The organism is Legionella bononiensis (assembly GCF_016786215.1).
Classification (GTDB): Bacteria; Pseudomonadota; Gammaproteobacteria; order Legionellales; family Legionellaceae; genus Legionella; species Legionella bononiensis.
On the sequence record NZ_JADOBG010000008.1, the window covers coordinates 1 to 57671 of the forward strand.

A 57671-nucleotide genomic window follows, 5' to 3' on the forward strand; every position below is an offset into this window, starting at 1 on the left:
ACTACCGTCATCCCAAGTGAAAGGAGGGATCTCCTGAATGTGGCAGGAAAACGAGTACAACACCACTTTAATGGAGATCCTTCCTTTCATTCAGGATGACGCCTTAGAGTTTGGTAAAACTACCGTCATCCCGAGTGAAAGGAGGGATCTCCTGAATGTGGCAGGAAAACGAGTACAACACCACTTTAATGGAGATCCTTCCTTTCATTCAGGATAACGCTTTAGAGTTTGGTAAAACTACCGTCATCCCGAGTGAAAGGAGGGATCTCCTGAATGTGGCAGGAAAACGATTAACGTTATATCCCATTCTTATAATTGACGTCTGGCCTCCAGAACATTAGGAATTTGCTCCAGTTTAGCCAAAAGCCTTGATAAGCTGTTTAACCCATCTATTTCCACTGTCAACGTAATATAAGCCATGTTTTCGTGCTTGTTTGTACTTGTTTGCAAAGAATAGACATGCGCTTTTTCGTTGGAGAGTAATGAGGTAACATCTTTCAATAATTCTGATCGATCAAAGGCTTTAATCAACACATCAACAACATAATTTTCACGGGTAGAAGTTCCCCAGCTCACTTGTAAGAATCGTTGTTTCTGCTTCTCGCTGGCATGAATAATATTAGGACAATCTTTGCGATGAATGGATACTCCACGTCCTATAGTAATATAACCCATAACTTCATCACCCGGCACAGGTTGACAGCATCGAGCCATAAAAGTCAGTAGATTGCCCACACCTTCTATGCGTAAATCACTTCCTGTTACTTCGGGCTTATGGTGCTGTTTGGCAAATTTAATAATATTGTTCTCGGAGGTTTCAGGAGGGGCTAATCGATTGACAATTTGCCCTATCTTGATATCGCCCCGACCGAGACTGGCATAGAGATCATCTGTTTTTTTGTAATTGAGAGCGACTGCCACTTCATTAAGTTTATCCGATTTTATGCCAAGAGATTTCAATTCCTTATCTAACAACTCACGACCATCTTGCACATTGTCATCATAATCCTGCATTTTGAACCAGTGCAGCACTTTTGCTTTTGCTCTGGCTGTTTTTAAATAATTAAGATGCGGATTTATCCAGTCCCTTGAAGGTTTAATTTCCTTACCAGTCAACACTTCGACTTTGTCATCAGTTTTCAGCTGATAAGTCAAAGGAACGATATGCCCATTAATTTTAGCGCCTCGACATCGGTGACCCAAATCACTATGGACATGATATGCAAAATCCAATGGAGTAACTCCTTGCTGCAAATCGAGTACATCCCCGTCTGGCGTAAACACATAAACCCTGTCTTCAAGAAACTCGGTAGCAATATGTTCTGAAACACCTTTGTTGGCAGCCATTTCCTGATGCCATGCCAATACATCGCGTAGCCATTCAATTTTTCTCTCATGACTTTCTTTCTGCTGTACGCCGCCCTCTTTATATTTCCAATGAGCAGCAACCCCCATTTCAGCCAAATCATGCATGTGGAACGTTCTGATTTGTACCTCAAAAACTCGACCTTCTGGCCCTTCAACCGCAGTATGCAGGGATTGATATCCGTTGGGTTTAGGATTAAAAATATAATCATCAAATTCAGCGGGAATTTGTTTCCACAAAGTATGTACCATTCCCAGAACTTCATAACATTGAGCTTCGGTATCGACTAAAACACGGACAGCGGTCGCATCATAAATCTCATCAAGAGATACGTTTTTCCTCTGCATTTTTTTATAAATGCTATGAATGTGTTTGGATCGGCCATAAACGGCGAAATGATGGGCGCCAGTAGCTTTAATCTGAGCATTGAGTTGTTCCACAATCATATTAACGAAATTATCTCTATCCAACCTTTTGGCTTTAAGCCCTTTTGCTATGGATTTATACTCGTCAGGATGGAGATAACGGAATGCCAGATCTTCCATTTCCCATTTTATGGCCCCTATTCCCAATCGGTTGGCAAGGGGGGCGTAAATTTCCATAGCTTCTGTTGCAAGCTGTTTGCGTACAACTTCTGATAAATGACCTGCAGTTCGTAAAACACATAAACGTTCCGCAAGTTTAATCAGTACAACCCGTACATCATCAACCATGGCCAACAGCATTTTTCGAATATTATCGATCTGATTTTTGTTTTGCGGATATTTATTCAGGGCCTGAAAATTATTCATGGCGCCCATTTTTTCAATGCCTTTAACCAATTTTGCTATGTTATGGCCTAATTGCTCCTCAACATCGTCATTTGATAAATCAGAATAATGAACGTTTTCAAATATTATTGCCGCAGCAAGTGTTTCTTGATCTACTTCTAGATCTGCAAGTAAATCGGCCATGGACAGACCTTGCTGCAGACAAGACTGCCCTGTTTCTGTAGCGTGATCCTGGCCAGCAAGTTGACTTAAAGTACAGGCATTACGAATGAGTTCAAGATCTTCCAAATACCCTTTGGAACTAAGCTGATGCAGCCACATTTCAACGTCAATGCTTCCATCTGGTAACAGTGGCGTAGTATCTTTTACTCTAACCATGAAATTTATCCTTTTTCAAACAAGGCTATAGATTCAACATGCGCAGTATGCGGAAACATGTCCATCACACCTGCTTTAATCAATACATAACCTTTTTGATTTACAAGTACATCGGTATCTCTGGCTAATGTTACGGGATTACACGATACATAAACAATACGCTCGGGATTAATGGAATCAATTTGTTTTACAATTTCCAATGCCCCTGAACGAGGAGGGTCAATCAGTATTTTGTTGACTGATTGATGCGTCAGATTATTGACCTCCATGATATCGTCTAAATTTGCCGCATAAAATTCCACATTGGGCAGGCCATTCGCCTTGGCATTCATATAAGCACGATCAACCATGGTTTTACTGCCTTCAACACCAATAACCTTCGAACAGAATTTTGCCATAGGTAAGGAAAAATTTCCTAACCCACAAAATAAGTCTAGCACTTTATCAGAACTTTTCAGATCCATAAGTTGTAATGCCAGGGACACCATCTTTCTATTCAGTTCCGCATTGACCTGCGTAAAATCAGTCGGATGAAATTGAAAATTAATGTCGTATTCAGGTAATTGATAGGTTAAATACTCACTGGCCTTTTCTGGATAATAACAATATACAGTGTCAGGACCACCAGGTTGCAGAAATATTTTATAATGGTGACGTTCCGCGAACTGCTGGATCTTCAGTTCATCACTGGGATTGAGGGGTGACAAATTGCGAAAGATCAATGCTATTTCAGTATCTCCAGCTGCAACTTCAATTTGAGCAATGCAATGTTTATCTTCCATCGAATCAATTAAATTCCTCAAAGGTATAATATCCGCATCCACTTTGGCATTTAAAACTGGGCATTGAGTAATTTCAGTGATGTATCTGGGGTTGTTTCGCTCCCTGAATCCAACTAGCGCAGACTGTTTCTTTTCAACAAAACGAACACTCAGGCGCGCTTTATTTCTGTAATTCCAGTGGGAGCTCGTTAATGGAGGCAATATAGTTTGAGCACTGGTATGCCCAAATCGGGTTAATAAGTCCAATAACTGATCCTGTTTAAAATGAATTTGTTCTTGTTCACTCATATGTTGTAAAGAACAGCCTCCACATAAATGATAATGAGGGCATTTAGGATCAACACGTAAAGGAGAGGGTTCAATAATTGAGATCAACCGCCCTTCATCGAAATCTTTTTTTACTCGAGTATATTGAAATTCAATCTGCTCGTCTGGCAGCGCACCAGGAATAAACGTAGCTTTACCATCAATACGCGCTACACCTTTTCCATCATGGCTTAAATTAACAATCTGCGCTCTTTGCGGGGTGGGATCCGGCCTGGATTTAACTCTTTTCATGGAAATAATCTCATTAAATTATCACATTATACAAATATTGTGCTATTTATTAATATGCTGCATGGATGCAAAACACGAAATAAATGTTTATAAATTTAACATCTTAATCAAGGGAATGCATAATGTTGAAGAATATCACACGAGCTTTACCTTTGTCATTGTTGGTTGCTGTACAGATTCATGCTAATAATGCCCCTAATAACATGTATTTAACACCAAAAACTCCTGCACAGCTTATGGAACAATATGGGCCTGGCTTTGCCAGTCTGGAGCACAAAAATTTAGGAGACCTTGTACGATTGCACCTCTCTTCAGCACATTCATCAGGTGAGACAATTAAGCTAGCACTGCCTAACGGATTAAAGCTGAGTTATGGAGAAATTGTAATGTATGCTGGGGATATGTTTGGTGATCCAAACAAAACAATTTCCAGTTGTGCCGAACAAGATAGGCTTTCCTGCTTTCAGGCTCAATTTGAGGCTATGGGAATTAAAGGTACATTAACGGATAAACGTTGTTCTAATCCAGTAAATCAAGCCAATAATATTGGTAACTACATGAATGAAATTGAAAAAAAGCTCGAGTTATCGCGACAAAATGGACAAAGTGATTGGGATTTTTATGATAAAGAAGATGTGGCCATTACCAAAAAACTAAATAGACTGACCTGCGGCGGATCTGTTATTAGTTCATTCATTCCCTTTGGTACCTATATCAAACTGGCTGAGGTCAATTATGATCATTTTGCACCTGATTCCTTAATTGCCTATAAAACAGGCCACAGATATGCATTGGAAACTGCGCTAAAAGGATTTGCAAAAAAAGAAGCTGGGCAAACGGAGGAAGCTGAACAGTTACTTGCTCTGGCCTATGCACAAAATGCTTTTGCCAATCATTATCTCACCGACTCATTCTCTGCAGGTCACATGAGAACACCAAGACGTGCAATATCCGACAAAATCCACTTACCGGCATCATTAAATCTTCTCATTGCCAACTTGATGCATAATGAGGACAATCTGCATGGTTTAAACGTGGTAAATGCTGAAGGTACTAGCTGGATAGCTTATGGTGATGGGAATTTATACAAGCCAGAAGCTGAAATGCAGAGAGCGGTTCTTCTTGATGCCATGCAACGATCAGCTGACGGTATTTATACTACGTTCATTACTGGAGTAATACCCGACAATTATCCAGAAATGAGCTTATTTCCTGACTATGCTTCAATTGATCAGTTAAATCAAACTGCGCCACTGTTTAAAGTAGAGAATGGAGCGCTATTGAAACGGGTTAAAAATAATGATTATTATGATCACCACTGGACAAAGTACTGGAGCGGTTTCTTTACTCTATTGGAGTTTCAAATAACCCATTAAATTTCGAGATACATCATCTCGAACGTTGTGAAAGATCTCCTGAAACCGACATAGTGCCTGCATTTGGAGATCCTTCACTACGTTCAGGATGACGAAAGTCAATCGTCATCCCGAGTGTAAAGAGGGATCTCCTGAGCGTGGTACGGTGCCTGCATTTGGAGATCCTTCACTGCGTTCACGATGACAAAATTTCAGAGAAATTTGCCTCAACCATGAAGATTTCCGTAAGTACTGTCTTATTGTGTTACGTGACCCGCTTTAAATCCACGGCAAGTGGGAAATGATCCGAATCGCCAGCATAGTAAACCTGTGCATTGGTCTCAACAAAGGAGTGATCGTAAAATATATGATCTAATTGTTGTTGTACCGTAAACAGACCAAAACTCCATCGCCAGGTACTTTTCTTCCTCCCCTGTTTAAACTGTACATCAGTAAATCCATGCTGATTAAGAAACTGTGTCACTAATCCATGATCACCTTCATTGAAATCACCAGCAATTACAGTAGGTATACTGGGACGGAGGAATTGATAATAAAACTCCATCTCCTGTTCCCTGATACCAGGAGTTGAAAAATACGCACTCAAATTAAAGTTCAAGTTGTCTTTACTGATTAATGGGGGCGTTAAATGCAGATTTGCAATTTGCACCAGCCCATAAGGACTAGCAACATCAAATATCCATCCCGGATGCCAACCTACGGCCGAATGTGTGTATTCTTGATTACTTACAGGGTATTTGGTCAATACAGCAAGCCCACCACCATCATCTTTGGGTTTAAATAATTGATAGGGATAAAGTTCTGACAGGTGTTCTTGAAAATAATTTTTCCAAAAAAGTGTTGCTTCCTGCAATAAAACAATGTCCCCATCCAGTAGTTTTATTGCATCTGCCGTTTTCTGAGGTGAAGTAATCAGCCAGGTACTTTTACCCCAGTTAATATTATAAGTTACAATTCGCAGATTATTTTTATTTTTTTTATAAACACGGTCATTGCCCATAAATTTTGCAGAACATGAGGGCAAAATTAGAAGAATGATAAAAATGCGAAACCAATTTCCCCAATAGACCATCCTTAATCCTTAATTTTTATAACTCAATACATCTCGAATTTCTATAAACATTAGAACATGTGGAAGTAATAAAAATCAATTCTCAACAATCCCGAGTAACGAGATCCAAATGCAGGCATTGTGCCACCATCAGGAGATCCCTCATTGCATTCGGGATGACGTTTCATCAGTTGCTACTTATTCAATTATAAATTTCAAATGTTATCCAGATCTCGCTAGAATCGCCTTCTCCCTCAGGGAGAAGGTGCCGACAGGCGGATGAGGGGATCTTAAAACCCTTGAAACTAACAAATAAAAAAACGTAACCCAACCAACAATGGATTAAATCCATGCAATTACTTGATAAAGCAAAAAACCTTCGAAATAACAGCACCTGCATGGGGGAGAAGGCCATTCTGGCAAGATCTCAATAACGTTTGAACTAGTCGACACCTTCTCCCTGAGGGAGAAGGCCATTCTGGCAAGATCTCAATAACGTTTGAACTAGTCGACACCTTCTCCCTGAGGGAGAAGGTCATTCTGGCAAGATCTCAATAACGTCTGAACTAGTCGACACCTTCTCCCTGAGGGAGAAGGCCATTCTGGCAAGATCTCAATAACGTTTGAACTAGTCGGCACCTTCTCCCTGATGGAGAAGGCCATTTTAGTAAGATCTCAATAACGTTTGAAATTGAACATTGAACATTGCGTCTAAAAAGCTTAAGGCGAGTTACTTCTATTTGAGTGTTACCTGTCTACCCGGTTTGCACCAACCGTTCCCTTCTCCCTATTAAGGGAGAAGGGTTGGGGATGAGGGTTACTGATCAACGAGCATAAGTTAGGTCCCGACTCATAACCTTCTGGCTATGGGTATAGAACCGCAAACCTACCTGTTTTCTCTTAATTACCCAGATTTAGAGCAGGTACCACATGAGTACTATTGCTTGATGGTTTTGCTGAATCACTCTGCTGGAACATCACAGGAATAGCCAGTGATGGTACTACTGTTTTTTCCTTTTTACGTTCAACAGGGGCATGTTTCTCCAGTTCAGCGATACGCGCCTGTGCCCGTTTAAGCTCCGTTTTTAGTTTTTGATTTTCCAATTCCAACTCTTTTAACTTGTGTTCTGGATTTACAACCCGATCTTCTGAGCTCGATATTGAAACTCCTGTATTTACTAATGCATTTGACACTGGAGGCTCATCCGCGGGAGCGATTGACGGTTGCAATTTAGCTTGTGCCAGTTTTAATTCCTCCCTTTTCGCCTCTTCTTTTGCTTCTTTTTTAGCCTCAATCTGTTTGTTCAGTTGAGCTTGCAACTTTGGAAGAGGCAACTGATTAATCTTCTGTATGCTTCGCGATCCCTGTTTTTCCTGAGGAATCAAGGTTAACATCATCTTTTCAGTTAAGCCGGTATTTTCCAATCTGATGCTTTTAAGAGCTGGTGCTGTCCGAATTGCTTCCAATAAATCAACCATTCGTGATTTTGCATCCCGCAATGTATTTTTTCTTTTATCTCTCAACTGCTGTTGTAGTAACTCATTTCGTGGAGAATTGGGAACTTGCGGAGCATTGATATCTTGTGGAGATGTGAGAGCCCGCGGAGAAGTGAGAGCCTTACGATAACCACTTACTGGTTTTGAAAATAAAGCCATGGTTCTTACATCAAGCTCACACATTATCGGATTTTCCAGTAACGTAATTACACCGGCCTTTGTTAAGCTATTATTCGCTACTGATAAAGTCGTAGCCGCTGGAAACTGTTTAATCAGTACTTTAGCATGGCCATCATTTAATCGGCACTGAGCTAAATTAAGTGTTCTTATTGTATGATTGGGTTTAATATCGCCAAAATCCCAATCCAATTTGAGTCCTGGATTAAAACTTAAATCCACTTTGTACAAATTCATTCGAGCAATGGATTTCAGACCGTCCAAACTGATACCGCATCCATCAGCATAAAGAGTTCTCAGATCTTTAAATACCCTCAATTTTTCAATACCTTCATTACCAATGCCGGTATTTTGGCTCACATCCAGTGTCACTAAAGCAAGACATTGTTGCAAATCATCAATTCCAATATGAGTGATGTTGTTTTTACGCAAATTGAGGTAGGTTAATTTTTTTAATTTGGATGATTCCTTGCCAAAAAACATCATATCAGAATCAGTGACACTACAGTCTTTTAGAGAAAGGTGTTTCAATTCTGCTGCTCTTAAATGTAAAGTATGCAACACATAATGTGTATCAAGAGCATTATTATAATCCAAATGGAGTGATACCAATTTTGAATTAAATACGGGTCGCTTTAACACATTATTATTTAGCGATAAATGCGTTATATGCTCCAGCTTAATCAATAACTGACTGTCTTTATCAGTAATATTACAGTCATTAAGTTTCAATTTTTGAACATTAGGCAAAGCGTTAAGCGCGCTTACTAAAGTCTGAAGTTGAACTGGATTAAAACGGGTGCCACTCAAATCCAAATCAGAAATTAATAAAAGACCTTTATGTTTTGGAGTTTGAAGAAGATCCAGAAACGAATCAATTTCCTTGCTACTTTTTAAAGTGAGCTTTACATTCTTAAGTTTTTTATCTGATTTACTAAAATTAACGATAAATTGTTTCAATGAATTTTTTGGCATGAGGACTCCTGATAAAGTTAGGCAATCATTACCCACTGGCAGTCCATTAAACCTACAGAGGGACAAGTATATAGAATAAATTTTAAACAAACAATAGTGTTTATATTACAATTTGAACTAAATTAGCTGGTTATAGAGTGAGAAAAACGTCACAATATAAAAAAATAATTTCATAACATACACCAGATAAACTACTATCAGCTAAAACCCGGTACACCTAGACGCGAGTTTAAGAAGGACTTAATGATGTTGGATTTTAAAAACGAAGTAATTGCAGCCGAACAACGTATTCGCGCCTCGATTCGTGAGACGCCACTGGATTATTCAGTACCCATAAGCAAACTCACTCAAACAAAATGTTATCTAAAATGCGAGAACTTACAACATACCGGCTCGTTCAAAGTGAGAGGCGCATTAAATACTTTGTTGTCCCTAACTCAGGAGCAGAAACAGCAAGGTGTTGTAACCGCATCATCAGGAAATCATGGCGCAGCAGTCGCCTTTGGTATTAAACAATTGAACATTCCTGGAGTTATTTTTGTTCCTGAACATGTTTCACCGACAAAGGCAGACAATATTCGTCATTACGATGCACAACTCAACTTTTATGGAACTGATTGTGTACAGGCCGAAGCGCATGCACTGGAATATGCCAAACAGCATCATAAAATTTATATTTCACCCTACAATAATGCTCAAGTCATTGCAGGCCAAGGCACGGTAGGGCTTGAACTGATAAAGCAACTCAATCAAATCGATGTGATTCTGGTGCCTGTTGGCGGAGGTGGTTTAATTTCAGGAATTGCTGGATTTATTAAAGCAGTTTCACCCCATACTAAAGTCATGGGCTGCCTGCCGGAACACTCTCCAGTTATGGCTGATTCCATAAAGGCTGGAACTATTATCGAAATGGATACCCTGCCCTCATTGTCCGACGCAACCGCAGGTGGCATAGAACCTGGCTCCATTACTTTTAACTTATGCCAGCAGTATGTTGATGACTGGATTCTCGTTTCTGAGCAGGAAATACAAAACGCCATTATTACCTTAATTCAGACACAGCATATGCTGGTTGAAGGAGCTTCGGGGGTCGCTCTGGCTGCCTTGATAAAAAATGCAGAACATTATTCGGGACAGAATGTTGTTGTTGTATTAAGCGGCGCCAATATCAGTCTTGATACCTTAAAATCCGTGTTGAGTTAAACCAGATGAACATCATTAACCTGAATCAAATTAAAGAGATTATCCATAAAATCGCAATTATTCCTGCAATTGAAGAGGGATTTATTGCTTACTCACAAGGGAAGGCAATTATTCCACCAGTAGGTGAAATGCAATTCAGTAATCCACCTGGTGATGTCCATATCAAATATGGGTATCTTAAAAATGATGCGTATTATGTGATAAAAATTGCTTCGGGATTTTATGACAATGCGCAATTTAATCTTCCATCCAGTAATGGTCTGATGTTGTTATTCAGTCAAAAAACAGGTGAACTCCTGACTATTCTACTTGATGAAGGTTATTTGACCGATCTGCGTACTGCAGCAGCTGGAGCCATAGCAGCAAAATATCTGGCACCTAACACAGTAAAGTCCATAGGCATTATTGGTACAGGAACGCAGGCAAAGTTACAGTTATACTATTTACAACAAGTCATTCAATGCAGAGATGTAGTCGTTTTTGGCAGAAATAAAGAAAAACTGTCTGATTTTCAAAAAGAGTTGCAAGTTTATGGATTTCATATCGAAACAACCCAAGCATTAGAGTATCTTACTTCTCGATGTAATCTGATTGTGACAACTACCCCATCAAAACTGCCAGTACTCTTTGCGGAATCCATTATGAAAGGAACTCACATTACAGCAGTTGGAGCAGATACTCCTGATAAACAAGAGCTGGATTCTTCTATTTTTTGTAAGGCAGATGTTATTGTTGTCGATAGTATTGCTCAATGTTTAGAACGAGGAGATACTTCCCATGCGTTGCGTCAGCACAAGATTAATCCCGATCAACTCATTGAGTTAGGAACTATAATTTCCAACGAGCATTCAGGACGCACCAATGAGGATCAAATAACTGTTGCTGATTTAACCGGTCTTGCCGTTCAGGATCTGCAAATAGCAAAAGCAGTCGCACATTATTTTAACAACATCAACACAAAGTGAGTTCCTTGATGATTCGTATTGCCCTTATGAGTGATATTAACTATTTAAACCAGTTTATTGAGCAATCTGCTCGCGCCCTAAGTCAAGAAGATTATTCACCTGAAGAAATAGAGGGCGCAATTAATTATGTATTTGGTGTGGATTCTGAATTGATCGAAGATCAAACTTATTATGTGGTAGAAAAAAATGAGACCATCGTAGCCTGTGGTGGATGGAGTAAACGGAGAATGTTGTTTGGCGGAAACCAGTTTAATGGAAGAGAGTCAGGTTATCTGGATCCGGAAATAGAGGCGGCCAAAATAAGGGCGTTCTTTGTTCATCCTGAATACGCCAGACAAGGATTAGGAACATTGCTTTTGAATCACTGCGAACACCAGGCCAAAGTGAATGGATTTTCCCAAATTGAAATGATGGCCACTCTGCCGGGTGTAAAGTTATACCAGGCTCGTGGGTATGAATCCCTTGATAAAGTAGTACATCAGCTACCGAATGGAGTACCACTTGGATTTGTGCGAATGTCCAAAAATCTTACGGGATATTGAGCAGAGATCCATTGGCACTAATCCTTTATATACCCCCTCTATAAAGAGAGTTAATGAATACCCGCCTGGAGTTACAAAACAACAACTCTCTTTATTTATTTAATTTCATAGGTATACTATGCGTAAAGTTTGGGCTAATTGCCTATTAACAGTGATTTTCAATCAGATTGGTTAAAATAATCTTTTTTTAATATGAAGCAAAGTGTACCCAGTACTGATTTGCTGTAACGTTATGATAATAAGCCATGTATTTAAAACTAAACGAAACATATTTCAGACGCAATCGCAGTCGAGAAAAAGAATTTGGAGATATATTCAACAAAACCTCCCGGGGCTTAAACAGTCTGATGCCCATGCTGATCACCATGTTTTTTACTCCCGCTTTAATTACTACTACCCTTTTCTCAAAAGAAATCATTCTTATCCTGGCCAATCTGTCCCTTAGTTTGGGCTATTTGACTAACTTTGCCTATAGAATTTATAAAAATCAGGTGAGTAAATCCGAATTGTTTGTAAGCTTAATCTCTCTTACAGCATTCCTGACTCTGGCTTATTTTCTATGTCCCCCTATTGCGACTATATCCTTTATCTCTGCCCTGACGTCTATTAATCTGATGGCTGTAGCGGTGAATCTGTTTTTCTTAATTAAACACGTTATTGTACCACCCTGTAAAAAATTCATCGAAAATGTAGCGCAGTTGTTAGGTTTTGATATCGCTGGACGTTATTACTCCAAACCACCCTTAACGCTTGAAAATGACCGTTTTATTATCGATCATTTGCTTAAAACCACCTACAAACATGACAGTTATTCACCTGAATTCAATCCCATAGAAATTGATAGTTTTAATAACATGCTCACCAAATTAAGCCAATACATCGATAAATACGATGAATCTCTTCTTGGCTATATTAATAACCAGAACGTCATTGCTGATTTAGAAGATCAGATTGCCAAATTGACCACCCAAGGCAACCCTGATCCAGGTTATACCTTCATTCGTAAAAAAATAGGTTTTAAAACTACAAAAATTCACCTTTTGGAAGAGGCCAGGGATAAAATATTAGCAGAAATAAAATCGCCCCAGGACAACAAGATAATGTACCGATTTTTTAAAGGGATTGTGAGTTCTGAGTTTGTTGAGAATCCACAACCGTACTTAAAAGAAGGCGTGGAATGTCTGCAAAATGAAATTAATAGACAACAGGAAAAAATAAACTCGTTAAAAACCTGTCTACCCAATCCAGGATTCTAAAGCGATGCATCAACATTTTGAAACATCACAAGATTTTGTTCATTCATGCTGTTTCATTTAACACCACTATTGTTAATTATTACAAATCTGTTTAGTATCAAAATAGAAGGATGGAACAAATCAATGAAATAGTAAACTAAAGGGAGAAATGGAATGGCTCACTTATATTTTTTTGAAAAGACTCAATCTTCACTTTCGAATTTTAATTCCAAATTACAAACCGCAATTAATCTCATCAGACAAAACAATTCACTGGTAGCCCTAAAAGTAATGGAGGTCATCGATTCTGATCAGGTTTCAATACGTTCATTTTTTGATCTGTCCAAAGATCACTGGCGTAGAATGAAACATGATATGAAAAAGGAAGATAACATTATCCTTCCCAATACCTATCCACCTTCTGAACAAGCAGTAAAAATGATTGAATCAGAATTGAATGGAATTATTTATGAGGATCGATATATTTATATCAGCAGAAAAAGAACTCCTGAACAAATGGCCAGTACTCTGGTACATGAAATCTGCCATTTTCTGAATTCAGGGTTGATGGATCAAGAAAGACTGTCCCTCAATTCAAACCTGGTCAGTCATAATGAAGAGGTCAGGTCATTTGCTGCCGAGAAAATGTTTGAACGTAATGGTCACTGTTTAAGACGTAGCGATATAAAAGAGTTGCATGAGATGGTCACCGATTTATATCCTGAATTCAATGATACAGGCGATGATGAACCAGAATTAGGTTATATCTTTGCCAGTTATGACAGTCCAATCAATTAAACGCATCCCTCGAGTACTCTTTTAAAGGATAAAAGAGTACTTAATCTAGCCCTGATCATTTTAAGCCTATAACCAGCCTATCAGAACAAGCCGTGCCTTAATTATAAACAACAAGGCAATTTATGATATAATGCGCTTAAAAATCGGATTTATTCTAATATTAACCCTCCGTTAAGGTTGATTTGTTAGAATATAAGATAATGCTAAAACTATAGAGTGAATTATGCCTAAAAAACGCAAGTTAAAGAACCCATTATGCACCCTAAGCAAAACAGAACATGGTTTTGTCATTAATCCTCCTGCTCATAAAGGATTGGTTATTAGTGGCGGCGGAGCTAAGGGACTTGCCTATGCAGGCATGTTTCAAGCAATGCATGACAGAGGCCTTCTTAAACAACTGACTCATGTGAGTGGTGCTTCAGCAGGGGCTATGACTGCAAGCTTTCTCGCAATAGGCATGAGTCCTGAAGACATTTTAACAATTTCTACTCGATTAGACATAACCAAACTTTTAGACAATAAAGGGATGCTGTCCCGGGCTGAAGGTACTCGCGTACGAAATATATTCGAACTTTTTTATATTTTCCAAATCAAGCAGCATTTAAATGGAATAACCAAACCGCAAACACTTGAAGAAATGTCTCAGTATGCCTTGCTGCAAACCAAAGTGAAGCTGTATGAACAAGCTTTAAGCACCAAAAACATAAAAATAGATACTATCGATGACATCATTCAACTAACAAATTCGTATAAAAGCCTCAGAGATCTGGATATGGCTTTCGCAGTATTGCCAAAATCTCTGGAAAACCAGCATGGTGATTCGATTGAATCACCAAGAATCACATTCAATGATTTGTCCCGTTTAAGAGCCATTTTACCTGAAGATCAAAAACATTTGATCAAACATTTATCCGTAGTAACAACAAATCAATCCAGAAAAATCATTGAAACTTATAATGAAGAAAACGAACCGAACACATCAATAGCCGAAGTAGTGCAACAATCCGGGGCTCATCCGGTTCTATTTAAACCGGCTAAAAATGCAAAAGGAGAACATATTGCGGATGGTGGCATAATTAACAACATGCCGACCAGAGCGCTGGAGAATTCAGGATTAAAACCTGAAGAAATTTTATGTACTAAAGCCGAGTCAGGCAGTAGTTTTGCAGAACGGCTAAATAGAGTAAAACATCATGGATTAGAGGCTGTTTCTGATTTTAGTAGTTTTATGGATTCAATAATCAAAGAAATACTGGGTGGGCGTGTTTTTGAAGGGCGCGCAAAAGTACTGAATCGTGAAAAAATATTCTTTAACATGGGGAATATGCTTTATCTCAACACGGGTAAAATTACTACGATTACAACGTCACCCACGCAACAACAAAGGGATCAGGCTATTGAGACTGCATACCAACAAACCCTTGAGTTTATCGACAGTCAGACTAAAACCTTCGATAGCGCTTTAATTGCAATGCTCTATTTAGGTATTGAAAATCTGGATGAAACGATGATTAATAAAGATACCGATAATGAGCTCTTTATGGCAGCGGTTTTGGCCAAAAAAATATTTTTATTACAAAATGAAGTGGTTAAAGACTTAACTGAACACTTCAATGAAAGTGCGATGGACTCTATTACACAGATCGAAGAGGTTTTAAAGAAAGAATCAGAGTTGACTGAAATGCAACAGGATCATGCCATGTCTCTTTGTCTGAAACAGATCAATTATTTTAGCGAAGGCAAACTTGAGCACTATATAATTAACAAGGTAAAAGAAGAACAAGGCCCGAAAGTTAACTGGTTCATCCATTTATTAGAGCTGCTATGGAAACCTATAGAATGGATACTTTCGCTATGTCCCAGTACGAATGTTCAGGCGATTGAACGAGTAGCAGTTGAACCGCCAGTATCTACGCCACTCAGAGTACTGAGTTTTCTTTCTTACAAAGAGCCCAGACAATCAGATGATGTGCGGGATGAGTTAATAGATAACGATGACGATTTAAATGTTATTGGACACCCTGATTAACTCATTGCTTCAATGAACCAATACACATGAGATAAGGCAATCAATGAATGTCCTCATTGATTGCTGAAGCATTAAAAACCACTTTAATTTTTAATATCAACTATTTGATTTATTAATAATTTATAGGTTATTTATTATTCGCAAAGAACATAAAAAAGTTATATTACCAATTTTTAATCCATAAAACGGTCTAAAAAATATCAAATCTTTAAAATAGTTGCGAATAACATTGAGTAAATGTTATGTTGAATAAAAGGATTTAGAAGTGGAGTTGATTATGGAATCAATGATTGATTTAGTTGGCTATGTTGCTTCTTCTTTAGTGTTCGCTACGTTTTATGTCAAAAGGATTTTGACTTTACGACTCATCGCAATCTGTAGCAATATTGCATTCATATTGTATGCATTTGAATGCAATTTACACCCTATTTTCATCCTGCATTCATTATTATTACCGCTTAATATCTATCGAATTTCAGAATTAATCCGTACAGAATATGGGTACTCTCTGTTTCGACGAATTGATATGAAAGCACTTAGATAATAACGCTTCTTTTCAATTAACTATTAAAGAATCAGGTATACAAAATGATATATTGGAACCTTATTGTCAGTCTCAGCTTATTTGGTTTTTCAGCCCTATTACGAGCTGAAATGTATCAACCGCAATGTCCTGATGTGATAAAGACAAGTGAACAAATTACAGAAACTCCCAAAGGATGGGAAACCATCAGGGGAACGGAACATAATTACTGGAGCAGCATTTCATTTTATTCAGATCATCCAGATAAAATGGCCAGTTTAAAACCGGATTTTGCCAATCAAAAAAAGGCTAAATGGGAATTTTCACCTCAGGAACTGATTTATCTGGTTTGCCATTACAATCAGAGTGGCATTGAACTGACCCAACCTTTACCTAAAAAAACCATAAAATGTACTGTTACCTATAATCAAAATTTAATGGGAGACCGTGGTTTTCTTCCAGAGAAAATAGAGTGTACCAAGCAGAGCTAATCCTTTATAACAGGGAGAATTAAAACCATTCCCTGGTTCAGAAACTGATTATGGATAATATTTTTGCCTTTTTAGCGTGTACGATTTATAGTATCTGACATTTTATGACCAAGTCTAGTACAAGGTTTCACCGATTCTGTCCTGCGACGATCAGCAATCACTCAAAGATGAATGTCAGATGAGATGAACGCGAGACAGAATCGGTGAAACGTTGCACTAACCTCTCTTATAAAGGATTCGTCAATGGATACCCAAACAGTACAAGACAAATTGAACCGACACTTGAACTTTTTAGCTCAGGATCAAGAAAATCTGGCATTATTAATTGAAATTAGTGATATGTATATCGAACTGGACGATCTGGATTCCGCCCATCACTATCTGGAAAAAGCCAATTTGATTGATCGTGAAGCCTGTTTAGGGCATCAGGGTTTACTCCATTTAAATCAGGGACAATTGTCACGGGCTAAAGAATGTTTTATAGAAGCCTTAACTCATATGGATACACCCGCTCTTCGCTACAACCTTGGCTTTACCCATTTTATTACCCACGACTTGGATAATGCATGGGACATATTATCACCTATTCTGGAAGGCGAACATTACCCTGAAGCCGAATTGTTAATGGCACGCATTCTTCACAGACAAGACTCACTGGAAGAATCCATCAGTCTTGTTGAGCATGTTCTGGAACATAATCCTGAGGATGAAGAAGCCTTGGGCCTTCTGTCGCTCCTCTATTTTGATCTGAATGAAGAAGAACCTGCTTTACAAGCATGCACTCAAGCTCTGCAACTGAATCCTGACAACTATGATGCAAAGCTCGTGCATATTATGCTTCGTCTCATGAATCAGGAAACCAGTGTTGAAGAAATTGAACAATTACTGCAGATTAGCCCGCAGGACAGTCGATTATGGTTCGCCTTGGGTAATACCTACATGGTTCAGGGTGATATGGAAGCAGCAGAGCACACATTAAAAAAAGCCATTGAAATTTATCCTGATTTCTATGATTGTCATATTGCTTTGGCATGGTGCCAACTTCTTAATGATCGAATCAATGAAGCTCATGAAACCTATCAGAATGCTGCTGAGCTTGTCGAAGAACTGGCTGATGCCTGGGGCGGCCTTGCTTTGATTCATGCTCTTACTGAAGATTTCCCGCAGGCTGAACTGTTAATCAAAAAAGCCAATGAGTTAAACCCTACTTGCTTTTTAACAGAACTTGCTGAATCAATTTATTTTAATCATATAAATCCGCAAAAAGCCAAAGAGCACTTGCTTCACGCATTAAAAAACACCGAAATGCCAATCAGTGAAAAGCTGGCCGTACTTCTTGAATATACGCAAAACGCTCAACAAGTGCATTAATTTGAACTGATTGAGTTGAACATGATTATCGCTCCAAACAATAGCAAATCGCTATTGTTTGGAAACCATCATTCATTCTCTTCTTTAGCACGACAATAAGTCTCATCGATCAACAACAAAGTAACCAATGATAAAGCCAACGATATGGGTAATATCACCAAGGCGGAATAGTAACCGTGCAAAGTAAAATAGTGCGTACCATTGACCACAGTACCATCCCAGCTCCAATCAAGAAGCACCCCGACTACAGGCTCAAATAATGCTTCAAATACTGAGTTGAACGTATTCATTATACCTAAAACAGTAGCAACCAGTATTAGGGGAAATAATTCCCGAATCATAGCAAAACTGGTAAAAAATCCACTGGCACAAAAGCCAAAGAAAAACAAAAGGATACTTAAGGTGGTTATGTACAGGGTTGGACTGTAGAGAACAACCAAGAGACTCAATAATGCCAATCCAGTGCCAATAAACAATACAGGTTTTCTACGATGAATACAGTCAGATAACCATCCCCAGAATGGCGCTCCAGCTGCAAAACCGATAAAAATAAACGAAATGGCAAGAGCCGCATCAGTTCTTGAAAGATGATAAGCTTTCTCCAGAAAAGGTACGCCCCATAATCCCCCAAATACTGAAACAGGTGCAAAAGCTAATCCACTGTATAATGAAAGTGCCCATGCTTGTCTGTTTGTAATGATCCTGCGTAACAGGTGACTGACTTTTTCCTGACTTTTTATTGTGTGTTGTTGTTTGGATGGCTTATCCCTCAATACCAGGAAATAAACTATTCCAAGAAGTATTCCCAAAACACTCACTACCTTAAGCGCCGGACGCCATCCTATATTCTGAACCAGCAAAGACAAGGGCATTTGACCACCAACAGCACCTAACATGGCTGCAGTCATAAACATACCTGAAACCAAAGCGAATCGTTTGGGGGTAAACCATAAAGCGGCAATTTTAAAACAGGAAACCGCTGCAAAGGCTGCACCAGCTCCCATTAATGCTCTGCTGACGCAGGCTAACCAGAGAGAGTCAGTCTGTGAGAAGATATAGGTGCTGATGCTGCATAGAAATATTGCTGCGGTGGTTAGTAATCGAGGACTGTATCGATCCAGCATCACCCCTACCGGAATCTGCATGACCAGATACGAGTAAAAATAAAACGCCGAGAGATTACCAAGTCCAGCGGCATTGACTTGAAATGCTTTCATTAAATCGCCAGTCATCACGCTGGGAGATACCTGAAGTAAATACTTATAAAAGAAGAAACTTGCAGCGATAGTCCAGATAATCCAGGGGTAAGCTTTCGCAAGCCAATGATCTTTACTTTGAAACGTGTTCACTATAATAACTCCTGACTCTGATTTTACAGATTTGGGCAATTTCACCAGTTTTAATTAATGCTGGCACACAAATGAACTCCGAATTAAAGAAATAAATTCTGCTTAAAATAAATTCAAATCTTTGATAAAGAGCTTTTTATTATCTGCCTGGACCTTCGCCCTGAGGCGGGGCAGATAGTTTAGGAGATAAGCCGACTCAGAGCTGAGAAATGGGTAAAGCTGACCACCACCACGACAACAAGTGATATAAGATTTAACGAATAATACGACATCCCCGCAGTCATACTGCAGTGTTCCTGGTATCGGGAAGTATCCCGTGTTGGGAGTCGATTCGTGTTCATCGTCAAATATGTATTTAGTTACAATCAAGCTTATATGCTAACTTTTTAGGCAATATTTTGTCAATATATCCATTAAAATTAATCACAGAATTCAGGGCAAATCATAACGCCCCATGATCTATAGATTATACTTACTGGTAGGTGTATGGCGTTCATTTAATTGTTCAAACAGATAGTAATTATTATTGAACCGCATTCAGGAAATAAATCTAGTTTCTAATAACCTGTATCAGGACTAGTCCAATGGAATATCAAAGGCCAATGATTCGATTCCAAATATTATTTGTAATAATTGGAACTCCTGTTGCGTTTTACCTGGACGGTGTGGCGTTTAATAATCTCTTTCCCTACGGCCAATGGATGGTTAATTTCTGTATTATTAGCACTTTCTTCTGGTTTTATCGCGTTGCCAATAAACAGTTACAAAGCCTGATGTTATTGATGATCTTAATATCCAGTAGCGGTGAGATAATCGCCTCCCTCATGTTAAAGTTTTATGTTTATCGTCTTGATAATATTCCACTTTATGTACCGTTTGGTCACGCTCTTGTTTTTGCAACGTCCTACTATATCTATCAACAAACGTTCCTCCAGAAATACGCCCCAGACATGGAGCGCTTGTTGTTTATCGTAACCTTACTTATCAGCGTTTTATCCTTCATCATTCTACAGGATACCCTTGGAGTCATTTGCTTTGTAATTTTTTGCTTATTAAGAAAAAACAATAAATTATTTTATTCCTGTATGTTTTTTATGGTTTTATATCTGGAACTGCTTGGAACACACATGCACACATGGACTTGGTATGGAAAGTTAAATATTCATCCAGATTGGGTTAACTGCGCTAATCCTCCGAGCGCCATAGGTGGGTTGTACATGATACTTGACGCTTTAGTCACTCTTTGCTATTTCCAGTTAAATACCCAAAATATAGTGGCCATTAAGAATGACAAAGAATAATAGTGTTCCGCAAACAAACAGAAGAGTGAAGCAAATTTGGTTTTTTGATCTCTACTAATTTATTATTTGACTTCTATGAACTCAAATCATACAATGAGTTTCTCTTTTTTACTATGGTGATCCTGATGTTTGAATTATTTTATAATGCTGCATTAAACGCTAAGAGTCCTGAAGAATTAAGTAAGCAGATTTTTTTAATCGGTTTGGATGCCATAGACCCCACCCCTCCCTTTCTCACCGTCGCAGCCAAACTGGCTGCAAAAAATAAAACTCAAGCGGTTGAACTCCTGCGCCAATCCGGAGCTAATGTACATTCAATCGCAACCGGATTTGCCATTGCAGGAAATGATGACCTCGTCAATCATTATCAAAACGAATACTACGCGAACAGTGACTATATAGCTTATGGTTATGCCTTTGCTGGTAATTATAAAAAAGTTGATGAATATTTAACCCTGTATGGCGCGAGTATTCATTTCGTGTTACAAGGCTTTGCCTTAGCAAATAATCATCAAAAAGTGAATGAGTATTTAGGTAATTTTCGTCCAGATGTCCTACAAAAAAACGTAGTGTACGAAAGCCCCGAAGAAAAAAAGAGTCAGCTGGAATATCGTCGGACTGTGTACCAAAGCCTGGTGACCAGCGTTGCTGAATCCTATGCTTTAACAGGTAATCTCGATAAGGTCGAAGAGTTTCATTCCAAAGGCGCATCAATTGATAATATTGCCAGAGCATTTGCCTTTACTGGTAATCATGCAAAAGTTGAAGAATACAGAACAAAATATGACGCCAATATTTATAATATCACACTTGGATATAAAGCGATGGGAAGAAATACCCCATCATTTTATCGCGCTTTAATTGCCATGTATAATCAAGGTGAAGCCGGTCAAATCGTAATTGACTCCATGATACGCTTAAAAAAAGGTCAAGATCAATTTTGGAATCCGTACTGGATGAATAGCGGTGAAAAATTAAAAGAAATCATTAATGCAATTGACACCCTGCCCCAGGATGTAAACCTGAGTGATGCTTTAAAGGATGAAAACTCCACAATTTATAAAGCATTGAATATGCATCGTATAACCCCACTTACCTTTTTAGGACGCTTAGGGTTTTATCATACTAAATCAGTTCAGACTGCTGGTGAAGAAATAACCAAAACGATGTCTCCTGAAGTAATACAAAATACCCCCTAGTCCGGACTAATATAAAGTTCAGGGATGATCTTAGGGGATGTTGACAGCTTCGATTTCTACGTCCCGCGACCTGTTCGCGGAACGTAGAACATGAGCTATTGATTATCGCTATGTAAATGAAGTATATCTTTTTGAACTATCGTCCTTAGGTTCATGATCATCATCTTCATGAAGACTGACATAGCCTGTAAATTCTGCGGTTCGCGTTGCCTCAATAGCATTGGGTACTACTTGTTTCTTGAGATCAAATCCGTTATCGCTTAATAATGTGAAGAGTTTAACTGCGCTCTTCTCAGGAAACTCATGTTTAAACGCTTGTGTCGCTTGTTTTGAAAATTCAACGGCCTCATCTCTATTTGCAGGACCAAATTTCCATTCCCCTTCCACAAATCCAATTCGTTTACTCACGTACCGTGTATTTTCCTTATCGTAATAAGATAAAGTAAGCAATCCAGGCACCGAACTTTCTCTAAGCAACCATACCGCTTTTGTTGCCAAATAAGACGCTCCCTTTTGCTGCAACTTAAAAAGCCCCGTTGCATTATCTATCTCGCTGGAAAATATAACCGGCGGATTCTCTGGTGTTGATTCCACAGTGCTCTCCTGTACAATTAATCTATTTTAGTTACATTGTATTTGCGCAAAACAGCAAACTTAATAATACAGAACCATACAAACTGTACTTATTAACACAAATTCGCAAATAACAAAACCAAACTGCTTAATTATAGCACCAAAACGACTTTAATAAAAACAATTCATGGAATAAACCCAGGGATAAATAAAAAATACATCAATTACCCTATCCTTCATTTAGAACCAGACATTAAGAATAGTATTGAACTCAATTCAATGTTAGATTAATTTCAAACATCAAATAAATCATGAGTTACTGTTATGAAAAAGGACGTTCTGCAAATAATATCCAATATATTATTCATGTTGTTCTCTATAAGCCTGTTCCTGATAAGCACAAACAGTTCAGCCTTACCTTTTGACATAACCCCCAAAACAGGTACTCAACTGCCAACTGTAGTAAAATCAGGGAAAAAAGTCACTGCTTATTATACCGTGACGAATAATACCCTAGCTGAAAGACATAATAACTTTGTCAAATACTTACCCCCCAATGTGACGCAGATTACCAGTGGAGGTACCTATCCCGACACCTGCGGCAGTGTGTTTAATCTTGCAGGAAAAGGAAAGGTTGGAAGCAGCTGCACGTTACAACTGAGAATTTCAGGAGCAGTTAATAGTAATGACCCGGATCCGCATCACCATCTGTTTGTCTGTTTTCCTGGAGGAATCACTTGTGCTGGAACCCAATATTCTTTAAATGTGGTTCAGGACACATCACCGTTAAAAACAGCTTACGTCACTAATTTTAATGATGGCTCGGTGTCTCGATGCCCTATTCAAGCGGATGGCAACTTTGGTAGATGTACCCTGGCAGGATCTGGATTGGGTCAACCTGTTGGAATCAGCTTCAGCAAGGATTTTAGTTATGTCTATCTTACCCTGCCAACCTTCAGTGCTGTTCTTTTCTGTCCTATCAATAATGATGGAACGTTCGGAATCTGTAATCTGGCTGGAGGAGCATTCATCGCTCCATCAGGAATAGTAGTTAATCCTGCAGGTAACCTCATTTATATTACCGATGTGGCAAATTTTTCAGTATCCTATTGCACTATAGCAGCTAATGGAACACTTTCATCGTGCACTGGAACAGGCCAGGTATTTGGGACTCCATTAGGCATCACAATAAATCCGCCTGGAACTTACGCCTACATCGCAGATCCTTCATCAGGTATAGTCTCTTCATGCCAAATCCAGGCTGATGGAAATTTAATAAATTGTGTGGCGAATGCCAATTCTGCAATCACTCTTCCTTATGCCGTAGCCGTAAATTCGCAAAACACTCTTGCCTACATCGTTAATGCTGATAACTCAGTTGCCTATTGTACAATCAATACCAATGGCACTTTAGGTACGTGCACTGCAACAGGGAATGATTTTAATTTCCCGGTAGGAATCGCATTAAACCCTGAAGGCACTTACGCTTATATCACTAATGAAAATGGTAATACGGTTTCAGCTTGTCCCATAAAAAGCAATGGCAGCTTTGGTACTTGCATCACTACTGGAAATAATTTCGTTAATCCAAGTGGAATAGCACTGTATTAAATATAATGTAATTAAAAATGCTGCATTGGTGCACAGGATTTCAGGAGATGTCCGAATACTTAACCATCTCCTGAAACTCATGGTTAAGATAGACTATGCAGGTATTTCGCTGAACTATAAAATGTCTAAGGAACAATAAAACATGGAGTCCGTGATTACTGAAGAAAACAAATCCAAAACCCCTCTCTGGACTTTGTTCCTGGTAACTCTCTCAGTAGGAGTCGCATCAGGATTCTTGGGAATGACTTTGGCCTTATTACTTCATTACATTCAGCATATCGCTTATGGATACAGCCCCTTACATATTATCAGTAATGAAAGTTTTTTAGAGGGTGTTAGTGCATCATCTCCAGAACGACGAGTTACGATTCTGATAATCTGCGGCCTCATCGCCGGATTGGGATGGGCAGCAGTGTATCAATTGGGAAAACCCTTAGTCAGCATCGCAGAAGCAATAAAAACAAATAAAACCATGCCCATGCTCAGCACTACATGTCATGCCTTACTCCAGATAGTCACCATCGCACTGGGTTCTCCTTTGGGTAGAGAGGTAGCTCCCAGAGAAGCAAGTGCCGTTTTTGCAACATGGATATCCACCAAAGCAGGGTTAAGCATTAAAGAAACGAAAATCATGCTGGCTTGTGGCGCGGGAGCCGGCTTGGCAGCGGTTTATAATGTTCCTTTAGGTGGTGCAGTATTTGTTCTTGAAGTCTTGCTGTGCACGCTTAACTGGTCAATTGTTCTGCCCGCCCTTACAACTTCAGCAATCGCGGTAGTTGTATCCTGGTGGGGATTAGGTAATGAACCCCTCTATCACATACCTGACTTAACGATAAGTTATTCATTAGTCATCTGGTCTATAGGAGCTGGCCCTTTTTTTGGAATGGCGGCCTTCTGGTTTATCTATGTTGCGACCATACAACGAAGTAAATCCCAACGTAACTGGATGATGATTGGTTCCTGTCTGATTAATTTTACAATTATTGGCGTGCTGTCAATTTATTTCCCGCAATTATTAGGCAATGGTAAAAGTCCTGCTCAATTGGAATTTTCCAGTCATGTGGGGATAGGCTTAAGCGTAACATTGCTCATGTTAAGAAGCGTGATCGTTTGGTCAAGTTTAAGAGTCGGCGCCCAGGGGGGACTATTAACCCCTTCTCTTGCCAATGGAGCCTTACTTGGAGCAATACTGGGTGGAGTCTGGAATATGATTTGGCCAACCTCTTCATTTGAAGCCTTTGCGCTTGTAGGAGCAGCAGCATTTCTTGGAGCTGCTCAAAAAATGCCTGTAACGGCAATAATCCTGATTTTTGAATTAACACGTATCGATTTAAGTTTACTCATTCCAATACTGTTTGCGGTGTCAGGTTCCGTAGCAATGTTTCATTGGTGTAAAAACTATTTTATTAATGATCCCGATTAATCAATTAATTATTAAGCAGCGAAAATCAGTCGGTCAAAATACATTATGTTCTATACTTAAAACTGCGAGCTGGTTGATGTTTAATTATCACAATGGACAGTGAGGTTATATGAAAATTGGAATTATTGGCTCAGGAAGTGTTGGGAAAGCCTGTGCAATGGCAACGATAATGAGAGGATGTGCCAGAGAAATTGTATTGATTGATAAAAATACCCATCTGGCTAAAGCTGTTGCCACAGACATGCAATATGGTTCACAACTATCCCCTGAGACTCATATCTACTCCGGTGATTACTCTGACCTACACCAATCGGCCTTGGTCATGGTTACAGCCGGCGTCAATGAAAAAACAGGAGGCGCTACGGATCGTAACGACCCTGCTGGCAGACTCAAACTACTTCATACTAATGCCGAAATTTTTAAAGACATCATTCCCCAGATTGTAAAGGCTGTGCCAAAAGCGATTATTCTAATTGTCAGTGATCCACCTGACCCTCTCGCGGATGTTGCTCGCCAACTGGCAGGTCATGACAGAGTGCTCAGTGCAGGAACTTATCTTGATACCTTGCGTTTCAGATACCATATAGCCAGACACTTCCAATTAAACCCCAGAGATGTAAATGCCCAGGTCATAGGAGAGCACGGAACGTCCTCCGTATTTTTATGGTCTGGAGTCACTATAGGTGGAAAACCACTCGATGAGTGGTTAACTGGTGACAAAACACAGTTCAAACACGATATTGAGCAGGAAGTTAAATTTGCCAATATCACCATTATTGAAGGTAATAATGCCAGTCAATACGGTATAGGTATGGTTTGCGCGCGAATTGCTGAAATAGTCATTCGTAATGAAGAATCAGTGATACCTATAGGTTCCTATCATGCGGATTATGGTGTGACATTTTCCTTACCCAGTATCTTAAATTGCAAAGGGATTCGACAAGTATTGATTCCATCTATGTCTGATGAAGAAAAGCTGGCGTTAGAACACTGCGCGATGGTATTAAAAAATTCTCTGAATAATTAGGGCGTGTTGACAACTCGCCTACTGCCTACGTACCGCAGCTTATCCCTAAGAATTCGTCCCTTTCTAAAAATGCAGATTAATTCATCTTAATTTGCCATTTTTATGAGATGGTCATCCCCGCGACAGCGGGGATCCATGCGTCAATGTGGCCTTATGTTAATTTTTAGGAAGGATTGAGCTTTTGTGACGATGACGTATAAATAGTGAGGAAGTTTCAGGGCTTGTCCGCGGCATCCAGAAGAGGGTCAAACTAAAAGCCATTCTATTCTATAAGTCACCGGTTCAGGATTGAATATTTAATAAAGCATTTAATTCGATTTTATTGGACACAATATCCCCCAGAGTAAATTGATTCAAAACAGCCATGAATGCTTTCCGAGCCTCATAGAGAATATTTTTAAGCTTGCATACAGGCGCAATACAGCAATTTGCTTTTTCCTTATTAAAGCAAGGAACCAAATCAAAATTGGATTCCAGTTGTAATATTAAAGCCCCCAGGTTAATTTTCGCAGGCTCTACCGCCAAGGTAATTCCTCCATTTTTACCTCGAGTGGTTTTAATCAGGCCTAATTTGGATAAATTATGGATTATCTTAATCATATGATTGCCTGAGATAGTATAAGCCTCCGTAATATCTTTAATGGTACAGATGTCTTTCTTTAGGGCAATATAAATCAAGGCCCGTAAAGAGTAATCTGTGAATTGCGTTAGTTGCATAGATTAATTCCCATCATTATTGATTGACTCGCATTCGTTCTTTTTATAAGATGCATTTAAAATACATCTTTAACTTATGGAGTTTAGATTATGCCTTCATCATTATATGAACGTCTAGGTGGCCAAACGGCAGTTAATACCGCAGTGGATATTTTCTACCGAAAAGTACTCACGGATCAACGCGTCAATCATTTTTTTGACGGGGTTGATATGGAACAACAAATTAACAAACAAAAAGGTTTTTTGACCATGGTATTTGGTGGTCCAAATCATTATACCGGAAAAGGAATGAGAGAAGGTCACCGTCATTTGGTTCAAAAAGGATTAAACGACTCGCATGTGGATGCCATTATCGAGTTATTAGGGGCCACCCTTACAGAACTTGGAGTCAGTGAAAACGACATCCAGGAGGTCGCAGCAATTGCAAACAGCGTTCGCTCTGATGTGCTGGATCGTTAGAAATGAATACAATAACATTTAATAATCAGCTCTATCCACTTGGTTCTGAAGAAAACATCTTAAGTTGTCTTTTACGTCATGGTATTCAGTACCCCAATTCATGTCAGGCAGGAATTTGTCAATCCTGTCTGATTAAGGCTACGGATGGAGCAATTAACCCATCCTGGCAGAATGGATTACCGGACACTCTGAAAAAACAAGGATATTTTCTTGCTTGCCTTGCAAAGCCTGAGTCAAATATAAATCTTGTATCACCTGATGTGTCTGAATGTGATGTAGAAGCCGTCATTATTGGCATTGAACGGCTCAATTATAATGTGTTACAGATTAAGCTTCGAGTTGATAATCCTGGTAATTGGCTTCCGGGCCAATATCTTAATGTAACGAATCCTGAAGAAATTACTCGAAGTTATTCCATTGCAAACATCCCCGATCAAGAGGGTTATATTGAACTGCATGTCAAGATAGTCCCAAATGGTCGTATGAGCCAATGGCTGCAAGACACGGCGAAAGCCGGTACCTCGGTAACGCTTAGAGGCCCTTTTGGAACATGCTATTATTACAATCCAGATAAATTATCATTTGATATGCTGTTGGCCGGAACAGGAACAGGATTAGCACCGCTAGTCGGCATTATTAAAGCGGCACTGAGCCAGGAACATAATGGCAGTATAACTTTAGTACACGGAGGACTTACTGATAATGACATTTATTACAACGATGAACTCGAAACTCTGGCCGCAGTATTTAAGAATGTCCATTATAAACCCTGTGTTCTTCAAAGTCAGGGCCGTTATACTGAGTCCTCAATTGAACAGCAAATACTAAACTGCCTCAATAATCCTGCTGAATTACGTGCCTACATTTGCGGACCTAAAGACACAACCAATAAACTCAAAACGGCTATTTTTCTTGCCGGAGTACCATCAAAATGTATTTTTAGCGATGGATTTCTATAAGAACATTCACTTGGCAGCGAGAGCATGTTGAATGACTACATCCAGTAATGGAACCAGCATATAATGTTCAAAATAGAATCAGTTTGATGCTATAATTATAATAAGTGATTTAGAAACGGAATTTCACCATGCCTAATGACAGCTCTCCTGAAAAGCCCGTGACGCCGAAAAAAGAACTGTACTGTAACATCTCGGAGCACAGTATCAATGCGATGAAATTACGAAAAATAGGCGATCCTCATTCAGATTATTCTGATGAAATTGAATTAATAGCCAAGTCCTGTGCCTGCCTCTTAAAAGAACATGGTGAAAAGCTTCAAACCGTTATTGCGCATATAGAAATGTCCTTGCATGAAAGTTACAAAGAAGAATTAAAGAAATTGGATGGTGAAATCGTTAATCTGTTTAACAGGAGAAAAAAAGCAGAACCCAGCACTCCCTATGGTGAGAAAGAAATTGTTGATTTAACGGTACAAATCAATAATCTGGAACGACGTAAATCCGTATCCATTGCCGATTATATTGAAGCAATTGTTTGCGATACCTTAAATCAAACCATTAAGAACCATGGTGCAGAATTGGTGCAGCATTATAATCCGGAGGAATATGAGTATCATGGGGAAATTTCATTTATCAGATCATCAGACCTCTAGCCTTTGTATACAACCATACGCAACTTATTAGTCACCTCAATTCGTGTCAGCCTCTTCAACCTGGGTTTTATAATAGGAGTTCTAACAGTGGCTTATACATGCCCTGCCTCGATATGAAGTTAATATAACTGTCTTAAATAGTTCAAGGTACTTCGCTTTAATTAAACCGCAATACCTGATCAATTTCGAGCCCCCATGACTTGTTAAAGGTTCCTTAAGGTTGATCGATTATACTGATATTGAGCATCTTGTTTAATAAAGGAGCTACAATGGCTTTAGATGGGCGTTATGGACCGAGTGATTTACGAAGCGTCCTAATGGTTAATTTTACACCGCAAGCTAACAGGCCAACTTTAGGTGGTATCCTTGCGCCAGGCTATTACAGTAATGCTCATGCGTTAGTATTAGATGCAGCTACCGACACGGTTAATCCAAGAGCGCAAAAATTGCAAACCATTAAAGAAGCTTTTGAACCGCTTAGGAACATTTCGGAAGCAGATAAAGAGAAAAAAATAATTATACCCGTTACTGAAGAACAAAAAATACTAGGTCTATTCCCTCGCAATCATTGGGTCACTTTACATTATGATCCTCAAACAAACAAAGCAACGTTACTTGATTCAAGACCATGGATATTATCTTTTTTATATCCAAGATCAGCAATGAAAGAATCATTGATTGATGGCTTAAGTACAATCTATGGAGTAGAAACCGCCAGAGAGACACAATTTGAAATACGGTATCAAGGCGTTCAGAACAATGACACCTACTGCGGCGCGTGGACGAGTAGAAATATCATGGATCTTGCTGGTGCCAATCCACAGGGAACCTGCACCTCTATTGATCAACAAACAGTTGCTTATACAGACAAGCATGAACAAAATATTATTGAATACAACAGAGAGCTTGTAGAAAAAGGAACCTCAGATATTAATATACATTCGCTACCATCGAAGCCCAACCTATGGCAAAGATTTTTAAATTTCGTTGGTCTCAATAATTCCAATGAAGCGAATATTAGTTCTGAAATTCCCCAACCTGAATTGATGAGTTGGAATAAAGCAACCCAGCAATTCAATGCCCATCCAACCCATTCGACGTGCTCGTCTGCACAAAAAGCAGATGACTGGGAAATGGTGGATGATGACATTGAACAACAAAATACGACTTCTCAAGTCCAAGATTTATCGGCTTTACCTGATACTGAACTGGAACATGATGAGAGCCACTTAGAAACAAACACTACGTCATTCCATACTTGACCACGTCTGACCATTCATAAACCACTTTGTTCATAGCAATAAAATGCTTTCAGATACTGTCGCCATGTCATAAGCATATTAAAGAACGTGAGTAATACAATATAGTTACGAACGCTTACCTGAACCTGTATTCTATTCTGCTCTTCATTAGCACCATGTGTAAGACCTAATCAATCCATTAACCTGCTGAATTTATAAGAAGACTAAGAGTCTATTCACAGAGATATCCACAGAAAATGTGGATAAGTAATCAAACCGAAAGCACCCAATAATTGAAGAATGAACCATATACATTAAGGGATTACCAATAAAATTGATATTTAATTTAAGATAATAGGCAAGGTAATCAGAAAAAATATCCACAAGAAGAGATCAACGGATTTGGATATTCAGTGTACCATGGTAACAACAAAAATATTAAAAAAACAGTCTTGACTGGCATTATTTTTCTAATTTTTATTTAATAGTAAAAACTGATTTGAATTACTGCGACAGGACCTACCCTATGCCCCTGTTTCCTATGTATGATTAATAATAACCGGTAACTCGGTCCAGCGAGTGGTATAGCAAAGTGAGTGCGTTTGATTGTTCTGGATTTATGAAATACCTGATTCCCAGATCCTGAAAATTCATTGATTGGAATATTGTATAACTTACTAATATACTTATATTTTACAGATCGTTAGTCAGAATAATGGTAATTAGATTATTTTTTAGATAATTAATTGGATTAAATCCAATTTTGCTTAAATTAAAACGGTAATTTCTAAAGAGATTTGAATGACTAATGAAAGACCTAAATTCGAAAAAAAAATGATGCAAAGTATTCGTGCTGATCGAATAATGTTACTCAACGAGAATTTACTCTTTAGCATTCCAGCGAATTTTATTTGTTTTTTAATTGTTTTTATTGGTCTCTATCCTGAAGTAAACCACACATACCTTTTTATATGGTTTATAACCGCAGTCTTTACTTGTGTTTTGCATGGCGTTGTATATATCGTTAATCGAATCCATTCCTTTCCAACAAATGGCTATTTAAAATTCTTGATTGGACTGGCCATTCTATATGGCGCTCTTTGGGGAGTTGCCGGTTCAATACTCATACCCCAAAACAATCTGTTGTATCAAATGCTTGTCATCATTATTAGTATAGGTGTTGCATCGGGTGGACTGCATACTCTTCAGCCGAATATGACTGCAAGTATCTTATTTTTAAATTTAATCATTCTACCGATAAGTTTCTGGCTATTCTTACAAAATACACCAACTTATTTTTTACTTGGAATCGCCATACTGATTTATTTATGCTTTGTATTAATGGTCTCATGGATGGGGAATAAACTCCTGAATACCAATATTAGATTACGTTACGAAAATTTGGATTTAATCAATAGATTAATCAGCAACAATGCAATTTTGGAGGAAAGTGAGTCTCGCTTTCGCTCTGCATTTAATTTTGCGGCGATTGGCATGGCATTACTTTCTTTAGAGGGTAAATGGTTAAAGGTAAATCAATCCCTTTGCCAAATTGTTGGTTACACTGAAGAAGAATTATTAAAAATCGATTTTCAAACCATCACGCATCCTGACGATTTAGAACTGGATTTAAATTATGTTCATCAATTACTAACTGGTGAAATCAGTTCCTACAGCATGGAAAAACGCTATATCAAAAAAGATGGTAGTGTCATATGGATTTTACTGAGCGGGTCCTTAATACGAAACCATGAGAACAAACCGCTCTATTTTATTGCGCTAATTCAAAATATTGATGCTCAAAAACAAGCAGAACAAGAACTAAAATACATTGCATATCATGACGTTTTGACGGGATTAGCCAATAGAAAACAGCTGGATGCCTCATTTAAACTTGCCATATCTTATGCAAAACGACACAAAAATCAAATAGCTGTTTTGTTCATGGACTTAGATCATTTTAAAGAAATTAATGATACCTTCGGGCATGATATAGGCGATCTCGTGCTTATAGAGATAGGACTTCGATTAAAAAAAACCATACGCTCAACAGATATTCTTATCCGACAAGGTGGGGATGAATTTATAATCGCTCTCACTGACATTTCTGATGTCTCTCAAATTGAGATGGTAGCTACAAAAATTCTAGCGACCATAGCAAGACCAATAAAAATAAAGCGCCATCAATTTGTAATTACAGTGAGTATTGGTATCAGCATTTATCCTAAAGATGGACAAGACTTCAATACACTTATCAAGCAAGCAGATAAAGCACTCTATATCGTTAAATCAGAAGGAAGGAATAACTTTAGATACTTTTAATTAACTAAAAATTACAGCGGCTTATTGATTAATGACTCGCTTTAATAACACATCTGTTTTACAAAAATAAATTTATAAATAATAATGCTTTTTTTTCTCGCCCTTAAACCCAAGAGTTTTACTATGTTTGAAAAAAATAAGAGTGATTTACATTGTCATTTGAATGGCAGTTTCAGTCTCGAGTTTCTTAAAAGAACCGCCGAAAAGAATAATTGTATAGAAACTTATAATGAGTATGAGCAATTAAGGCAAAACTATCTAGACCTGACACAAGAACAGCCAACAGACGGGTTTCCCAAAAAACTGATTGATATGATCTGGGGATTATTCGGATTAATTCATAAAATAGTACAAAATTTAGATGACATCATACAAGGTACAATTGATGTAGTGCATCACTCAGAAGCCAAATATCTTGAAATTCGAACCACCCCAAAAGCGATTAACGGTAAATCAAGAAATGACTATATTGACGCTTTTGAGGAAGGACTTAGCTCTGCAATGCTCCAAAATGATAAAAAATCTGCTTATGGCTTATTAAGTCTCGATCGAACAATCCACACTATTGAGGATGCTTCGGATTTTCTTCAACGCGTTTTAAATAGCCCCAACAAAGTTTTAGTAGGTATTGATATTAGTGGCAATCCTCTCGGTAAAAGAACGCTTACGGGCCAAGATTTAGCTAAAGTAGTGACCATGGCTTTAGAAAATAAAGTCAGTATTGCTATTCATATGGGAGAGAGCGATACAGACATTGAAAAGCAAGATACGGATGCCGTTTTGGATGCATTGGAGCATTGGCATAAAGAACATTTAGACGATGTAAATGCATCTTTTTCAGGAAAAATAAGATTAGGGCATTGCATTTATTTAACTGACCAACAGAAAGATAGAATTCGCACTCTGGCATTACCTATAGAAATATGCCCGACTTGCCATAAAAAACTCAATTGGCATTTGGAGGATATGGAACACCCTGTGGCCTCTGTTTACTCTGATGTATCTGAGAATTTAATTGTAGGAACCGATGATGATGCCATTTTTGGTGGGCGTATGAATAATGAATTTAATCAATTTATACGTTTTTTCTCGAATAAAACAAATTTATCCCGGAAGGAAATTAAAGAACATCAATCGATGTTTCGATTTGGGAGTTAAACGTTACAATTGTTAATCCTGCTTTTATCAATGACGTTCACGTCCGCCATACCCCGTCTCAATAAACCATGCCTTCTTTCCAAACAAGAAGGCCATTAATTTTAATTGTTCTCCCCAATCTACGGCTTTGTATAACTACCAATCATCCAATTAACCTACTGAATTTATAAGAAGACTAAGAGTCTATTCACAGAGATATCCACAGAAAATGTGGATAAGTAATCAAACCGAAAGCACCCAATAATTGAAGAATGATCCATATACAGTAAGGGATTACCAACAAAATTGATTTTTAATTTAAGATAATAGTCAAGGGAGTCAGAAAAAATATCCACAAGAAGAGAACAACTGATTTGGATATTCAGCGTACCATGGTAACAACAAAAATATTAAAAAAACAGTCTTGACTGGCATTATTTTTCTAATTTTTTTTAATAATAAAAACTTATTTTAATCACTGCGACAAGACCTACCCTATGCCCCTATTTTTTAAGTACGATTAGTAACAACCGGTAATTCGTTCCAGCGAGTGGTATAGCAAGGTGAGCGCATTTGAGCACGCATTGCCCAAGGTTTAGAATATCCTTCAGCTGCCAGCTTAATGGTATGACTCCCAAAACGAGAATTGATGGTATCAAATAGCGACATTAAAATGTCTTTTTTAATCAGTGTTTCATCACTGGGTTGATGAAATAAATCCCGCTGTATCGCTGATTTATCCACTAAATCCTCAAGCATCACCCCTACTTTCTTATAATGAATTCCTGATTTAAACAGTTTTTTCAAACAGAGTTTCGCAATTTTTGTAATAACTCGGGTGTCATCTGTGGGATTAACCAGACGACATTCCATGCTATTAGAGTACTGATCCAAATCCTGACGAAACGGATTCCCACGAATAAATACATACAAACGCTGCGCAACCAGATTTTGATGGCGCGCTTTCTCACAGGCTCTGGCACAATGACTGCTGATGGCTTGAGCCAAAGAAGCAAATTGAGTTTGCATCTCACCAAAACTTTTGGATGACATAATGCTTTGTTTGGGTTCACTGAGTTCCAATCCACCGCACGGTATTCCCTGCAATTCCATTACCGTGCGCATGAGTACTACATTATATTGTTTCTTAATGAGATGAGCGTTTAATTGTGCTAAATCCAAGGCAGTATAAATGCCCTTATTCATTAATTTTTTTTGCCACTGCCTCCCAACCCCCCAAACATCGCCCACACTGATTTTCCCCAACCAATGCCGTTGCTCACTGACATTAAACACTGGAATTTTTAACTCTTTTTTACAGATATGGTTAGCAATCTTGGCCAGGGTTTTCGTAGGCCCAATGCCAATGGATGTGGGAATACCGGTCGATTTTAAAATGGTCTTTTGTAATTGAATACAAAAGGAGTCATGCATTGCAGATGGCATGGTACTTAAATCAATAAATGCTTCATCAATGGAGTAAATCTCAACCTCAGGCCATGCTGATTCAATCACGGACATAACACGCTGAGATAAATCGCCATATAATGTATAGTTTGATGAAAAAACCTGGATGCCATGCTGCTTGCTCAATGCTTTAATTTTAAAAAATGGCTCACCCATCGCAATGCCAAGTGCCTTGGCTTCATTAGAACGAGCAATAACACAACCGTCATTATTGGATAAAACAACGATGGGTTTATCTCGTAAATCAGGCCGAAACAAACGTTCACAGGAAGCATAAAAATTATTGCAATCAATTAGAGCAAACATCATCAGCTCGCCGGATGGATAACGTGAGTGACAACGCCCCAAATCACCAAATCTTCATCGCCAGTAATTTCTATAGGTTGATACTGATTGTTTTCAGGTAGCAGCTGAACTCTTCCAGATACGCGTGATAGCCGTTTTACGGTCAACTCCCCATTAATCGCGGCAATGACGATTTTTCCATGGGTTGCCTCAAGGCTTCTATCAACCACTAGCATATCCCCTGAGGAAATGCCTGCGCCCGTCATGGAATCACCCGAAGCAGTCACAAAAAAGGTGGCGGCTGGATGTTTGATCAGATGCTCATTTAAATCCAGATGCATCTCGATGTAATCATCCGCAGGAGAAGGAAACCCTGCTCGTACCGTACTGGCATATAAAGGAATTTTATAAGATGTACTTCCCTCCAAAAAACCTTTAACATCTTCTATCCGAGATACCGGAATTCGAAGTGTCTTGGTCGTTTCGCCATACTTCCCCTGTCCTTTCGGACGCCCTGCATTATCTCGTTTGCCACCATGACTCATCGCTACACCAACTTGAATTAAGTAACACTATTCAAATATAGGCTTAAAAAATGGTGATGTAAACGGTGATCAGGTCAAATAATTTTAAACTAAAGGTAACTTACGGATTTCATTTAATAAAAAAATTTAAGCAATGGGTTCAATAGACTCATGAAGAGTAAACCGGGAGTTATTCATTTTAGTGGTCACGGGATAACACATTAAATCGGAACCCGAATAGGGTTTAAGAAGAGTCAATAATTCAGCTTGATTGCACTGTGAATTATCCATCCATTCCTTCATTGAATCATTATCTAACAAGACTGGCATCCGGTTATGCACTGGAGCCATGAGGTCATTGGCTGACGTTGTAATCAAGCAACACGATTGAATTAACTCACCTTCCGGGCTTTGCCAACGGTCCCACAAAGCAGCAATGGCCAATAAGTCATCGTTTTTATTTTTGAAATAAAAGGGCTGTTTTTTAATTCCTTGTCGCCACTCGAAAAATCCGCTCATCACAATGATACCGCGTTTTGATTTAAACGATTGACGAAATGCAGGTTTTTCAGCAACGGTTTCGGCACGAGCATTAGCAAGGCTATTTCCTATACTTTTATCTTTAGCCCAGAACGGGACTAAGCCCCAACGAAGCCACAACGCAGAATTAGATTGCTCATCATCTAAATGGCAAAGAAATAAAATATCCACCCCTGGAGGAATATTATAGCGCGGAGAGAACTCTTCTAAATCCTCAATTTGGAACTGCGCTTTAATTTTTGCGCCAGGCGCTTCCAAAGCAAATCGACCACACATAATCGAACTCCACTCATTTAATGATAATATCAATTTAAGTTTAGTTTATAAGTTTATCTGAATATTTGCTTTTAATAGGGGTTTAAATTATAAATCTCTGTTTCCTATCCATTAGTCAATGCAATAAAACTCGAAAAAAAACGCCTGACAGAAATTGATAAATTATCAATAACTGAACTATTGAACAATCCTTTGGTCAAAAGACATATGCCCTTATCCTCTCATCATGTAGGAGATAAAGAATATAATGAGTTTATTCGTGCCAAAGAAGCCATATGGTCCACACATCACTTTGGTCCCTGGGCATACTTAATTGATGGAACCTTTATTGGTTGGGCAGGGATACAACCCGATGACGCCGATTTTGAACTTGCTTTGGTACTGCATCCAGACTATTGGGGTTATGGCAGGCAAATCTATAATGAACTCATCAAATTTGCCTTTGACGAGTTGAATCTTCCATCTCTGGTCGTCTATTTCCCACCAACACGAACCCGAATTAAAGCGTTAATCCGGGCAGGATTCAAAAAAGATGGAGAAACTGAGTTCTCTGGATGTCGATTCATTCGTTATCGCCTTCAAGCGATGTGATGTCGACTTCGTCTGACTCAACCCCACTTAACTGAATTGTGGCTTTTCAAAATCAGGGTAATATTCATCCCACATCCGATTACTGTAATCGATAATATTGGACAACTGGAGTACACTACGCTTAAAGGGATCATTTAAGGGAGTCCAAATAATATTAGCCAGAAAGGCAAAAGCAGTCGCATCGATACTGGTTGGTTTATCACCTAGAAAGTAGTTATTATCGCCTAGAAGTATTGCAAGACTATTTATAGTTTTTATCCCTAATTGCAGGACTTCTTCTGGAGTATGTCTTCCCATGCCTTGATAATCCAGTTCTTTCAACATATTTTTTCTGACTATATTCGGAATAAATAATCTGGAAACAGTGGGTAATGCGCCAAACATTGTTTTTTTTAAATGCTCCCAACCGGCATCATTCTGCCATCTCATATAGACAGCCACCCAATACAATCGTTCACAAAAAGCAATTTCGATTAATTCGGCAATGGCTTTTTGCTCCAGAGTTAAATCCTTATCCAATACATCACCAAAACGTTTTTTAAGTACATCGATGATGATCTCACTGTCGGGGTAGAGCGTCCCATCCATCCGGATATAAGGTAATTTTCTTTTGGGACTTTTTTGCGGATTATTCACAAATTTGCTTTCATAAGAGATGTGCGCCATTCGTAAATAGGTTTCTACTTTCATACAAAAGGGGCTGGCATTAGGTAATCCCCAAAGTCTATAGAACTGAAATAATGTAATCATCTGTTTTATCTTCCTTATCATAAACGCAACAGGACGGCTCGAAACCGCATGAGACAATCCCTGTCTGTACTGGATGCACTGCAACACAAACCTCGCATTATTCAGTCAGGATAGACACTCAAGGTGTTCAAATTAACTGAAGTCTTATATAATCCCGCAATCTACTCATTACAGGGAATTCAATGTCACTTTGTCCTTGTGGATCGCAAACAACCTACAATGAATGTTGTGGAATATACATCGACGATAATCAATACCCACAACATCCCGAACAACTCATGCGATCACGATACACTGCTTATAGTTTAGCTAAAATTGATTACATTACAAAGACAATGAAAGGCAAACCATTAATCAATTTTAACCCTGTTGAAGCTAAAGCATGGGCACAAAGTATTACCTGGATAGGCTTAAAAGTGCTCCAGTCCTATCTGGAAACACCCGAAAAAGGTTTTGTTGAGTTTTCGGCTGTATTTCTTGAACGAAATAAATTAAAAACCATCCATGAGTTAAGTGAATTTCATCAAGAAAATACTATTTGGTTTTATGTAGATGGTGTTACCAGACAATTACAAGAGAACACCATCAATCAAAAAATTTCTCGTAATAGTCCCTGTCCCTGCGGCAGTGGTAAAAAATTTAAAAATTGTCACGAACAATAACGTTATCCTTAGGCATAAATAATGAATGATCACCTGATTTTAAATATTTTTATTTTTCTTGCAGCAGCCAGCGTCATGGTACCTATTGCCAATCGGTTTAAACTGGGCTCTGTAATTGGATATCTCACTGTAGGAATACTTATAGGTCCTTTTGGGTTGAAACTCATAGGCAATTCCGAACAAATCATGAGTTTTGCTGAGTTTGGGGTCGTCATGATGCTGTTCTTAATTGGTTTGGAATTAGAACCCATCATGCTTTGGAAATTAAGAAAATTAATTGTCGGTTTAGGCGGGCTTCAGGTCGTCATGACTACAGCGGCCATCACAGGCATTGGAATTCTCATGGAATACAGCTGGCAAGCCAGTCTGGCTGTGGGCATGTCGCTGGCGCTGTCTTCAACAGCTCTCGTCTTGCAGATGCTTCAGGAAAAAAACCTCCTTAAAACCGCAGAAGGTGAAACGTCCTTTGCCGTATTATTATTTCAGGATATTGCGGTAATTCCTATTCTCATTATCATGCCCTTGTTAGCTCAAAATGGAGGGGGAGCGCCGATCAATCTTCATGAAAATCCTTTCATTGCGCATCTGCCTAAATGGCAACATGCGCTTTTAGTCTCCGGGGTAATAGGCGCCGTTATTTTAACGGGGCATTATTTATCTCGACATCTGTTTTTAATCATTGCCCGAACCAACATCCGTGAGGTATTTACTACTTTTTCCCTTGCCCTGGTTGTTGGCATTACGTTATTAATGGAAACGATTGGAGTTTCCCCTGCTTTAGGCGCATTTATTGCGGGGGTAGTATTAGCAAACTCACAATACAAACACACCGTAGAAGCGGACATACAGCCATTCAAGGGATTACTGCTGGGATTGTTTTTTATCTCTGTAGGAATGGGGATGAACTTCAATCTGTTCTACAACCAGATGCTGTTAATAACATCCGCTGTTCTTGGTTTGGTTGCGATTAAAATCATCATCTTATTCATTCTCGGTCGACTTTTCGGGCTGACTAAAATCCAAACCATAGGCTTCGCAATTGCTTTAGCGCAAGGTGGTGAATTTGCTTTTGTTCTTTTTCAGTATGCAGGCTCATCAAAAGTAATAAATGCTGACGCCAGAACGATGTTCACTCTGATAGTAGCCTTATCCATGCTGACCACACCTTTTCTGATGTTAATTTACCACCGGTATGTCGTTCCTAAATTGATGAGCTTATTGCCTGAACGAGAATATGACTCCATCAACGAAAAAAATGGCATTATCCTTGCCGGATACGGCCGATTCGGTCAAATCATTGGTCGTCTGCTGAATGGTGAAAATATAAAAATAACCGTATTGGAAAAAAATCCGGAACAAATTGAATTACTGAGAAAATTTGGCTACAAAGGCTATTTTGGAGACGCTAATCGCCTGGATCTGCTAAAATGCGCTGGGGCGGAGCATGCTCAATTATTAATAGTCACCGTCGGAAACGCAGATGCGAATTTAAAAATTGTCAAAATGGCAAAACAGCATTTTCCTCATTTGAAAATTTATGCCCGGGCACGTAATCGTCGTCATGCTTATGAATTACATAAAGCCGGAGTGGACTATTTTAAACGCGAATTATTCGATTCTTCATTAACCATGACTAAAGAAGTATTAAAATTCATTGGATATAAACAGGAAGACATTGAGAAAAAAGCCAACGCCTTCCAAAAGCATGATGAAGCTGCACTGCTTAAATCCTTTGAGTTCTTTGAAGAAGAAGCCGATTTGATCAATTTCTCCAGACAAGCCTCTGGGGAACTGGAGCAAATCCTGCAGAATAGTTAATCTTGTAAGGAACGCATCAATAACCACGAGAATAACGTCATCCTGAACGCAGTGCTTCCAATTAGCCTTAAGTTTTAGTTGACACGATGCTCAATGTTCAATTTCAATTGTTATCGAGATCTCGGTAGAATGGCCTTCGCCCTCAGGGAGAAGGTGCCGACAGGCGGATGAGGGGATCAAACTTCATTCATTAAATAGTTATAGATAACATCCATAACAAAATCGAATTGCTGCTGTACTTCATTATTCCAAAACCTTAATACTTCATAACCTAAATTATTAAGATAGTTAGTCCTTCTTTCATCATATTCATTTTGCCTGCAATCATTATGCTGACCACCATCTATCTCAATAATTAACTTTTTTTCGATACAAACGAAATCTACAATATAGTGACCAAAAGGACATTGTCTTCTGAATTTAAATCCTTGAAATCGTCGTGATCTAAGCGAGTTCCATATTTTAATTTCCATGCAGGTGCTGTTTTTACGTAGGCTTTTTGCTTTATCCAATAACTCCATGCATTTAATCCATTGTTGGTTGGGCAAAGTATTTTAATTGATAATTTTAATGATTTTAAGATCCCCTCATCCGCCTATAGGCACCTTCTCCCTGAGGGCGAAGGCCATTCTACCGAGATCTCGATAACAATTGAAATTGAACATTGAGCATCGTGTCAACTAAAACTTAAGGCTAATTGGAAGCACTGCGTTCAGGATGACGTTATTCTCGTGGTTATTGATGCGTTCCTTACAAGATTAACTATTCTGCAGGATTTGCTCCAGTTCCCCAGAGGCTTGTCTGGAGAAATTGATCAAATCGGCTTCTTCTTCAAAGAACTCAAAGGATTTAAGCAGTGCAGCTTCATCATGCTTTTGGAAGGCGTTGGCTTTTTTCTCAATGTCTTCCTGTTTATATCCAATGAATTTTAATACTTCTTTAGTCATGGTTAATGAAGAATCGAATAATTCGCGTTTAAAATAGTCCACTCCGGCTTTATGTAATTCATAAGCATGACGACGATTACGTGCCCGGGCATAAATTTTCAAATGAGGAAAATGCTGTTTTGCCATTTTGACAATTTTTAAATTCGCATCTGCGTTTCCGACGGTGACTATTAATAATTGAGCATGCTCCGCCCCAGCGCTTTTTAGCAGATCCAGGCGATTAGCGTCTCCAAAATAGCCTTTGTAGCCAAATTTTCTCAGTAATTCAATTTGTTCCGGATTTTTTTCCAATACGGTTATTTTTATATTTTCACCATTCAGCAGACGACCAATGATTTGACCGAATCGGCCGTATCCGGCAAGGATAATGCCATTTTTTTCGTTGATGGAGTCATATTCTCGTTCAGGCAATAAGCTCATCAATTTAGGAACGACATACCGGTGGTAAATTAACATCAGAAAAGGTGTGGTCAGCATGGATAAGGCTACTATCAGAGTGAACATCGTTCTGGCGTCAGCATTTATTACTTTTGATGAGCCTGCATACTGAAAAAGAACAAAAGCAAATTCACCACCTTGCGCTAAAGCAATTGCGAAGCCTATGGTTTGGATTTTAGTCAGCCCGAAAAGTCGACCGAGAATGAATAAGATGATGATTTTAATCGCAACCAAACCAAGAACAGCGGATGTTATTAACAGCATCTGGTTGTAGAACAGATTGAAGTTCATCCCCATTCCTACAGAGATAAAAAACAATCCCAGCAGTAATCCCTTGAATGGCTGTATGTCCGCTTCTACGGTGTGTTTGTATTGTGAGTTTGCTAATACTACCCCCGCAATAAATGCGCCTAAAGCAGGGGAAACTCCAATCGTTTCCATTAATAACGTAATGCCAACAACCAGGGCAAGGGAAAAAGTAGTAAATACCTCACGGATGTTGGTTCGGGCAATGATTAAAAACAGATGTCGAGATAAATAATGCCCCGTTAAAATAACGGCGCCTATTACCCCGGAGACTAAAAGCGCATGTTGCCATTTAGGCAGATGCGCAATGAAAGGATTTTCATGAAGATTGATCGGCGCTCCCCCTCCATTTTGAGCTAACAAGGGCATGATAATGAGAATAGGAATTACCGCAATATCCTGAAATAATAATACGGCAAAGGACGTTTCACCTTCTGCGGTTTTAAGGAGGTTTTTTTCCTGAAGCATCTGCAAGACGAGAGCTGTTGAAGACAGCGCCAGCGACATGCCCACAGCCAGACTGGCTTGCCAGCTGTATTCCATGAGAATTCCAATGCCTGTGATGGCCGCTGTAGTCATGACGACCTGAAGCCCGCCTAAACCGACAATTAATTTTCTTAATTTCCAAAGCATGATGGGTTCTAATTCCAAACCAATTAAGAACAGCATCATGACGACCCCAAACTCAGCAAAACTCATGATTTGTTCGGAATTGCCTATGAGTTTCAACCCAAAAGGACCTATAAGTATTCCTACAGTGAGATATCCAATTACAGAGCCCAGTTTAAACCGATTGGCAATAGGTACCATGACGCTGGCTGCTGCAAGAAAAATAAAAATATTTAAAATCAGGTGATCATTCATTATTTATGCCTAAGGATAACGTTATTGTTCGTGACAATTTTTAAATTTTTTACCACTGCCGCAGGGACAGGGACTATTACGAGAAATTTTTTGATTGATGGTGTTCTCTTGTAATTGTCTGGTAACACCATCTACATAAAACCAAATAGTATTTTCTTGATGAAATTCACTTAACTCATGGATGGTTTTTAATTTATTTCGTTCAAGAAATACAGCCGAAAACTCAACAAAACCTTTTTCGGGTGTTTCCAGATAGGACTGGAGCACTTTTAAGCCTATCCAGGTAATACTTTGTGCCCATGCTTTAGCTTCAACAGGGTTAAAATTGATTAATGGTTTGCCTTTCATTGTCTTTGTAATGTAATCAATTTTAGCTAAACTATAAGCAGTGTATCGTGATCGCATGAGTTGTTCGGGATGTTGTGGGTATTGATTATCGTCGATGTATATTCCACAACATTCATTGTAGGTTGTTTGCGATCCACAAGGACAAAGTGACATTGAATTCCCTGTAATGAGTAGATTGCGGGATTATATAAGACTTCAGTTAATTTGAACACCTTGAGTGTCTATCCTGACTGAATAATGCGAGGTTTGTGTTGCAGTGCATCCAGTACAGACAGGGATTGTCTCATGCGGTTTCGAGCCGTCCTGTTGCGTTTATGATAAGGAAGATAAAACAGATGATTACATTATTTCAGTTCTATAGACTTTGGGGATTACCTAATGCCAGCCCCTTTTGTATGAAAGTAGAAACCTATTTACGAATGGCGCACATCTCTTATGAAAGCAAATTTGTGAATAATCCGCAAAAAAGTCCCAAAAGAAAATTACCTTATATCCGGATGGATGGGACGCTCTACCCCGACAGTGAGATCATCATCGATGTACTTAAAAAACGTTTTGGTGATGTATTGGATAAGGATTTAACTCTGGAGCAAAAAGCCATTGCCGAATTAATCGAAATTGCTTTTTGTGAACGATTGTATTGGGTGGCTGTCTATATGAGATGGCAGAATGATGCCGGTTGGGAGCATTTAAAAAAAACAATGTTTGGCGCATTACCCACTGTTTCCAGATTATTTATTCCGAATATAGTCAGAAAAAATATGTTGAAAGAACTGGATTATCAAGGCATGGGAAGACATACTCCAGAAGAAGTCCTGCAATTAGGGATAAAAACTATAAATAGTCTTGCAATACTTCTAGGCGATAATAACTACTTTCTAGGTGATAAACCAACCAGTATCGATGCGACTGCTTTTGCCTTTCTGGCTAATATTATTTGGACTCCCTTAAATGATCCCTTTAAGCGTAGTGTACTCCAGTTGTCCAATATTATCGATTACAGTAATCGGATGTGGGATGAATATTACCCTGATTTTGAAAAGCCACAATTCAGTTAAGTGGGGTTGAGTCAGACGAAGTCGACATCACATCGCTTGAAGGCGATAACGAATGAATCGACATCCAGAGAACTCAGTTTCTCCATCTTTTTTGAATCCTGCCCGGATTAACGCTTTAATTCGGGTTCGTGTTGGTGGGAAATAGACGACCAGAGATGGAAGATTCAACTCGTCAAAGGCAAATTTGATGAGTTCATTATAGATTTGCCTGCCATAACCCCAATAGTCTGGATGCAGTACCAAAGCAAGTTCAAAATCGGCGTCATCGGGTTGTATCCCTGCCCAACCAATAAAGGTTCCATCAATTAAGTATGCCCAGGGACCAAAGTGATGTGTGGACCATATGGCTTCTTTGGCACGAATAAACTCATTATATTCTTTATCTCCTACATGATGAGAGGATAAGGGCATATGTCTTTTGACCAAAGGATTGTTCAATAGTTCAGTTATTGATAATTTATCAATTTCTGTCAGGCGTTTTTTTTCGAGTTTTATTGCATTGACTAATGGATAGGAAACAGAGATTTATAATTTAAACCCCTATTAAAAGCAAATATTCAGATAAACTTATAAACTAAACTTAAATTGATATTATCATTAAATGAGTGGAGTTCGATTATGTGTGGTCGATTTGCTTTGGAAGCGCCTGGCGCAAAAATTAAAGCGCAGTTCCAAATTGAGGATTTAGAAGAGTTCTCTCCGCGCTATAATATTCCTCCAGGGGTGGATATTTTATTTCTTTGCCATTTAGATGATGAGCAATCTAATTCTGCGTTGTGGCTTCGTTGGGGCTTAGTCCCGTTCTGGGCTAAAGATAAAAGTATAGGAAATAGCCTTGCTAATGCTCGTGCCGAAACCGTTGCTGAAAAACCTGCATTTCGTCAATCGTTTAAATCAAAACGCGGTATCATTGTGATGAGCGGATTTTTCGAGTGGCGACAAGGAATTAAAAAACAGCCCTTTTATTTCAAAAATAAAAACGATGACTTATTGGCCATTGCTGCTTTGTGGGACCGTTGGCAAAGCCCGGAAGGTGAGTTAATTCAATCGTGTTGCTTGATTACAACGTCAGCCAATGACCTCATGGCTCCAGTGCATAACCGGATGCCAGTCTTGTTAGATAATGATTCAATGAAGGAATGGATGGATAATTCACAGTGCAATCAAGCTGAATTATTGACTCTTCTTAAACCCTATTCGGGTTCCGATTTAATGTGTTATCCCGTGACCACTAAAATGAATAACTCCCGGTTTACTCTTCATGAGTCTATTGAACCCATTGCTTAAATTTTTTTATTAAATGAAATCCGTAAGTTACCTTTAGTTTAAAATTATTTGACCTGATCACCGTTTACATCACCATTTTTTAAGCCTATATTTGAATAGTGTTACTTAATTCAAGTTGGTGTAGCGATGAGTCATGGTGGCAAACGAGATAATGCAGGGCGTCCGAAAGGACAGGGGAAGTATGGCGAAACGACCAAGACACTTCGAATTCCGGTATCTCGGATAGAAGATGTTAAAGGTTTTTTGGAGGGAAGTACATCTTATAAAATTCCTTTATATGCCAGTACGGTACGAGCAGGGTTTCCTTCTCCTGCGGATGATTACATCGAGATGCATCTGGATTTAAATGAGCATCTGATCAAACATCCAGCCGCCACCTTTTTTGTGACTGCTTCGGGTGATTCCATGACGGGCGCAGGCATTTCCTCAGGGGATATGCTAGTGGTTGATAGAAGCCTTGAGGCAACCCATGGAAAAATCGTCATTGCCGCGATTAATGGGGAGTTGACCGTAAAACGGCTATCACGCGTATCTGGAAGAGTTCAGCTGCTACCTGAAAACAATCAGTATCAACCTATAGAAATTACTGGCGATGAAGATTTGGTGATTTGGGGCGTTGTCACTCACGTTATCCATCCGGCGAGCTGATGATGTTTGCTCTAATTGATTGCAATAATTTTTATGCTTCCTGTGAACGTTTGTTTCGGCCTGATTTACGAGATAAACCCATCGTTGTTTTATCCAATAATGACGGTTGTGTTATTGCTCGTTCTAATGAAGCCAAGGCACTTGGCATTGCGATGGGTGAGCCATTTTTTAAAATTAAAGCATTGAGCAAGCAGCATGGCATCCAGGTTTTTTCATCAAACTATACATTATATGGCGATTTATCTCAGCGTGTTATGTCCGTGATTGAATCAGCATGGCCTGAGGTTGAGATTTACTCCATTGATGAAGCATTTATTGATTTAAGTACCATGCCATCTGCAATGCATGACTCCTTTTGTATTCAATTACAAAAGACCATTTTAAAATCGACCGGTATTCCCACATCCATTGGCATTGGGCCTACGAAAACCCTGGCCAAGATTGCTAACCATATCTGTAAAAAAGAGTTAAAAATTCCAGTGTTTAATGTCAGTGAGCAACGGCATTGGTTGGGGAAAATCAGTGTGGGCGATGTTTGGGGGGTTGGGAGGCAGTGGCAAAAAAAATTAATGAATAAGGGCATTTATACTGCCTTGGATTTAGCACAATTAAACGCTCATCTCATTAAGAAACAATATAATGTAGTACTCATGCGCACGGTAATGGAATTGCAGGGAATACCGTGCGGTGGATTGGAACTCAGTGAACCCAAACAAAGCATTATGTCATCCAAAAGTTTTGGTGAGATGCAAACTCAATTTGCTTCTTTGGCTCAAGCCATCAGCAGTCATTGTGCCAGAGCCTGTGAGAAAGCGCGCCATCAAAATCTGGTTGCGCAGCGTTTGTATGTATTTATTCGTGGGAATCCGTTTCGTCAGGATTTGGATCAGTACTCTAATAGCATGGAATGTCGTCTGGTTAATCCCACAGATGACACCCGAGTTATTACAAAAATTGCGAAACTCTGTTTGAAAAAACTGTTTAAATCAGGAATTCATTATAAGAAAGTAGGGGTGATGCTTGAGGATTTAGTGGATAAATCAGCGATACAGCGGGATTTATTTCATCAACCCAGTGATGAAACACTGATTAAAAAAGACATTTTAATGTCGCTATTTGATACCATCAATTCTCGTTTTGGGAGTCATACCATTAAGCTGGCAGCTGAAGGATATTCTAAACCTTGGGCAATGCGTGCTCAAATGCGCTCACCTTGCTATACCACTCGCTGGAACGAATTACCGGTTGTTACTAATCGTACTTAAAAAATAGGGGCATAGGGTAGGTCTTGTCGCAGTGATTAAAATAAGTTTTTATTATTAAAAAAAATTAGAAAAATAATGCCAGTCAAGACTGTTTTTTTAATATTTTTGTTGTTACCATGGTACGCTGAATATCCAAATCAGTTGTTCTCTTCTTGTGGATATTTTTTCTGACTCCCTTGACTATTATCTTAAATTAAAAATCAATTTTGTTGGTAATCCCTTACTGTATATGGATCATTCTTCAATTATTGGGTGCTTTCGGTTTGATTACTTATCCACATTTTCTGTGGATATCTCTGTGAATAGACTCTTAGTCTTCTTATAAATTCAGTAGGTTAATTGGATGATTGGTAGTTATACAAAGCCGTAGATTGGGGAGAACAATTAAAATTAATGGCCTTCTTGTTTGGAAAGAAGGCATGGTTTATTGAGACGGGGTATGGCGGACGTGAACGTCATTGATAAAAGCAGGATTAACAATTGTAACGTTTAACTCCCAAATCGAAACATCGATTGATGTTCTTTAATTTCCTTCCGGGATAAATTTGTTTTATTCGAGAAAAAACGTATAAATTGATTAAATTCATTATTCATACGCCCACCAAAAATGGCATCATCATCGGTTCCTACAATTAAATTCTCAGATACATCAGAGTAAACAGAGGCCACAGGGTGTTCCATATCCTCCAAATGCCAATTGAGTTTTTTATGGCAAGTCGGGCATATTTCTATAGGTAATGCCAGAGTGCGAATTCTATCTTTCTGTTGGTCAGTTAAATAAATGCAATGCCCTAATCTTATTTTTCCTGAAAAAGATGCATTTACATCGTCTAAATGTTCTTTATGCCAATGCTCCAATGCATCCAAAACGGCATCCGTATCTTGCTTTTCAATGTCTGTATCGCTCTCTCCCATATGAATAGCAATACTGACTTTATTTTCTAAAGCCATGGTCACTACTTTAGCTAAATCTTGGCCCGTAAGCGTTCTTTTACCGAGAGGATTGCCACTAATATCAATACCTACTAAAACTTTGTTGGGGCTATTTAAAACGCGTTGAAGAAAATCCGAAGCATCCTCAATAGTGTGGATTGTTCGATCGAGACTTAATAAGCCATAAGCAGATTTTTTATCATTTTGGAGCATTGCAGAGCTAAGTCCTTCCTCAAAAGCGTCAATATAGTCATTTCTTGATTTACCGTTAATCGCTTTTGGGGTGGTTCGAATTTCAAGATATTTGGCTTCTGAGTGATGCACTACATCAATTGTACCTTGTATGATGTCATCTAAATTTTGTACTATTTTATGAATTAATCCGAATAATCCCCAGATCATATCAATCAGTTTTTTGGGAAACCCGTCTGTTGGCTGTTCTTGTGTCAGGTCTAGATAGTTTTGCCTTAATTGCTCATACTCATTATAAGTTTCTATACAATTATTCTTTTCGGCGGTTCTTTTAAGAAACTCGAGACTGAAACTGCCATTCAAATGACAATGTAAATCACTCTTATTTTTTTCAAACATAGTAAAACTCTTGGGTTTAAGGGCGAGAAAAAAAAGCATTATTATTTATAAATTTATTTTTGTAAAACAGATGTGTTATTAAAGCGAGTCATTAATCAATAAGCCGCTGTAATTTTTAGTTAATTAAAAGTATCTAAAGTTATTCCTTCCTTCTGATTTAACGATATAGAGTGCTTTATCTGCTTGCTTGATAAGTGTATTGAAGTCTTGTCCATCTTTAGGATAAATGCTGATACCAATACTCACTGTAATTACAAATTGATGGCGCTTTATTTTTATTGGTCTTGCTATGGTCGCTAGAATTTTTGTAGCTACCATCTCAATTTGAGAGACATCAGAAATGTCAGTGAGAGCGATTATAAATTCATCCCCACCTTGTCGGATAAGAATATCTGTTGAGCGTATGGTTTTTTTTAATCGAAGTCCTATCTCTATAAGCACGAGATCGCCTATATCATGCCCGAAGGTATCATTAATTTCTTTAAAATGATCTAAGTCCATGAACAAAACAGCTATTTGATTTTTGTGTCGTTTTGCATAAGATATGGCAAGTTTAAATGAGGCATCCAGCTGTTTTCTATTGGCTAATCCCGTCAAAACGTCATGATATGCAATGTATTTTAGTTCTTGTTCTGCTTGTTTTTGAGCATCAATATTTTGAATTAGCGCAATAAAATAGAGCGGTTTGTTCTCATGGTTTCGTATTAAGGACCCGCTCAGTAAAATCCATATGACACTACCATCTTTTTTGATATAGCGTTTTTCCATGCTGTAGGAACTGATTTCACCAGTTAGTAATTGATGAACATAATTTAAATCCAGTTCTAAATCGTCAGGATGCGTGATGGTTTGAAAATCGATTTTTAATAATTCTTCTTCAGTGTAACCAACAATTTGGCAAAGGGATTGATTTACCTTTAACCATTTACCCTCTAAAGAAAGTAATGCCATGCCAATCGCCGCAAAATTAAATGCAGAGCGAAAGCGAGACTCACTTTCCTCCAAAATTGCATTGTTGCTGATTAATCTATTGATTAAATCCAAATTTTCGTAACGTAATCTAATATTGGTATTCAGGAGTTTATTCCCCATCCATGAGACCATTAATACAAAGCATAAATAAATCAGTATGGCGATTCCAAGTAAAAAATAAGTTGGTGTATTTTGTAAGAATAGCCAGAAACTTATCGGTAGAATGATTAAATTTAAAAATAAGATACTTGCAGTCATATTCGGCTGAAGAGTATGCAGTCCACCCGATGCAACACCTATACTAATAATGATGACAAGCATTTGATACAACAGATTGTTTTGGGGTATGAGTATTGAACCGGCAACTCCCCAAAGAGCGCCATATAGAATGGCCAGTCCAATCAAGAATTTTAAATAGCCATTTGTTGGAAAGGAATGGATTCGATTAACGATATATACAACGCCATGCAAAACACAAGTAAAGACTGCGGTTATAAACCATATAAAAAGGTATGTGTGGTTTACTTCAGGATAGAGACCAATAAAAACAATTAAAAAACAAATAAAATTCGCTGGAATGCTAAAGAGTAAATTCTCGTTGAGTAACATTATTCGATCAGCACGAATACTTTGCATCATTTTTTTTTCGAATTTAGGTCTTTCATTAGTCATTCAAATCTCTTTAGAAATTACCGTTTTAATTTAAGCAAAATTGGATTTAATCCAATTAATTATCTAAAAAATAATCTAATTACCATTATTCTGACTAACGATCTGTAAAATATAAGTATATTAGTAAGTTATACAATATTCCAATCAATGAATTTTCAGGATCTGGGAATCAGGTATTTCATAAATCCAGAACAATCAAACGCACTCACTTTGCTATACCACTCGCTGGACCGAGTTACCGGTTATTATTAATCATACATAGGAAACAGGGGCATAGGGTAGGTCCTGTCGCAGTAATTCAAATCAGTTTTTACTATTAAATAAAAATTAGAAAAATAATGCCAGTCAAGACTGTTTTTTTAATATTTTTGTTGTTACCATGGTACACTGAATATCCAAATCCGTTGATCTCTTCTTGTGGATATTTTTTCTGATTACCTTGCCTATTATCTTAAATTAAATATCAATTTTATTGGTAATCCCTTAATGTATATGGTTCATTCTTCAATTATTGGGTGCTTTCGGTTTGATTACTTATCCACATTTTCTGTGGATATCTCTGTGAATAGACTCTTAGTCTTCTTATAAATTCAGCAGGTTAATGGATTGATTAGGTCTTACACATGGTGCTAATGAAGAGCAGAATAGAATACAGGTTCAGGTAAGCGTTCGTAACTATATTGTATTACTCACGTTCTTTAATATGCTTATGACATGGCGACAGTATCTGAAAGCATTTTATTGCTATGAACAAAGTGGTTTATGAATGGTCAGACGTGGTCAAGTATGGAATGACGTAGTGTTTGTTTCTAAGTGGCTCTCATCATGTTCCAGTTCAGTATCAGGTAAAGCCGATAAATCTTGGACTTGAGAAGTCGTATTTTGTTGTTCAATGTCATCATCCACCATTTCCCAGTCATCTGCTTTTTGTGCAGACGAGCACGTCGAATGGGTTGGATGGGCATTGAATTGCTGGGTTGCTTTATTCCAACTCATCAATTCAGGTTGGGGAATTTCAGAACTAATATTCGCTTCATTGGAATTATTGAGACCAACGAAATTTAAAAATCTTTGCCATAGGTTGGGCTTCGATGGTAGCGAATGTATATTAATATCTGAGGTTCCTTTTTCTACAAGCTCTCTGTTGTATTCAATAATATTTTGTTCATGCTTGTCTGTATAAGCAACTGTTTGTTGATCAATAGAGGTGCAGGTTCCCTGTGGATTGGCACCAGCAAGATCCATGATATTTCTACTCGTCCACGCGCCGCAGTAGGTGTCATTGTTCTGAACGCCTTGATACCGTATTTCAAATTGTGTCTCTCTGGCGGTTTCTACTCCATAGATTGTACTTAAGCCATCAATCAATGATTCTTTCATTGCTGATCTTGGATATAAAAAAGATAATATCCATGGTCTTGAATCAAGTAACGTTGCTTTGTTTGTTTGAGGATCATAATGTAAAGTGACCCAATGATTGCGAGGGAATAGACCTAGTATTTTTTGTTCTTCAGTAACGGGTATAATTATTTTTTTCTCTTTATCTGCTTCCGAAATGTTCCTAAGCGGTTCAAAAGCTTCTTTAATGGTTTGCAATTTTTGCGCTCTTGGATTAACCGTGTCGGTAGCTGCATCTAATACTAACGCATGAGCATTACTGTAATAGCCTGGCGCAAGGATACCACCTAAAGTTGGCCTGTTAGCTTGCGGTGTAAAATTAACCATTAGGACGCTTCGTAAATCACTCGGTCCATAACGCCCATCTAAAGCCATTGTAGCTCCTTTATTAAACAAGATGCTCAATATCAGTATAATCGATCAACCTTAAGGAACCTTTAACAAGTCATGGGGGCTCGAAATTGATCAGGTATTGCGGTTTAATTAAAGCGAAGTACCTTGAACTATTTAAGACAGTTATATTAACTTCATATCGAGGCAGGGCATGTATAAGCCACTGTTAGAACTCCTATTATAAAACCCAGGTTGAAGAGGCTGACACGAATTGAGGTGACTAATAAGTTGCGTATGGTTGTATACAAAGGCTAGAGGTCTGATGATCTGATAAATGAAATTTCCCCATGATACTCATATTCCTCCGGATTATAATGCTGCACCAATTCTGCACCATGGTTCTTAATGGTTTGATTTAAGGTATCGCAAACAATTGCTTCAATATAATCGGCAATGGATACGGATTTACGTCGTTCCAGATTATTGATTTGTACCGTTAAATCAACAATTTCTTTCTCACCATAGGGAGTGCTGGGTTCTGCTTTTTTTCTCCTGTTAAACAGATTAACGATTTCACCATCCAATTTCTTTAATTCTTCTTTGTAACTTTCATGCAAGGACATTTCTATATGCGCAATAACGGTTTGAAGCTTTTCACCATGTTCTTTTAAGAGGCAGGCACAGGACTTGGCTATTAATTCAATTTCATCAGAATAATCTGAATGAGGATCGCCTATTTTTCGTAATTTCATCGCATTGATACTGTGCTCCGAGATGTTACAGTACAGTTCTTTTTTCGGCGTCACGGGCTTTTCAGGAGAGCTGTCATTAGGCATGGTGAAATTCCGTTTCTAAATCACTTATTATAATTATAGCATCAAACTGATTCTATTTTGAACATTATATGCTGGTTCCATTACTGGATGTAGTCATTCAACATGCTCTCGCTGCCAAGTGAATGTTCTTATAGAAATCCATCGCTAAAAATACATTTTGATGGTACTCCGGCAAGAAAAATAGCCGTTTTGAGTTTATTGGTTGTGTCTTTAGGTCCGCAAATGTAGGCACGTAATTCAGCAGGATTATTGAGGCAGTTTAGTATTTGCTGTTCAATTGAGGACTCAGTATAACGGCCCTGACTTTGAAGAACACAGGGTTTATAATGGACATTCTTAAATACTGCGGCCAGAGTTTCGAGTTCATCGTTGTAATAAATGTCATTATCAGTAAGTCCTCCGTGTACTAAAGTTATACTGCCATTATGTTCCTGGCTCAGTGCCGCTTTAATAATGCCGACTAGCGGTGCTAATCCTGTTCCTGTTCCGGCCAACAGCATATCAAATGATAATTTATCTGGATTGTAATAATAGCATGTTCCAAAAGGGCCTCTAAGCGTTACCGAGGTACCGGCTTTCGCCGTGTCTTGCAGCCATTGGCTCATACGACCATTTGGGACTATCTTGACATGCAGTTCAATATAACCCTCTTGATCGGGGATGTTTGCAATGGAATAACTTCGAGTAATTTCTTCAGGATTCGTTACATTAAGATATTGGCCCGGAAGCCAATTACCAGGATTATCAACTCGAAGCTTAATCTGTAACACATTATAATTGAGCCGTTCAATGCCAATAATGACGGCTTCTACATCACATTCAGACACATCAGGTGATACAAGATTTATATTTGACTCAGGCTTTGCAAGGCAAGCAAGAAAATATCCTTGTTTTTTCAGAGTGTCCGGTAATCCATTCTGCCAGGATGGGTTAATTGCTCCATCCGTAGCCTTAATCAGACAGGATTGACAAATTCCTGCCTGACATGAATTGGGGTACTGAATACCATGACGTAAAAGACAACTTAAGATGTTTTCTTCAGAACCAAGTGGATAGAGCTGATTATTAAATGTTATTGTATTCATTTCTAACGATCCAGCACATCAGAGCGAACGCTGTTTGCAATTGCTGCGACCTCCTGGATGTCGTTTTCACTGACTCCAAGTTCTGTAAGGGTGGCCCCTAATAACTCGATAATGGCATCCACATGCGAGTCGTTTAATCCTTTTTGAACCAAATGACGGTGACCTTCTCTCATTCCTTTTCCGGTATAATGATTTGGACCACCAAATACCATGGTCAAAAAACCTTTTTGTTTGTTAATTTGTTGTTCCATATCAACCCCGTCAAAAAAATGATTGACGCGTTGATCCGTGAGTACTTTTCGGTAGAAAATATCCACTGCGGTATTAACTGCCGTTTGGCCACCTAGACGTTCATATAATGATGAAGGCATAATCTAAACTCCATAAGTTAAAGATGTATTTTAAATGCATCTTATAAAAAGAACGAATGCGAGTCAATCAATAATGATGGGAATTAATCTATGCAACTAACGCAATTCACAGATTACTCTTTACGGGCCTTGATTTATATTGCCCTAAAGAAAGACATCTGTACCATTAAAGATATTACGGAGGCTTATACTATCTCAGGCAATCATATGATTAAGATAATCCATAATTTATCCAAATTAGGCCTGATTAAAACCACTCGAGGTAAAAATGGAGGAATTACCTTGGCGGTAGAGCCTGCGAAAATTAACCTGGGGGCTTTAATATTACAACTGGAATCCAATTTTGATTTGGTTCCTTGCTTTAATAAGGAAAAAGCAAATTGCTGTATTGCGCCTGTATGCAAGCTTAAAAATATTCTCTATGAGGCTCGGAAAGCATTCATGGCTGTTTTGAATCAATTTACTCTGGGGGATATTGTGTCCAATAAAATCGAATTAAATGCTTTATTAAATATTCAATCCTGAACCGGTGACTTATAGAATAGAATGGCTTTTAGTTTGACCCTCTTCTGGATGCCGCGGACAAGCCCTGAAACTTCCTCACTATTTATACGTCATCGTCACAAAAGCTCAATCCTTCCTAAAAATTAACATAAGGCCACATTGACGCATGGATCCCCGCTGTCGCGGGGATGACCATCTCATAAAAATGGCAAATTAAGATGAATTAATCTGCATTTTTAGAAAGGGACGAATTCTTAGGGATAAGCTGCGGTACGTAGGCAGTAGGCGAGTTGTCAACACGCCCTAATTATTCAGAGAATTTTTTAATACCATCGCGCAGTGTTCTAACGCCAGCTTTTCTTCATCAGACATAGATGGAATCAATACTTGTCGAATCCCTTTGCAATTTAAGATACTGGGTAAGGAAAATGTCACACCATAATCCGCATGATAGGAACCTATAGGTATCACTGATTCTTCATTACGAATGACTATTTCAGCAATTCGCGCGCAAACCATACCTATACCGTATTGACTGGCATTATTACCTTCAATAATGGTGATATTGGCAAATTTAACTTCCTGCTCAATATCGTGTTTGAACTGTGTTTTGTCACCAGTTAACCACTCATCGAGTGGTTTTCCACCTATAGTGACTCCAGACCATAAAAATACGGAGGACGTTCCGTGCTCTCCTATGACCTGGGCATTTACATCTCTGGGGTTTAATTGGAAGTGTCTGGCTATATGGTATCTGAAACGCAAGGTATCAAGATAAGTTCCTGCACTGAGCACTCTGTCATGACCTGCCAGTTGGCGAGCAACATCCGCGAGAGGGTCAGGTGGATCACTGACAATTAGAATAATCGCTTTTGGCACAGCCTTTACAATCTGGGGAATGATGTCTTTAAAAATTTCGGCATTAGTATGAAGTAGTTTGAGTCTGCCAGCAGGGTCGTTACGATCCGTAGCGCCTCCTGTTTTTTCATTGACGCCGGCTGTAACCATGACCAAGGCCGATTGGTGTAGGTCAGAGTAATCACCGGAGTAGATATGAGTCTCAGGGGATAGTTGTGAACCATATTGCATGTCTGTGGCAACAGCTTTAGCCAGATGGGTATTTTTATCAATCAATACAATTTCTCTGGCACATCCTCTCATTATCGTTGCCATTGCACAGGCTTTCCCAACACTTCCTGAGCCAATAATTCCAATTTTCATATAACCTCACTGTCCATTGTGATAATTAAACATCAACCAGCTCGCAGTTTTAAGTATAGAACATAATGTATTTTGACCGACTGATTTTCGCTGCTTAATAATTAATTGATTAATCGGGATCATTAATAAAATAGTTTTTACACCAATGAAACATTGCTACGGAACCTGACACCGCAAACAGTATTGGAATGAGTAAACTTAAATCGATACGTGTTAATTCAAAAATCAGGATTATTGCCGTTACAGGCATTTTTTGAGCAGCTCCAAGAAATGCTGCTGCTCCTACAAGCGCAAAGGCTTCAAATGAAGAGGTTGGCCAAATCATATTCCAGACTCCACCCAGTATTGCTCCAAGTAAGGCTCCATTGGCAAGAGAAGGGGTTAATAGTCCCCCCTGGGCGCCGACTCTTAAACTTGACCAAACGATCACGCTTCTTAACATGAGCAATGTTACGCTTAAGCCTATCCCCACATGACTGGAAAATTCCAATTGAGCAGGACTTTTACCATTGCCTAATAATTGCGGGAAATAAATTGACAGCACGCCAATAATTGTAAAATTAATCAGACAGGAACCAATCATCATCCAGTTACGTTGGGATTTACTTCGTTGTATGGTCGCA

Annotated in this window: 53 protein-coding genes (1 of these 53 running past the window's edge); 30 read left to right on the forward strand and 23 right to left on the reverse strand. The window is 38.6% G+C overall.

Annotated elements, in window-relative coordinates:
- Positions 1-155: 155 nt before the first annotated feature.
- The gene (locus IZU94_RS18155; RefSeq protein ID WP_238400546.1) at positions 156-341 is read left to right on the forward strand and encodes a hypothetical protein; all 186 of its coding nucleotides are present in this window, start codon (positions 156-158) and stop codon (positions 339-341) included.
- Here the strand turns inward: IZU94_RS18155 and relA are convergent.
- Both relA and rlmD read right to left on the reverse strand, forming a co-directional pair.
- Entirely contained in the window at positions 310-2514 is a 2205-nt protein-coding gene (relA, locus tag IZU94_RS04955; protein ID WP_203108612.1) for a GTP diphosphokinase, read from the reverse strand. The two genes, IZU94_RS18155 and relA, sit on opposite strands and share 32 nt — an antisense overlap.
- Before the next feature lie 5 nt (positions 2515-2519).
- Positions 2520-3854, reverse strand: a complete 1335-nt coding sequence (gene rlmD / locus IZU94_RS04960; protein ID WP_203108620.1) for a 23S rRNA (uracil(1939)-C(5))-methyltransferase RlmD — start codon at positions 3852-3854, stop codon at positions 2520-2522.
- Between the two features lie 122 nt (positions 3855-3976).
- Here rlmD and IZU94_RS04965 point away from each other — a divergent pair, with 122 nt between their 5' ends.
- A complete protein-coding gene (locus IZU94_RS04965) occupies positions 3977-5230 on the forward strand; it encodes a phospholipase (protein WP_203108622.1) in 1254 nt (417 codons plus the stop codon).
- 244 nt (positions 5231-5474) lie between these two features.
- Here the strand turns inward: IZU94_RS04965 and IZU94_RS04970 are convergent, their stop codons facing one another.
- Both IZU94_RS04970 and IZU94_RS04975 read right to left on the reverse strand, forming a co-directional pair.
- Positions 5475-6302 carry an endonuclease/exonuclease/phosphatase family protein gene (locus IZU94_RS04970; protein ID WP_203108624.1) on the reverse strand — a complete coding sequence of 276 codons (828 nt, stop codon included), beginning with the start codon at positions 6300-6302 and terminating at the stop codon, positions 5475-5477.
- 879 nt (positions 6303-7181) lie between these two features.
- Complete coding sequence (locus IZU94_RS04975; protein ID WP_203108625.1) at positions 7182-8930, reverse strand: leucine-rich repeat domain-containing protein; 1749 nt, start codon at positions 8928-8930, stop codon at positions 7182-7184.
- Between the two features lie 243 nt (positions 8931-9173).
- On the opposite strand from IZU94_RS04975, the gene IZU94_RS04980 reads away from it, so the two are divergent.
- The 9 genes from IZU94_RS04980 (at position 9174) to IZU94_RS05020 (ending at position 18087) form a co-directional block, all read left to right on the forward strand.
- The gene (locus IZU94_RS04980; RefSeq protein WP_238400528.1) at positions 9174-10133 is read left to right on the forward strand and encodes a threonine/serine dehydratase; all 960 of its coding nucleotides are present in this window, start codon (positions 9174-9176) and stop codon (positions 10131-10133) included.
- A 5-nt stretch (positions 10134-10138) separates the two neighbouring features.
- A complete protein-coding gene (locus IZU94_RS04985) occupies positions 10139-11098 on the forward strand; it encodes a Rossmann-fold NAD(P)-binding domain-containing protein (protein WP_203108627.1) in 960 nt (319 codons plus the stop codon).
- A gap of 8 nt (positions 11099-11106) precedes the next feature.
- On the forward strand, positions 11107-11640 hold the full coding sequence (locus tag IZU94_RS04990) for a GNAT family N-acetyltransferase (RefSeq protein ID WP_203108629.1): 534 nt from the start codon (positions 11107-11109) through the stop codon (positions 11638-11640).
- A gap of 245 nt (positions 11641-11885) precedes the next feature.
- Entirely contained in the window at positions 11886-12896 is a 1011-nt protein-coding gene (locus tag IZU94_RS04995) for a hypothetical protein (RefSeq protein WP_203108631.1), read from the forward strand.
- Between the two features lie 153 nt (positions 12897-13049).
- Complete coding sequence (locus IZU94_RS05000; protein ID WP_203108633.1) at positions 13050-13673, forward strand: ImmA/IrrE family metallo-endopeptidase; 624 nt, start codon at positions 13050-13052, stop codon at positions 13671-13673.
- A gap of 223 nt (positions 13674-13896) precedes the next feature.
- Positions 13897-15702 (forward strand): patatin-like phospholipase family protein, encoded by a 1806-nt coding sequence (locus IZU94_RS05005; protein WP_203108635.1) that lies wholly within the window; start codon positions 13897-13899, stop codon positions 15700-15702.
- Positions 15703-15979: 277 nt separating this feature from the next.
- Entirely contained in the window at positions 15980-16246 is a 267-nt protein-coding gene (locus IZU94_RS05010) for a hypothetical protein (protein ID WP_203108637.1), read from the forward strand.
- A gap of 44 nt (positions 16247-16290) precedes the next feature.
- Positions 16291-16716, forward strand: a complete 426-nt coding sequence (locus IZU94_RS05015) for an STY0301 family protein (RefSeq protein ID WP_203108639.1) — start codon at positions 16291-16293, stop codon at positions 16714-16716.
- A gap of 243 nt (positions 16717-16959) precedes the next feature.
- The gene (locus IZU94_RS05020; protein WP_203108641.1) at positions 16960-18087 is read left to right on the forward strand and encodes a tetratricopeptide repeat protein; all 1128 of its coding nucleotides are present in this window, start codon (positions 16960-16962) and stop codon (positions 18085-18087) included.
- 68 nt (positions 18088-18155) lie between these two features.
- On the opposite strand, the gene IZU94_RS05025 is transcribed toward IZU94_RS05020, so the two are convergent.
- The gene (locus IZU94_RS05025; protein WP_203108643.1) at positions 18156-19436 is read right to left on the reverse strand and encodes an MFS transporter; all 1281 of its coding nucleotides are present in this window, start codon (positions 19434-19436) and stop codon (positions 18156-18158) included.
- Positions 19437-20020: 584 nt separating this feature from the next.
- Between IZU94_RS05025 and IZU94_RS05030 the strand changes: the two genes are divergently transcribed.
- On the forward strand, positions 20021-20737 hold the full coding sequence (locus tag IZU94_RS05030; protein WP_203108645.1) for a hypothetical protein: 717 nt from the start codon (positions 20021-20023) through the stop codon (positions 20735-20737).
- Positions 20738-20862: 125 nt separating this feature from the next.
- Positions 20863-21936: a hypothetical protein gene (locus IZU94_RS05035; RefSeq protein WP_203108647.1), complete on the forward strand. Its 1074-nt coding sequence runs from the start codon at positions 20863-20865 to the stop codon at positions 21934-21936.
- 108 nt (positions 21937-22044) lie between these two features.
- Here IZU94_RS05035 and IZU94_RS05040 read toward each other — a convergent pair whose 3' ends face one another.
- Positions 22045-22530 carry a hypothetical protein gene (locus IZU94_RS05040; protein WP_203108649.1) on the reverse strand — a complete coding sequence of 162 codons (486 nt, stop codon included), beginning with the start codon at positions 22528-22530 and terminating at the stop codon, positions 22045-22047.
- A gap of 303 nt (positions 22531-22833) precedes the next feature.
- On the opposite strand from IZU94_RS05040, the gene IZU94_RS05045 reads away from it, so the two are divergent.
- The 3 genes from IZU94_RS05045 to IZU94_RS05055 all read left to right on the forward strand — a co-directional run bounded on the left by IZU94_RS05045 (position 22834) and on the right by IZU94_RS05055 (position 26570).
- Positions 22834-24120, forward strand: a complete 1287-nt coding sequence (locus IZU94_RS05045; RefSeq protein ID WP_203108651.1) for an NHL repeat-containing protein — start codon at positions 22834-22836, stop codon at positions 24118-24120.
- Between the two features lie 142 nt (positions 24121-24262).
- On the forward strand, positions 24263-25543 hold the full coding sequence (locus IZU94_RS05050) for a chloride channel protein (RefSeq protein ID WP_203108653.1): 1281 nt from the start codon (positions 24263-24265) through the stop codon (positions 25541-25543).
- 109 nt (positions 25544-25652) lie between these two features.
- The gene (locus IZU94_RS05055) at positions 25653-26570 is read left to right on the forward strand and encodes a lactate/malate family dehydrogenase (RefSeq protein WP_203108655.1); all 918 of its coding nucleotides are present in this window, start codon (positions 25653-25655) and stop codon (positions 26568-26570) included.
- Positions 26571-26852: 282 nt separating this feature from the next.
- On the opposite strand, the gene IZU94_RS05060 is transcribed toward IZU94_RS05055, so the two are convergent.
- Positions 26853-27287, reverse strand: coding sequence for an Rrf2 family transcriptional regulator (locus IZU94_RS05060; RefSeq protein WP_203108657.1), 435 nt, complete (start codon positions 27285-27287; stop codon positions 26853-26855).
- Between the two features lie 90 nt (positions 27288-27377).
- On the opposite strand from IZU94_RS05060, the gene IZU94_RS05065 reads away from it, so the two are divergent.
- The 6 genes from IZU94_RS05065 (at position 27378) to IZU94_RS05090 (ending at position 34079) form a co-directional block, all read left to right on the forward strand.
- Positions 27378-27746 (forward strand): group I truncated hemoglobin, encoded by a 369-nt coding sequence (locus IZU94_RS05065; protein WP_203108658.1) that lies wholly within the window; start codon positions 27378-27380, stop codon positions 27744-27746.
- Between the two features lie 2 nt (positions 27747-27748).
- On the forward strand, positions 27749-28705 hold the full coding sequence (locus IZU94_RS05070; protein ID WP_203108660.1) for an FAD-binding oxidoreductase: 957 nt from the start codon (positions 27749-27751) through the stop codon (positions 28703-28705).
- A 128-nt stretch (positions 28706-28833) separates the two neighbouring features.
- Entirely contained in the window at positions 28834-29358 is a 525-nt protein-coding gene (locus IZU94_RS05075) for a hypothetical protein (protein ID WP_203108662.1), read from the forward strand.
- A 269-nt stretch (positions 29359-29627) separates the two neighbouring features.
- Positions 29628-30620, forward strand: coding sequence for a hypothetical protein (locus IZU94_RS05080; protein ID WP_203108664.1), 993 nt, complete (start codon positions 29628-29630; stop codon positions 30618-30620).
- 780 nt (positions 30621-31400) lie between these two features.
- A complete protein-coding gene (locus IZU94_RS05085) occupies positions 31401-32921 on the forward strand; it encodes a GGDEF domain-containing protein (RefSeq protein WP_203108672.1) in 1521 nt (506 codons plus the stop codon).
- Between the two features lie 123 nt (positions 32922-33044).
- Entirely contained in the window at positions 33045-34079 is a 1035-nt protein-coding gene (locus IZU94_RS05090; RefSeq protein WP_203108674.1) for an amidohydrolase family protein, read from the forward strand.
- A gap of 489 nt (positions 34080-34568) precedes the next feature.
- Here the strand turns inward: IZU94_RS05090 and IZU94_RS05095 are convergent, their stop codons facing one another.
- The 3 genes from IZU94_RS05095 to IZU94_RS05105 all read right to left on the reverse strand — a co-directional run bounded on the left by IZU94_RS05095 (position 34569) and on the right by IZU94_RS05105 (position 37150).
- Positions 34569-35831, reverse strand: a complete 1263-nt coding sequence (locus tag IZU94_RS05095) for a Y-family DNA polymerase (RefSeq protein ID WP_203108694.1) — start codon at positions 35829-35831, stop codon at positions 34569-34571.
- Between the two features lie 2 nt (positions 35832-35833).
- Positions 35834-36355 carry a LexA family protein gene (locus tag IZU94_RS05100; RefSeq protein ID WP_203108676.1) on the reverse strand — a complete coding sequence of 174 codons (522 nt, stop codon included), beginning with the start codon at positions 36353-36355 and terminating at the stop codon, positions 35834-35836.
- Between the two features lie 126 nt (positions 36356-36481).
- Entirely contained in the window at positions 36482-37150 is a 669-nt protein-coding gene (locus tag IZU94_RS05105; protein ID WP_203108678.1) for an SOS response-associated peptidase, read from the reverse strand.
- 153 nt (positions 37151-37303) lie between these two features.
- Here IZU94_RS05105 and IZU94_RS05110 point away from each other — a divergent pair, with 153 nt between their 5' ends.
- Positions 37304-37741 (forward strand): GNAT family N-acetyltransferase, encoded by a 438-nt coding sequence (locus IZU94_RS05110; RefSeq protein ID WP_369410939.1) that lies wholly within the window; start codon positions 37304-37306, stop codon positions 37739-37741.
- 27 nt (positions 37742-37768) lie between these two features.
- Here the strand turns inward: IZU94_RS05110 and IZU94_RS05115 are convergent, their stop codons facing one another.
- Positions 37769-38491, reverse strand: a complete 723-nt coding sequence (locus IZU94_RS05115) for a glutathione S-transferase family protein (protein ID WP_203108682.1) — start codon at positions 38489-38491, stop codon at positions 37769-37771.
- A 182-nt stretch (positions 38492-38673) separates the two neighbouring features.
- Between IZU94_RS05115 and IZU94_RS05120 the strand changes: the two genes are divergently transcribed.
- The gene (locus IZU94_RS05120; protein WP_203108684.1) at positions 38674-39153 is read left to right on the forward strand and encodes a YchJ family protein; all 480 of its coding nucleotides are present in this window, start codon (positions 38674-38676) and stop codon (positions 39151-39153) included.
- A 21-nt stretch (positions 39154-39174) separates the two neighbouring features.
- Positions 39175-40971, forward strand: a complete 1797-nt coding sequence (locus tag IZU94_RS05125) for a monovalent cation:proton antiporter-2 (CPA2) family protein (protein ID WP_203108686.1) — start codon at positions 39175-39177, stop codon at positions 40969-40971.
- A gap of 176 nt (positions 40972-41147) precedes the next feature.
- Here the strand turns inward: IZU94_RS05125 and IZU94_RS05130 are convergent, their stop codons facing one another.
- The 3 genes from IZU94_RS05130 to IZU94_RS05140 form a co-directional block, all read right to left on the reverse strand.
- Positions 41148-41492 (reverse strand): endonuclease domain-containing protein, encoded by a 345-nt coding sequence (locus IZU94_RS05130; RefSeq protein WP_203108688.1) that lies wholly within the window; start codon positions 41490-41492, stop codon positions 41148-41150.
- Between the two features lie 237 nt (positions 41493-41729).
- Positions 41730-43526, reverse strand: a complete 1797-nt coding sequence (locus tag IZU94_RS05135; protein WP_203108690.1) for a monovalent cation:proton antiporter-2 (CPA2) family protein — start codon at positions 43524-43526, stop codon at positions 41730-41732.
- A 21-nt stretch (positions 43527-43547) separates the two neighbouring features.
- Positions 43548-44027 carry a YchJ family protein gene (locus IZU94_RS05140; RefSeq protein WP_203108684.1) on the reverse strand — a complete coding sequence of 160 codons (480 nt, stop codon included), beginning with the start codon at positions 44025-44027 and terminating at the stop codon, positions 43548-43550.
- A gap of 182 nt (positions 44028-44209) precedes the next feature.
- Between IZU94_RS05140 and IZU94_RS05145 the strand changes: the two genes are divergently transcribed.
- Positions 44210-44932, forward strand: a complete 723-nt coding sequence (locus IZU94_RS05145) for a glutathione S-transferase family protein (protein ID WP_203108682.1) — start codon at positions 44210-44212, stop codon at positions 44930-44932.
- 27 nt (positions 44933-44959) lie between these two features.
- Here the strand turns inward: IZU94_RS05145 and IZU94_RS05150 are convergent, their stop codons facing one another.
- Complete coding sequence (locus tag IZU94_RS05150; protein ID WP_369411310.1) at positions 44960-45457, reverse strand: GNAT family N-acetyltransferase; 498 nt, start codon at positions 45455-45457, stop codon at positions 44960-44962.
- Positions 45458-45550: 93 nt separating this feature from the next.
- Here IZU94_RS05150 and IZU94_RS05155 point away from each other — a divergent pair, with 93 nt between their 5' ends.
- The 3 genes from IZU94_RS05155 (at position 45551) to IZU94_RS05165 (ending at position 48132) form a co-directional block, all read left to right on the forward strand.
- On the forward strand, positions 45551-46219 hold the full coding sequence (locus IZU94_RS05155; RefSeq protein ID WP_203108678.1) for an SOS response-associated peptidase: 669 nt from the start codon (positions 45551-45553) through the stop codon (positions 46217-46219).
- 126 nt (positions 46220-46345) lie between these two features.
- Positions 46346-46867: a LexA family protein gene (locus IZU94_RS05160; RefSeq protein ID WP_203108676.1), complete on the forward strand. Its 522-nt coding sequence runs from the start codon at positions 46346-46348 to the stop codon at positions 46865-46867.
- Between the two features lie 2 nt (positions 46868-46869).
- Positions 46870-48132: a Y-family DNA polymerase gene (locus IZU94_RS05165; RefSeq protein ID WP_203108694.1), complete on the forward strand. Its 1263-nt coding sequence runs from the start codon at positions 46870-46872 to the stop codon at positions 48130-48132.
- A gap of 489 nt (positions 48133-48621) precedes the next feature.
- On the opposite strand, the gene IZU94_RS05170 is transcribed toward IZU94_RS05165, so the two are convergent.
- The 6 genes from IZU94_RS05170 to IZU94_RS05195 form a co-directional block, all read right to left on the reverse strand.
- The gene (locus IZU94_RS05170; RefSeq protein WP_203108674.1) at positions 48622-49656 is read right to left on the reverse strand and encodes an amidohydrolase family protein; all 1035 of its coding nucleotides are present in this window, start codon (positions 49654-49656) and stop codon (positions 48622-48624) included.
- A 123-nt stretch (positions 49657-49779) separates the two neighbouring features.
- Positions 49780-51300, reverse strand: a complete 1521-nt coding sequence (locus tag IZU94_RS05175) for a GGDEF domain-containing protein (protein ID WP_203108672.1) — start codon at positions 51298-51300, stop codon at positions 49780-49782.
- A 780-nt stretch (positions 51301-52080) separates the two neighbouring features.
- On the reverse strand, positions 52081-53073 hold the full coding sequence (locus IZU94_RS05180; protein WP_203108664.1) for a hypothetical protein: 993 nt from the start codon (positions 53071-53073) through the stop codon (positions 52081-52083).
- Positions 53074-53342: 269 nt separating this feature from the next.
- Positions 53343-53867, reverse strand: a complete 525-nt coding sequence (locus IZU94_RS05185; protein WP_203108662.1) for a hypothetical protein — start codon at positions 53865-53867, stop codon at positions 53343-53345.
- 128 nt (positions 53868-53995) lie between these two features.
- A complete protein-coding gene (locus IZU94_RS05190) occupies positions 53996-54952 on the reverse strand; it encodes an FAD-binding oxidoreductase (RefSeq protein WP_203108660.1) in 957 nt (318 codons plus the stop codon).
- A gap of 2 nt (positions 54953-54954) precedes the next feature.
- Positions 54955-55323 (reverse strand): group I truncated hemoglobin, encoded by a 369-nt coding sequence (locus IZU94_RS05195; protein ID WP_203108658.1) that lies wholly within the window; start codon positions 55321-55323, stop codon positions 54955-54957.
- 90 nt (positions 55324-55413) lie between these two features.
- Between IZU94_RS05195 and IZU94_RS05200 the strand changes: the two genes are divergently transcribed.
- On the forward strand, positions 55414-55848 hold the full coding sequence (locus IZU94_RS05200; protein WP_203108657.1) for an Rrf2 family transcriptional regulator: 435 nt from the start codon (positions 55414-55416) through the stop codon (positions 55846-55848).
- Positions 55849-56130: 282 nt separating this feature from the next.
- Here the strand turns inward: IZU94_RS05200 and IZU94_RS05205 are convergent, their stop codons facing one another.
- Positions 56131-57048 (reverse strand): lactate/malate family dehydrogenase, encoded by a 918-nt coding sequence (locus IZU94_RS05205; protein WP_203108655.1) that lies wholly within the window; start codon positions 57046-57048, stop codon positions 56131-56133.
- A gap of 109 nt (positions 57049-57157) precedes the next feature.
- Positions 57158-57671: the end of a chloride channel protein gene (locus tag IZU94_RS05210; RefSeq protein ID WP_203108653.1), read on the reverse strand. It continues 767 nt past the right edge of the window; the window shows 514 of its 1281 coding nt (coding positions 768-1281); the start codon falls outside the window, past its right edge; the stop codon is at positions 57158-57160.

What these genes read in the sequence shown, in the direction of transcription:
- IZU94_RS18155 (WP_238400546.1), top strand. Translation starts at nt 156, where the DNA reads ATGTGGCAGGAAAACGAGTACAACACCACTTTAATGGAGATCCTTCCT.
- relA (WP_203108612.1), bottom strand. Translation starts at nt 2,514, where the DNA reads ATGGTTAGAGTAAAAGATACTACGCCACTGTTACCAGATGGAAGCATT.
- rlmD (WP_203108620.1), bottom strand. Translation starts at nt 3,854, where the DNA reads ATGAAAAGAGTTAAATCCAGGCCGGATCCCACCCCGCAAAGAGCGCAG.
- IZU94_RS04965 (WP_203108622.1), top strand. Translation starts at nt 3,977, where the DNA reads ATGTTGAAGAATATCACACGAGCTTTACCTTTGTCATTGTTGGTTGCT.
- IZU94_RS04970 (WP_203108624.1), bottom strand. Translation starts at nt 6,302, where the DNA reads ATGGTCTATTGGGGAAATTGGTTTCGCATTTTTATCATTCTTCTAATT.
- IZU94_RS04975 (WP_203108625.1), bottom strand. Translation starts at nt 8,930, where the DNA reads ATGCCAAAAAATTCATTGAAACAATTTATCGTTAATTTTAGTAAATCA.
- IZU94_RS04980 (WP_238400528.1), top strand. Translation starts at nt 9,174, where the DNA reads ATGATGTTGGATTTTAAAAACGAAGTAATTGCAGCCGAACAACGTATT.
- IZU94_RS04985 (WP_203108627.1), top strand. Translation starts at nt 10,139, where the DNA reads ATGAACATCATTAACCTGAATCAAATTAAAGAGATTATCCATAAAATC.
- IZU94_RS04990 (WP_203108629.1), top strand. Translation starts at nt 11,107, where the DNA reads ATGATTCGTATTGCCCTTATGAGTGATATTAACTATTTAAACCAGTTT.
- IZU94_RS04995 (WP_203108631.1), top strand. Translation starts at nt 11,886, where the DNA reads ATGTATTTAAAACTAAACGAAACATATTTCAGACGCAATCGCAGTCGA.
- IZU94_RS05000 (WP_203108633.1), top strand. Translation starts at nt 13,050, where the DNA reads ATGGCTCACTTATATTTTTTTGAAAAGACTCAATCTTCACTTTCGAAT.
- IZU94_RS05005 (WP_203108635.1), top strand. Translation starts at nt 13,897, where the DNA reads ATGCCTAAAAAACGCAAGTTAAAGAACCCATTATGCACCCTAAGCAAA.
- IZU94_RS05010 (WP_203108637.1), top strand. Translation starts at nt 15,980, where the DNA reads ATGGAATCAATGATTGATTTAGTTGGCTATGTTGCTTCTTCTTTAGTG.
- IZU94_RS05015 (WP_203108639.1), top strand. Translation starts at nt 16,291, where the DNA reads ATGATATATTGGAACCTTATTGTCAGTCTCAGCTTATTTGGTTTTTCA.
- IZU94_RS05020 (WP_203108641.1), top strand. Translation starts at nt 16,960, where the DNA reads ATGGATACCCAAACAGTACAAGACAAATTGAACCGACACTTGAACTTT.
- IZU94_RS05030 (WP_203108645.1), top strand. Translation starts at nt 20,021, where the DNA reads ATGGAATATCAAAGGCCAATGATTCGATTCCAAATATTATTTGTAATA.
- IZU94_RS05035 (WP_203108647.1), top strand. Translation starts at nt 20,863, where the DNA reads ATGTTTGAATTATTTTATAATGCTGCATTAAACGCTAAGAGTCCTGAA.
- IZU94_RS05045 (WP_203108651.1), top strand. Translation starts at nt 22,834, where the DNA reads ATGAAAAAGGACGTTCTGCAAATAATATCCAATATATTATTCATGTTG.
- IZU94_RS05050 (WP_203108653.1), top strand. Translation starts at nt 24,263, where the DNA reads ATGGAGTCCGTGATTACTGAAGAAAACAAATCCAAAACCCCTCTCTGG.
- IZU94_RS05055 (WP_203108655.1), top strand. Translation starts at nt 25,653, where the DNA reads ATGAAAATTGGAATTATTGGCTCAGGAAGTGTTGGGAAAGCCTGTGCA.
- IZU94_RS05060 (WP_203108657.1), bottom strand. Translation starts at nt 27,287, where the DNA reads ATGCAACTAACGCAATTCACAGATTACTCTTTACGGGCCTTGATTTAT.
- IZU94_RS05065 (WP_203108658.1), top strand. Translation starts at nt 27,378, where the DNA reads ATGCCTTCATCATTATATGAACGTCTAGGTGGCCAAACGGCAGTTAAT.
- IZU94_RS05070 (WP_203108660.1), top strand. Translation starts at nt 27,749, where the DNA reads ATGAATACAATAACATTTAATAATCAGCTCTATCCACTTGGTTCTGAA.
- IZU94_RS05075 (WP_203108662.1), top strand. Translation starts at nt 28,834, where the DNA reads ATGCCTAATGACAGCTCTCCTGAAAAGCCCGTGACGCCGAAAAAAGAA.
- IZU94_RS05080 (WP_203108664.1), top strand. Translation starts at nt 29,628, where the DNA reads ATGGCTTTAGATGGGCGTTATGGACCGAGTGATTTACGAAGCGTCCTA.
- IZU94_RS05085 (WP_203108672.1), top strand. Translation starts at nt 31,401, where the DNA reads ATGACTAATGAAAGACCTAAATTCGAAAAAAAAATGATGCAAAGTATT.
- IZU94_RS05090 (WP_203108674.1), top strand. Translation starts at nt 33,045, where the DNA reads ATGTTTGAAAAAAATAAGAGTGATTTACATTGTCATTTGAATGGCAGT.
- IZU94_RS05095 (WP_203108694.1), bottom strand. Translation starts at nt 35,831, where the DNA reads ATGTTTGCTCTAATTGATTGCAATAATTTTTATGCTTCCTGTGAACGT.
- IZU94_RS05100 (WP_203108676.1), bottom strand. Translation starts at nt 36,355, where the DNA reads ATGAGTCATGGTGGCAAACGAGATAATGCAGGGCGTCCGAAAGGACAG.
- IZU94_RS05105 (WP_203108678.1), bottom strand. Translation starts at nt 37,150, where the DNA reads ATGTGTGGTCGATTTGCTTTGGAAGCGCCTGGCGCAAAAATTAAAGCG.
- IZU94_RS05115 (WP_203108682.1), bottom strand. Translation starts at nt 38,491, where the DNA reads ATGATTACATTATTTCAGTTCTATAGACTTTGGGGATTACCTAATGCC.
- IZU94_RS05120 (WP_203108684.1), top strand. Translation starts at nt 38,674, where the DNA reads ATGTCACTTTGTCCTTGTGGATCGCAAACAACCTACAATGAATGTTGT.
- IZU94_RS05125 (WP_203108686.1), top strand. Translation starts at nt 39,175, where the DNA reads ATGAATGATCACCTGATTTTAAATATTTTTATTTTTCTTGCAGCAGCC.
- IZU94_RS05130 (WP_203108688.1), bottom strand. Translation starts at nt 41,492, where the DNA reads ATGGAGTTATTGGATAAAGCAAAAAGCCTACGTAAAAACAGCACCTGC.
- IZU94_RS05135 (WP_203108690.1), bottom strand. Translation starts at nt 43,526, where the DNA reads ATGAATGATCACCTGATTTTAAATATTTTTATTTTTCTTGCAGCAGCC.
- IZU94_RS05140 (WP_203108684.1), bottom strand. Translation starts at nt 44,027, where the DNA reads ATGTCACTTTGTCCTTGTGGATCGCAAACAACCTACAATGAATGTTGT.
- IZU94_RS05145 (WP_203108682.1), top strand. Translation starts at nt 44,210, where the DNA reads ATGATTACATTATTTCAGTTCTATAGACTTTGGGGATTACCTAATGCC.
- IZU94_RS05155 (WP_203108678.1), top strand. Translation starts at nt 45,551, where the DNA reads ATGTGTGGTCGATTTGCTTTGGAAGCGCCTGGCGCAAAAATTAAAGCG.
- IZU94_RS05160 (WP_203108676.1), top strand. Translation starts at nt 46,346, where the DNA reads ATGAGTCATGGTGGCAAACGAGATAATGCAGGGCGTCCGAAAGGACAG.
- IZU94_RS05165 (WP_203108694.1), top strand. Translation starts at nt 46,870, where the DNA reads ATGTTTGCTCTAATTGATTGCAATAATTTTTATGCTTCCTGTGAACGT.
- IZU94_RS05170 (WP_203108674.1), bottom strand. Translation starts at nt 49,656, where the DNA reads ATGTTTGAAAAAAATAAGAGTGATTTACATTGTCATTTGAATGGCAGT.
- IZU94_RS05175 (WP_203108672.1), bottom strand. Translation starts at nt 51,300, where the DNA reads ATGACTAATGAAAGACCTAAATTCGAAAAAAAAATGATGCAAAGTATT.
- IZU94_RS05180 (WP_203108664.1), bottom strand. Translation starts at nt 53,073, where the DNA reads ATGGCTTTAGATGGGCGTTATGGACCGAGTGATTTACGAAGCGTCCTA.
- IZU94_RS05185 (WP_203108662.1), bottom strand. Translation starts at nt 53,867, where the DNA reads ATGCCTAATGACAGCTCTCCTGAAAAGCCCGTGACGCCGAAAAAAGAA.
- IZU94_RS05190 (WP_203108660.1), bottom strand. Translation starts at nt 54,952, where the DNA reads ATGAATACAATAACATTTAATAATCAGCTCTATCCACTTGGTTCTGAA.
- IZU94_RS05195 (WP_203108658.1), bottom strand. Translation starts at nt 55,323, where the DNA reads ATGCCTTCATCATTATATGAACGTCTAGGTGGCCAAACGGCAGTTAAT.
- IZU94_RS05200 (WP_203108657.1), top strand. Translation starts at nt 55,414, where the DNA reads ATGCAACTAACGCAATTCACAGATTACTCTTTACGGGCCTTGATTTAT.
- IZU94_RS05205 (WP_203108655.1), bottom strand. Translation starts at nt 57,048, where the DNA reads ATGAAAATTGGAATTATTGGCTCAGGAAGTGTTGGGAAAGCCTGTGCA.